Genomic DNA, 56,076 nt, shown 5'->3' with positions numbered 1-56,076 from the left:
GATCCCGAGGGCGAGTGGCGGGAGACCGAACTGAAGGCGTCCCGGCTGCTCGCGGTAGCGTCGGGGGCGTACGAGGAGAGCGGAAGGGCGTGCGCATGAGGATCTGGCTGGACGGCGGACTGCGGGACCTGGAGACCGCCCGGGTCTCCGTCTTCGACCACGGACTGACCGTCGGTGACGGCATCTTCGAGACGGTGAAGGCGGCCGACGGCAGGCCGTTCGCGCTCACCCGCCACCTCGACCGGCTGACCCGCTCGGCCCGCGGTCTCGGCCTGCCCGACCCGGACCTCGACGAGGTCCGCCGCGCGTGTACGGCCGTGCTGGAGGCCAACCCGATGCCGCTCGGCCGGCTGCGGATCACCTACACCGGCGGCCACGGCCCGCTCGGCTCGGACCGGGGCGAGCACGGCCCCACCCTGGTCGTCGCCGTCGGCGGGACGACCCGCCGCCCGGACTCCACCGCGGTGATCACCGTCCCCTGGACGCGCAACGAGCGCGGTGCCCTCACCGGACTGAAGACCACCTCGTACGCCGAGAACGTCGTCGCCCTGGCCCGCGCCCACCAACACGGCGCCTCCGAAGCGCTGTTCGGCAACACGGTCGGGCAGCTCTGCGAGGGCACCGGCTCCAACGTCTTCGTCGTCCTGGACGGCGAGATCCACACCCCGCCGGTCGCCTCCGGGTGCCTGCCCGGCATCACCCGCGCACTGACCGTCGAGTGGACCGGCGCCAAGGAGACCGATCTGCCGCTGGACGTCCTGGCGCGGGCCGACGAGATCTTCTTGACCTCCACCCTGCGGGACGTGCAGGCGGTGCACCGGGTCGACGGCCGGGAAGCGGCCGGCACCCCCGGGCCCGTGACCGCCAAGGCGATGCGCATCTTCGACGAGCGGTCCGGGCAGGACCTGGACCCCTGAGCCCGGCCCGACCGGCCGAGGACGGCGGCGTGCAGAGCCGCGAGTGACGGAAAAGCGGCTGACGCGGCGGCCCACGGTGGGTAGAACAGCTGTGATGACCACGACCCTGCGGCCGGCCGAGCCGCTCCGGAACAACCCCGACGGAACCCGGTCACGCCGCTACCAGGTGTGCGTCAACAGCCGTCCCGTCGGCGAGATCCACCTCGGTACGTCGCCGGCCCTCGGCGACTCGGTGGCCCGAATCCTCGATCTGCGGATCGCCGAGCCCGACCGGCGGCGCGGTCGCGCCACGGTGGCCGCGCTCGCCGCCGAGGAGGTGGCGCGCGGCTGGGGCTGCGCGCAGATCGAGGCACTCGTGCCCGCGACGGCCGAGGTCGCCCTGCGGCTGTTCGGCGCCCTCGGCTACCACGTGCGCAACCGCGGCATGCGGAAACGCCTCGGTACCGCCCCGCCCGCGCTGCCGCCGGGCAGCGTGGCCCGCCCCATGACGGGGGCCGAGTTCGCCGCCTGGCGCGACTACGAGAGCGAGCGCTACGCGCGCGAGTGGATCGAACGGGGTCTCCCGGAGGCCGTGGCCCGCGCCAAGGCGGCCGATGACCACCAGCGGCTGCTGCCGCGTGGCCTGGCGACCGACGGCATGGTCTTCAGCGTGCTGGAGCACGAGGGGACCCGTGTCGGCACGCTCTGGGTGGCGCTGGAGGACGCCGGTGCCTACGTGTTCGACGTCGAGTCCGACGCGGCGCACCGCGGCCGGGGGCACGGCCGTACGCTCATGCTGCTGGCGGAGCGCCAGGCGATCGGGGCCGGCCGGACAGTCCTCGGCCTGAACGTGTTCACGGGCAACGCCCCGGCCGAGCGGCTGTACGCGTCGCTCGGTTACGAGACGGTGAGCCACTCCCTCGCCAAGCCCCTGCCGTAGGGGCCCCGACCGGATCGGGCCGCCCGCGCCGAGCCCCTGTCGGGGCACCGGCCGGCTCAGGCCTCCCGCTCGGCTCAGGCCTCCCGCTCGGCTCAGGCCTCCCGCTCGGCTCAGGCCTCTCGCTCGGCCAGCAGCCGGTCGGCGATCTCCTCGATCCGCCCGCGCAGCCCCTCCTGGCTCTTGCCGCCGTCGAGCCGCTCACCCCCGATGACGTACGTCGGCGTGCCGGTCACGCCGATGGCCTTGCCCTCGGCCTGGTCGGCGTCGACGATCAGGATGTGCCGGCCGTCGATCAGCGCGGTGTCGAACTCCTCGGCGTCCAGCCCCAGTTCGCGGGCCACCTCGACCAGGAGGGGTTCCCCCGCACGGTCCAGCTCCGCCACCCGCTCCAGCACTGCCTCCACGTACGGCCAGCCCTTGCCCTGCTCCAGCGCCTCCTCGGCGGCCTGGGCGGCGGCGAAGGAGTGCTTGTGCTTCTCCAGCGGGAAGTGCCGCAGGCGCAGTTCCAGCCGGTCGCCGTAGCGGGCCCGCAGCGCGCGGACGTCGTCCAGGGCGGTGCGGCAGTCGGGGCACTGCAGTTCGCACCAGACGTCGAGGACCGGGGCGTCGGTGCGTGCGGGGGAGGTGTCGCTCATGCGCCCCAGTCTTCCAGGCCGGGCGCGGGCGACCCAATCGGGAGCCGGGGGGCGAAGGAGCCGGGGGGGAGGTAAAGGGGCGGAGGGCCGGAGCGCCGGGGACTCGGGGTTCGGGGTTCGGGGTTCGGACAGGGGTGCCCCGGAGATCTCTTCGCCGACCCGGAGATGCGCCCGACGACCCGGAGATCTCCCTGATGTCGGTCGCGGAGCATGGCACCACGAGGACCGGGCGGTGCAGGATGGAGGGGGATCGGACGCGCCGTTCCGCACCGGTGCGCAGCCCGCCGTTCCCGCGCCCGACCGAACCCGCCCAGGAGGACCGGATGATTGCCGAGACCGTCTGCTCCGCCGTGTCCGCGGCGGGCCTGGGTATCGCGGTGGTCACCGCCTACCGCAAGCGTTTCCTGGCGGCGGCCCGGATCGCGGCCTACTCGCTGGTGCCGGTGGGCCTGGTGATGACCGGGGTCGTCGGCTGGCTCGCCGACACCGCCCTCAGCCCGACCGCCTGGGCCGGTTTCGGAGTGCTGGGCGCGGCCTGGCTGCTCTTCGCCGGCACCCGCGCCGCGGAGCGCCGGCGTGGCGGCACCCGGGCCGAGCGCAAGGCGGCCAAGGACGCCGGCCGTGCGGCGGTGGCCCCGGCGGCCTCGGAACCCTCCCTGGGACAGGTGACCAGACCCGCGGCACGACCGACCGCGGCCCCCCGGTCCTCCGGCACGGCCGACGACTTCAGCGACATCGAGGCCATCCTGAAGAAGCACGGCATATGAAGCGAAGCCGCGCGCTCGACGGGGAGGCGCGAGGGGGAGCCCCGCGGGTGACTTTCCCGCTCACGCGCTGAAACGTCACAGTGAGTCCCGGGACGTCCGGAATCGGTCATCAGACGGACGAGAGATCACGGTATTCGGCGAACTCCGGCAAGATCCTCGCGTGTTGATCGCGTGTACCCGCCGAGTGAGCCATCATCGGCGACGAGATGCTGGACACGGAACAGAGCGAGGCCGCGCCGCCGAAGGACGAGCCGCGCGGCTGCCTCTTCGCCCTTTCCCAGCCACCGCTGATGATCTTCCTTGCGGTGATCGGGTGTCTGCTCCTCATGGCTGCGCTGCATGACCTGCTGTTGCTGTGAGCCGTACACGTCCGTCCCGGCGCCACCCGCCGGGGCCGACGTCGCAGCGCAGGTGTCAGCCCGCCGCCTCCTTGCGCCGGGCCCGGTAGGCGGCGACGTGCAGCCGGTTCCCGCAGGTGCGGCTGTCGCAGTAGCGGCGCGAGCGGTTCCGGGAGAGATCGACGAAGGCGTGCCGGCAGTCCGGTGCCTCGCAGCGCCGCAGCCGCTCCTCCTCCCCGGCCACCACGAAGAAGGCGAGTGCCATCCCGCAGTCGGCCGCGAGATGGTCGGCCACCGAGGCGCCGGGCGCGAAGTAGTGCACATGCCAGTCGTAGCCGTCGTGGTCCGTCAGCCGAGGGGTGGTGCCCGCGGCGGCGATCAGCTCGTTGATCACCCCGGCGGCGGTCCGGGCGTCGGGCGCCGCGAAGATCGCCGCGAATCGTCCCCGGACCCGGCGCACCGCCGCGAGGTCGAACTCGGAGAGCACGCCGACGTCGCTGATCTCGTGCCTTCGTACGAAATCCGCGAGCGTCGCGACGTCGGGCAGCCCGTCCGTCGCCGCGTCGTCCTCCGGGGCGGTGTTCACCAGATCCACCACGGTGTCGAGTGCGCACCGGGTGTCGTGGGTGATCAGCACATTGCGCTCCCTGGCCTGGGGGGTCGGGCCGACGCCCGCCGATGCTGGCCGATGGTAGCGACAACCGTGCCCACCGCATCGACGGCCGGCCGGCCGTCGATCGCCGACCCGCGACTGTCCGTAGAACGCCACCGGGCGTCGGCGGGTTCCCGGCCGGCCGCCGAGGGAGCCGGCGCGGACAGGCCGACGCCGTCCCGCGAACACGCACGGTGACGGCGACGGCCTGTTCCCTATGCGGTTGTCTTGGCCCGAGCCGTCTCCCCGAGTGGACGGCGCCGGGCTGCTTCGAGAGGCGGCGGCCTAGCTCTCCGCCAGGATGTGCGAGAGCTCCTGATCCAGGTCGAAGTGCCGGTGTTCCGTGCCGGGCGGCACGGCGGCGTCGGTTCGCTTCAGGAAGGACTCCAGGGCCCGCGCAGGGGCCTCGAGGAGGGCCTCACCCTCCGGGGAGCTGAGGGCGATGCACACGACGCCCTGGCCATGACTACGGGATGGCCAGACGCGGACGTCGCCGGTGCCGGTGGGCCGGTGCAGCCCCTCGGCGAGGAGGTCGCGGGCGAACACCCACTCGACGGTCTCCTCGGCTCCGGTGTGGAAGGTGGCGTGCACGGCGTAGGGGTCGGCCGTGTCGTACCGCAGGCCTGCGGGGACAGGCAGGGAGGACTCGCTCGACACAACGAGGCGCAGGTGCAGCTCGCAGCTGACCGTGGTGTTCATAAGCGCCAGGGCCTTTCGCTCAGTGTGCGCTCGGGGATTCGCACGTCGGCGAAATCGACATGCCACCTACGGTGCCGTTGTAAACCCCTCTGAGTGTTTTGCGTGTCTTTACGTAACTCTTCCGGCCGAGAACTCGTACCAGACCTACGACCATTCCGGTGACCGGATTCACTCCGGTAGGGTTTGTCTGCATGAATACGGGGAGTGACCAACCGGGCGAGGTCGTCGTGGCGGCGGCCGACTCGGGTGAGACGGGCGAGGCGAAGGCGGACGGGCGAGTGGGCGAGCAAGGCGCCGAGCGCGGGCTCGGCTCCCGCGCGCCGGAATTCATCAGGTCTCGCCGGGCCCTGCACCTGAGCTGGCAGGTCGGCGTCTTCGTGGTCGGCCTGGCGGTCGTCGTGGCCGGCGTCATCATGCTGCCGCTGCCGGGACCCGGCTGGGTGGTGATCTTCGGCGGCATGGCGATCTGGGCGACCGAGTTCGTGTGGGCCCAGCTCGTGCTGCGCTGGACCAAGCGCAAGGTCACCGAGGCGGCCCAGCGGGCCCTCGACCCCACGGTCCGCCGCCGCAACATCATCCTCACGGCGACCGGCCTGGTGATCGTGGGGGCACTGGTCGGGATCTACCTGTGGAAGTTCGGCGTCGTCATGCCGTGGAAGATCAAGGACCAGTGATCCGTCCCCGGGGACCGGCCGCCCGCCGGCCCCGCCCCTGGTCGGAGGCACCCCCTGACATGGGGTAATGTTCTCCCTGCGCCCGGGCGATTAGCTCAGTGGGAGAGCGCTTCGTTCACACCGAAGAGGTCACTGGTTCGAACCCAGTATCGCCCACCCGGACCGACGGCCCATCTGTTGAAGCAGGTGGGCCGTCGGCGTTTGGCGCCGGGGCCGTGTCGCACCCGCCGGAAATCCCGGTCCCTTTTCGGAATTCCTCCTTATCTCCGCAGCGGTACGACAAACAAGGGAATTCCGCAGGGCATCAAGTTCCCGTGCGCGCAGGCGACGTGAGGCTGTGTCACTTCCGCGTCGATGAAGAGGCGGGTGAAGAGGCGCGTGAAGAGGAAGGGCGGGAATTCCCCTCCGGTTCCCCGTCTCCGTACACCCCACGCGGTCTCCGTACACCCCACGCGCTGGCAGACTCGCCCCATGGACTGGAACCACTACCGTTTCCGCAGCCTGTGGTCCCTGCCGGCCGCGCCGGCCGCCGTGTTCGGCGCGCTGGAGCGGCCGGAGGACTACCCCCGCTGGTGGCCCCAGGTGCGGGAGGTGATCCGGAGCGACGACACCACCGGGATCATCACCATCCGGTCCGTGCTGCCCTACGCCATGACCTTCACCGCCCGGGAGACCCGCCGGGACCCCGACGCCGGTGTCCTGGAGATCGTGATCTCCGGGGACATCGAGGGATGGGCCCGCTGGACCGTCAGCGCGGCCGGCTCCGGCACCCTCGCCCGGTACGACCAGGACGTCGACGTGCGCAAACCCCTGCTCAGACGGCTCGCCCTGGCGGGACGGCCCGCCTTCCGCGCCAACCACCGGCTGATGATGCGGGCTGGGCTGCGCGGGCTGCGGCGCCATCTGCGAGCGGTTTGAACGAACGGCGTGCGGGCCTGTATTGTTCAGTGCGTTCCCGGGCGATTAGCTCAGTGGGAGAGCGCTTCGTTCACACCGAAGAGGTCACTGGTTCGAACCCAGTATCGCCCACCGGGGAAGGCCGGTCTGCGTCCGCAGGCCGGCTTTCGCATGCCCGCCCGGGCGGCTGAGGAAGCGTCACGAGAGGCGGGCAACGCCCCGCTCAGGCCGCCGCGGGCAGCTCCGGGCGCAACGGCCACTCCGTGCTGACGATCTCCTGCGAACCGCTGCGCGCGAACCACGCCTGGAGCCCGCGGGCCTGCGCCGCGTGCCAGTTCGCCTGGAGCGTGTGCAGCTCGGCGGGGGAGAGGCGCTCCAGCCGGGTCGCGAATCGGCGACCCAGGGCCCGCACGACGTCCAGCGCCGCCAGCGCGTCCGCGGCCGCGTCGTGCGCGCCCTCCAGCGTCACGTCGTAGTGCGCGCACAGGTCGGTCAGTGTGCGGCGGCCCTTGCGGTAGCGGTCCAGATGCTTGTCCAGCACCCGCGGGTCCAGCACCCTGAGCGGCACCGACGCGAACCAGCGGTCCAGCGAGGACGCCCGGTGCCGGCGCAACTCCCGGTCCAGCAGGGTCAGGTCGAACGGCGCGTTCATGACCACCAGCGGGCGGCCCATCGCCGCCTGCTCCGCCAGCTGCTCGGCTATCTCGTACATCACCGGCGCCGGCCAGCGGCCGTTGTGCTGCAGGTGTTCGTCCGTCAGGCCGTGCACCGCCGTCGCCGCGGGCGGCACCGGTACGCCCGGGTTCACCAGCCAGCGTGCCATCCGCGGCCGGGTGCCCGGCGCGTCCTGGACGACGACGGCGGCCGACACGATCCGGTCGGTCTCGACGTCCACGCCCGTCGTCTCCGTGTCGAAGGCGGCCAGCGGCCCCTCGTACCAGGTCGTCATCTCCACACAACTCCTCGTTCACCCACGGCAGATGGCATTCCGTCTTCTGCCTGTTTGGTGATACCCGGGCCGTTTGCGCCGTACGCCGCGAGGAGACAACAGGAGTACGGGTCTTTGCAGTTCAGCGGCCCGCAGCAGGAAAACACTTGGCTCGGAAGGCTGTTGGTCATGGCCATAGCGCAGCCCGAGCGCGGCGGGCTGCTGCCCGAGCGCACGGGCACCCTCCGCGGCACGCTCGCCACCACCGCCTGCATGGAGACCCTGCAGGTCGGCTATCTGCACGCGGTCGCCGCCGCGGCCGGCTGCTCGCTGTCCCAGCCCTTCCCGGACAACGGCATCGACTGGCACGTCAGCCACAGCGCCCCCGGACACCTGGTGGACGACGAGGTCACCATCAAGGTGCAGCTCAAATGCACCTACCAGGTGGCACCGAACCCCCCGGGCAGCTTCTTCTCCTTCACCCTCGACAACGACCATCTGCGCAAGCTCGCCCGCACACCCGTCTCGGTGCACAAGATCCTGGTCGTCATGCTCGTTCCGCGCTCCCAGGACGACTGGCTGCGCGCCGGCCACGACCGGCTCGACCTCAGGCACTGCTGCTACTGGGTCGACCTCGCCGGCCACCCGGTCACCGGCCGGCACCGGACCACCGTGCGGATCCCGACCTCGCGCATCTTCGACGACCGGGCGCTCTGCGAGATCATGACGCGGATCGGGACGGGAGGCAGGCCATGAGCAGTCGTCCGTACGACGGGCCGGTCCGGCAGGTCCGGCCGCACCCCGACGAGCCTTCCTGGCACCGGCCCCCGCAGCCCGCCGCCGTCGACCCCGCCGTGCTCGGCGCCCTGCTGCACCGGCACGGGTGGCAGCGGCGCGGGGGAGCGGCCGGCCGCTACGGCCGCTGGACCCCGCCCGGGCCGGGCGGCGGCGGGACCAGCCTGCTCGTGCCCGAGAGCCGCGCCTTCCCCGACAGCGACGATCTGCTGGGCGAGGCCCTGGACGCCCTCGCCCGCAGCGAGACGCCCTCCGCGCGCGAGGTGCTGATCTCCCTCGCCGTGCCCAGCGACGAGATCCGCTGGTGGCGGGACACGCCCGGCGGGCCCGTCGGCGCCGCGCCCTGGCCGGCCGACGAGCAACTGCGCGCCGCCGCCCGGCAGATGCTGCTCGCCGCCGCGCTCGCCACCCGGGCGCGAGCCGGGTACCACGGCGCCCGCCACCGCCGACCGGCCGCGGCCCTCCTGGCGGACGTCCTCGTCGGGCCCGCCGTCGAGGGCCGCACCCTCACCGCCTTCGCGCCCGTCCCCACGTGTCGCTCCCTCGCCGTCCGCCTCCACCAGGCGCTCTTCGCCACCCGCGAGGCCATCGACTACCGGCGGGCCACCGGCGGGATGGACGTCTTCGACGGGGCGGTCGAGGCCGGCGTCAGCCGGGAACTGACCGAGGCGCTCACCGTGCTGGTGCGCGGCACCGAGGGCGCCCGCATCGCCGTCGCCTGGGCTCCGGCCGCCGGGGTGCCCGAAGGCTGTGCCGCCGGCCCCGAACCCGTCGAGTTCTCACCGGGTGACCTGCCCGTCCTGCGCGAGGCCGCGGCCCGCTACCTGTGCACGGAACCCTCCGTGCCGGTCCGTGTCACCGGCGCCGTCGTCCGCATGCACCGCTCCGGGCCCGGCGGCGAGGGCACCGTACGCCTGCGCGTGCTCGCCGGCGCCGAGGTCCCGCATCTGCGCGTCACCCTCGACGAGGAGGACTACCGCGTCGCCGGCCACGCCCACCTCGTCGGACTGCCGGTGCGGGTGCACGGCCGGCTGGAGCGGCGCGGCGGGTTCCGCAGGCTCACCGGCGCCTGCGGGGTCGTGCCCGTCGAGGTGGACGCCGGCGAGCGGGACCGGCTGCTGAAGTCCCTCCGGGAGAACCCCGACTTCCTCGAGGAGGCGTGCGGGGAGGCCGGCGAGGACGGCGACTGAGGCCGCGCGGCGAAGGGGGCGTGCGCGTAAGGGGACGTGGACCGACGGTGACCGTTTCGCGGTCGGCGCCATCGGGTCGGTACGATCGCCTGTGCGCGCGCTCCGGGTATGGCGCCGCACCCCACCTTCAGTCAGGAGAGACCGGTGTCAGACGTCCGTGTGATCATCCAACGCGATTCCGAGCGGGAAGAACGCGTGGTGACGACGGGCACTACGGCCGCCGACCTCTTCGCGGGCGAGCGCTCGATCATCGCCGCGCGGGTGGGCGGCGAGCTGAGGGACCTCGCCCACCCGCTGTCCGACGGAGACGAGGTCGAGGGCGTCGAGATCTCGTCCGAGGACGGCCTGAACATCCTGCGCCACTCCACCGCGCACGTCATGGCGCAGGCCGTGCAGGAGCTGTTCCCCGAGGCCAAGCTGGGCATCGGCCCGCCCGTCAAGGACGGCTTCTACTACGACTTCGACGTCGAGAAGCCCTTCCACCCCGATGACCTCAAGGCCATCGAGAAGAAGATGCAGGAGATCCAGAAGCGCGGGCAGAAGTTCTCCCGCCGCGTCGTCACCGACGAGGCCGCCCGCGAAGAGCTGGCGGACGAGCCGTACAAGCTGGAGCTGATCGGCCTCAAGGGCTCGGCGTCGCACGACGACGGCGCGGACGTCGAGGTCGGCGCCGGCGAGCTGACGATCTACGACAACCTGGACGCCAAGACCGGCGAGCTGTGCTGGAAGGACCTCTGCCGCGGTCCGCACCTGCCCTCCACCCGCCTGATCCCGGCCTTCAAGCTGATGCGCAACGCGGCCGCCTACTGGCGCGGCAGCGAGAAGAACCCGATGCTGCAGCGCATCTACGGCACCGCCTGGCCGTCCAAGGACGAGCTGAAGGCGCACCTGGACTTCCTCGCCGAGGCCGAGAAGCGTGACCACCGCAAGCTCGGCAGCGAGCTGGACCTCTTCTCCATCCCCGAGCAGATCGGCTCCGGCCTCGCCGTCTTCCACCCCAGGGGCGGCATCGTCCGCCGCGTGATGGAGGACTACTCGCGCCGCCGCCACGAGGAGGAGGGCTACGAGTTCGTCTACACCCCGCACGCGACGAAGGGGAAGCTCTTCGAGACCTCGGGTCACCTGGACTGGTACGCCGACGGCATGTACCCGCCCATGCAGCTCGACGAGGGCGTGGACTACTACCTCAAGCCCATGAACTGCCCGATGCACAACCTGATCTTCGACGCGCGCGGCCGCTCCTACCGCGAACTGCCGCTGCGTCTCTTCGAGTTCGGGACCGTGTACCGGTACGAGAAGTCGGGCGTCGTGCACGGCCTGACCCGGGCCCGCGGCTTCACCCAGGACGACGCGCACATCTACTGCACCCGTGAGCAGATGTCCGAGGAACTGGACACCACCCTCACCTTCGTCCTCGGCCTGCTGCGCGACTACGGCCTGACCGACTTCTACCTGGAGCTGTCCACCAAGGACCCGGAGAAGTTCGTCGGCTCGGACGAGGCCTGGGAGGAGGCGACCGAGACCCTGCGCAAGGTCGCCGAGAAGCAGGGCCTGCCCCTGGTTCCCGACCCGGGCGGCGCCGCCTTCTACGGCCCGAAGATCTCCGTCCAGGCCAAGGACGCGATCGGCCGTACCTGGCAGATGTCGACCATCCAGCTCGACTTCAACCTGCCCGAGCGCTTCAACCTGGAGTACACCGGCCCGGACGGCTCCAAGCAGCGCCCGGTCATGATCCACCGCGCGCTGTTCGGCTCCATCGAGCGGTTCTTCGCCGTCCTCCTGGAGCACTACGCGGGCGCCTTCCCGGCCTGGCTCGCCCCCGTCCAGGCGATCGGCATCCCGATCGGCGACGCGCACGTGGAGTACCTGGAGAAGTTCGCGGCGGCCGCCAAGAGGCAGGGCCTGCGCGTGGAGGTGGACTCCTCCTCGGACCGCATGCAGAAGAAGATCCGCAACGCGCAGAAGCAGAAGGTGCCCTTCATGGTCATCGCGGGCGACGAGGACATGTCGAACGGCTCGGTGTCCTTCCGCTACCGCGACGGTTCCCAGGAGAACGGCATCCCGTTCGACGACGCCATCGCGAAGATCGCCGACGTCGTGCGGGAGCGGACCCAGGTCTGACCCGCCGGTTGCGAAAGGCCCCCGGGGTTCACCGCCCCGGGGGCCTTCGTTCGTCGCCCTGGCGGGAGAAGGTCTGCATCAGCCAGGACGAGAACGAGCCCGTCACCGCTCCCAGCAGGCCCAGCCCGCACGCCATCATCCCGGTCGCGATCACCCGGCCCAGCGGGGTCACCGGGGTGACGTCGCCGTAGCCGACCGTGCTGAGCGTGGACGCGGCCCACCACACGGCGTCGCCGAAGGTGTGCATGGTGGACCCGGGGGCTCCGCGCTCCTGCTGGTAGACCGCGAGCGCCCCGGCGAAGCCCAGCAGCAGGGTGGACAGGCTCGCGTAGGCCATCACCCGCGCGTACAGGGACAGCCGGGGCTCGCGCCGCCGGCGCTGGATGACGTCGTAGAGGGGAACGATCCGCAGCGGCCGCAGCAGCGGCAGGAGGACCACCACCGTGTGCAGGAAGTGCGTGGCGACGAAGTGGGCGAAACGCTGGCCGCTCAGCCGCCGGCGCACCAGGTAGTCCGCGGCGAACAGCGCCCAGAGGGCGAGCATCGCCAAGCGGCACAGGTCCCGCCACCCAGCCGACAGGTCCACGGCCAGTACCTGGGTGGCATAGGCGGCCATGAAGACCAGCGACGCCAGGAAGAGCGGAATCTCGGTGCGCTGCTCCCAGCGGGCGTAGGGGGTGTCGTCGTCCACCGGCCAAGCTTGGCCGGAGAGCGTCTTCGGGACGCCCCGGCGACACGCCGCGAACGGGCGAAGCAATATGCTGCGTAGCATGACGAGTGAGCCGGAGCAGCAGATCGGAGTGGGGACGCAGGACGCGTTCCAGCGCCTGTGGACGCCCCACCGGATGGCCTACATCCAGGGCGAGAACAAGCCGACCGGCCCAGGAGCCGAGGACGGCTGTCCCTTCTGCTCGATCCCGGCCAAGTCGGACGAGGACGGGTTGATCGTGCGCCGCGGCGAGCACGTGTACGCGGTCCTCAACCTGTACCCGTACAACGGCGGCCACCTGATGACCGTGCCCTACCGGCACGTGGCCGACTACACCGAGCTGACCGCCGCGGAGACCGTCGAACTGGCCGAGCTGACCAAGCAGGCGATGGTGGCCCTGCGCACCGCCTCCGGCGCGCACGGCTTCAACATCGGGATGAACCAGGGCACGGTGGCGGGCGCCGGCATCGCCGCCCATCTGCACCAGCACGTCGTCCCGCGCTGGGGCGGCGACACGAACTTCATGCCGGTGGTCGGCCACACCAGGGTGCTGCCGCAGTTGCTGGCGGACACGCGCACGATGCTGGCGGAGGCCTGGCGCGCGTAGCCGGACGGTGCCCTCCGCCGAGGGCACCGCTCACGCGTCGTACACGTCGGCCTTGCGGGGCGTGGGGTCCTGGACGTTGCCGCTGAGGAACGCCGAGCGGGCACCGAACTTCTCGGTGTCCACGCCGTTCTCCCGCAGCACCTTGATCGCCGCCGAGTGCACCACCCGCAGCACCGGCGTGGCCGCGCGCAGCGCGTCGTCGGCCATGAACCGGTGGCGCCACGGCTGGTCGGCCCAGGCGTGCCGCAGACCGAACGGCTCGGGCAGGCCGAGCGAGCCGCCCAGCCACTTCAGCAGCGGCGGGTACCAGGTCAGCGGGGCGCGCGCGGCGAGCCGCACCACCTCGTCCGCGTCCACCAGGGGAAGCTTGATCGTCCGGTTCTCCCACGGCTTCAGGGACTTGGCGACCTCCCTGGTCGGCGCCGTCGGCTTGGTGGTGAACAGCGGGTTCACCGGCCCCAGCGCATGTCCGGTGACCTCGATGCGCAGCGTCTCGTGCAGCACGGTCACCGTGATCAGCATCGTGATGACCAACTGGCCGTCCCACAGCGTCCACTGCACGCCCAGGTAGTGCCGGTCACCGCTGCCGAACTGCTGCTTGTTGCAGATCTCCTGTATCGCGTGCGGCTTGACCTGGAACGCCTCCACGTCCGTGCCCTCGGGCCGGGACACCGCATCGGCCTTCTCGCCGATGGGCGTGACGATCCAGTGCCGTATCGACGGCTTGGGGAAGCCGCCGGTGTTCAGCGGGCCGCGCTCCAGCAGGGCCAGCTGGTCGTGGATCGCGCGTATGACGTCCCAGCTGCGGAACGGGTGGATCTCCCGGGTGGAGTCGGCGGGCACCAGGTCCTCGGCGAGCTGCCAGGAACCCCAGCGGGTGCCCATCCCGAGTATCCCCTTGGGGCCGGCGTAGAAGACCGAGTTGGACTGCTGCTCGGCGCTCAGCCGGGCCAGGGACTGACGCAGATCCTCGGCGGCGGTCTGGCCGGGCCCGCGCGGCACGGCCTCGGGGACCTTGGCGCCGACGCTGGTGCCCGACAGCAGACCCTGCCAGCGGACCCGCAGATCCGCTGCGGTGCTCTCACAGATCCGCTTGGCCCAGAACCAGCCCAGCACCGGCACCACGACGCACGCACGGGCATACCAGGCCCAGAAGCCGCCGAACGGCATCTTGACCAGGAACAGCGCGGCGAGCAGACCGACGCCGGCCAGCAGCACGGTGCCCAGCGGGCCGGCCCGCTTGTCGTCGCGCCTGGCGATGAACGCCCGCAACTGGAAGACGAGCAGCCACACCAGGAACCCGGGCAGGAAGAGCAGACCGCACACGACCGTGACGGCGCTCAGCCGGTTGTCGCGTTCCCGGCGGATGTTGTTGGCCGCCAGGCAGTGCTCCACGACGAACTGGGGCTCGGAGCCGAAGGACTGGATGAGCGCCCCCCGGCCGGGCGCCAGCATCCGGTCGACCACGGCCCGCGAGAACGCCTCACCCAGATTCGGCCGGAACAGCTTCATGCGACCGGCCTTGACGGTCGACTGGTGCCACTCGTTGTCCGCCTTCTTGATCTCCTCGACCGGGCTGTCCCGGTACGCGGCGGAGGCCAGCGCGGACGTCGCCGCCTGCCCCTCGTCGCCCGAGACGGGCACCTGGGGCCCGTCCCACTCCGTTCCAAACGACATTCCCGCCCCCATCACCGCCGGCGTCGCTCCTGCGGCCTTCCCGACTTCCTCGCCCCGCACACCTGTGGGGCCGGCCGCCGGTTCGACAGCGGACCACTACCGGACGGCCGCGGCACCACGTGATCAGGTCATCAGCGTATCCGCCGCCACCGACAACCGGCGGGCGGACGGCCGAAGCCGCCCGCCCGCCGGTCCGGAGCCGGACGGCCCGACTACCCGCCGTCGCCCGCCTGTTCCCGGATCCGCTCGGCGATCTGCGGCGGCATCGGCTCGTGCCGGGCGTACGTCCGGTCGAAACGGGCCGTGCCGTGCGACAGCGAGCGCAGGTCCACGGCGTACCGGCCGATCTCGAACTCGGGCACCTCGGCCCGGATCAACGTCCGCCCGGAACCGACCTGTTCGGTGCCGAGCAGCCGGCCGCGCCGGCTCGACAGATCGCTCATCACCGGGCCCACGTAGTCGTCGCCGACCAGGACGCTCACCTCCGCCACCGGTTCCAGCAGATGGATCCTCGCCTGCCCGGCGGCCTCCCGCAGCGCCAGCGCGCCCGCGGTCTGGAAGGCGGCGTCGGAGGAGTCCACCGAGTGCGCCTTGCCGTCCACCAGCGTGATCCGGACGTCGATGAGCGGGTAGCCGGCGGCCACCCCCCTGGCGGCCTGCGCCCGCACGCCCTTCTCCACGGACGGGATGAACTGCCGGGGCACCGCGCCGCCGACCACCTTGTCCACGAACTCGACGCCCGAGCCGCCCGGCAGCGGCTCGACCTCGATCTCGCAGATCGCGTACTGCCCGTGGCCGCCGGACTGCTTGACGTGCCGGCCGCGCCCGGCCGCCTTGTGCGCGAACGTCTCGCGCAGCGAGACCCGGTGCGGTACGACGTCGACCTGGACGCCGTAGCGGTTGCGCAGCCGCTCCAGGGCCACGTCCGCGTGGGCCTCCCCGAGGCACCACAGGACCACCTGGTGGGTGTCCTGGTTCTGCTCCAGCCGCATGGTGGGGTCCTCGGCGACCAGCCGGCCCAGCCCCTGGGACAGCTTGTCCTCGTCCGCCTTGCTGTGCGCCTCGATGGCGAGCGGCAGCAGCGGATCGGGCATCTGCCAGGGCTCCATCAGCAGCGGATCGTCCTTCGCCGAGAGCGTGTCGCCGGTCTCGGCGCGGCCCAGCTTCGCCACGCACACCAGATCACCGGCGACGGCCTGCGTGACGGGCCGCTGCTGCTTGCCGAAGGGCATCGACAGGGCGCCGATCCTCTCGTCGACGTCGTGGTCCTCGTGCCCGCGGTCGGCCAGGCCGTGCCCGGAGACGTGCACCGTCTGGTCGGGGCGCAGGGTGCCCGAGAAGACCCGGACCAGAGAGATACGGCCCACGTAGGGGTCGGAGGAGGTCTTGACGACCTCGGCGACGAGCGGGCCGTCGATATCGCACGGCTTCAGCTCGCGCGGGCTGCCGTCGACCGTGGTGACCTCGGGCAGCGGATGCTCGAACGGCGTCGGGAACCCACCGGTGATCAGCTCCAGCAGCTCGACCGTGCCGAGGCCCTGCCGGGCGCCCTCCGCGGCGGGCGCGGCGGCCAGCACGGGAAAGAAGCGGCCCCGGGCGACGGCCCGCTCCAGGTCCTCCACGAGCGTCTCGACGCCGACCGGCTCGCCGCCCAGATAGCGGTCCATCAGGGTCTCGTCCTCGCTCTCGGCGATGATCCCCTCGATGAGCCGGTTACGGGCCTCCTCGATGCCCGGCAGCTGGTCGGCGCCGGGCTCGGACTCCTTGCGCTCCCCGGTCGAGTAGTCGAACAGCTGCTGGGACAGCAGCCCGATCAGCCCGGTCACGGGCGCGTGCCCGTCGGGACCCTCCGGGCCGCGCAGCGGCAGGTACAGGGGCAGCACGGCGTCGGGGTCGTCGCCGCCGAAGGCCTCCGCGCAGACGCGGGTGGTCTCCTCGAAGTCCGCGCGCGCGGACTCCAGGTGGGTGATCACGATCGCGCGCGGCATCCCGACGCTCGCGCACTCCTCCCACACCATCCTGGTCGAGCCGTCCACCCCGTCCGAGGCCGAGACGACGAACAGGGCCGCGTCCGCCGCTCGCAGACCGGCCCTGAGCTCTCCGACGAAGTCGGCGTACCCCGGGGTGTCCAGGACGTTGATCTTGATGCCGTCCCATTCCACCGGCACCAGGGACAGCTGTACGGAGCGTTGCTGGCGGTGCTCGATGTCGTCGTGGTCGGAGACGGTGCCGCCGTCCTCGACGCGGCCCGCCCGGTTCACCGCCCCGGCGGTCAGCGCGAGCGCCTCCACCAGGGTCGTCTTACCCGATCCGCTGTGGCCGACCAGCACCACGTTCCGTACGGACGCGGGGTGGTCGGCCGCCAAAGCCCTGCCGGCGGCTCCGGGATGTGACTGCGACTTGTCGCCCATGATCCTGCCTCCCGTGCACGGTGAGGTCACTGTGGGCGCGGACACGCGGGACCCGCGTGTACTGGCGGCTCCGACGAAGCCCGCGGTCATTCGAGCTTTCCACTCCCGTCACGCCGCGTCCATACGAACGACCGCGTACACCACCCGGGGCCACCGATCGCGCCGCGGCCGGCGCTCGGGTCGCGGGCATCCCGCGCGCGGCCTCACGGACCGGTTCCGCCGGCGGCTGCGGGTGCCCGCCCGTCACGCACGCGCCTGCGTGGCTACGATGGGCCAGCCGGCGGCCACCAGGGCCGCGGCGACACCGACCGTCGGGAAGGCCATGCTGAACAAGTACGCGCGTGCATTCTTCACGCGTGTCCTCACACCGTTCGCCGCGTTTCTCATCCGCCGGGGCGTGAGCCCCGACACGGTCACGCTCCTGGGCACGGCCGGGGTGGTCGCGGGGGCGCTGGTCTTCTACCCCATGGGCGAGTTCTTCTGGGGCACGGTCGTGATCACCCTGTTCGTCTTCTCCGACCTGGTCGACGGCAACATGGCCCGCCAGCTGGGCCGCTCCAGCCGCTGGGGCGCCTTCCTGGACTCCACGCTCGACCGGGTCGCCGACGGTGCCATCTTCGGCGGCTTCGCGCTCTGGTACGCGGGCGGCGGAAACGACAACGTCCTGTGCGCCGTCTCGATCTTCTGCCTGGCCAGCGGCCAGGTGGTGTCCTACACCAAGGCGCGCGGCGAGTCGATCGGGCTGCCGGTTGCCGTCAACGGCCTCGTCGAGCGCGCCGAGCGACTGGTGATCTCCCTGGTCGCCGCCGGCTTCGCGGGCCTGCACAAGTTCGGCGTGCCCGGCATCCAGTGGCTGCTGCCGATCGCCCTGTGGATCGTCGCCGTGGGCAGCCTCGTCACCCTGGTCCAGCGGGTCGTCACCGTCCGCCGCGAGTCCGCCGAGGCCGAGGCGGCCGCCGCCGGGGAGAGCGCGTCCCCGGGGAGGGAGGCGGCGAAGTGAGCACCGCCGAACGGCTCGCCGGCACCCTGTACGGCGTCGGCTGGAGCACCGTCAAGAAGCTCCCCGAGCCCGTCGCGGTCCGCCTCGGCCGCACGATCGCCGACCTCGCCTGGAAGCAGCGCGGCAAGGGCGTACGGCGGCTGGAGGCGAACTACGCGCGCGTGGTGCCCGACGCGGGGCCCGAGCGCCTCGCCGAGCTGTCCCGGGCGGGCATGCGCTCGTATCTGCGCTACTGGATGGAGTCCTTCCGTCTCCCGGCCTGGAGCCCGGAGCGCGTGACGGCGGGCTTCGCCGCCAAGGACCTCCACCATCTGACCGACGCACTGGCCGCCGGCCAGGGCGTGATCCTCGCCCTGCCGCACCTGGCCAACTGGGACCTGGCCGGCGCCTGGGTGACCACCGCGCTGCGAACGCCGTTCACGACGGTGGCCGAGCGCCTGAAGCCCGAGTCGCTGTACGACCGCTTCGTCGCCTACCGCGAGGGCCTCGGCATGGAGGTGCTCCCGCACAGCGGCGGCTCCGCCTTCGGCACCCTGGCCAGGCGGCTGCGCGACGGCGGCCTGGTCTGCCTGGTCGCCGACCGCGACCTGTCCTCCTCCGGGGTCGAGGTCGACTTCTTCGGCGACCGCGCGCGGATGCCCGCGGGGCCGGCGCTGCTCGCCCAGCAGACCGGCGCCCTGCTGCTGCCGGTCACGCTCTGGTACGACGACTCGCCCGTGATGAAGGGCCGGGTGCATCCCCCGGTCGAGGTACTGGTGTCGGGCACGCGGGCCGAGAAGACGTCCGTCATGACCCAGGCCCTGGCCGACGCCTTCGCCTCCGGCATCGCCGAGCACCCGGCGGACTGGCACATGCTCCAGCGGCTGTGGATCGCCGACCTCGACCCCGCGAAGGGACCCGCGTGAGAATCGGGATCGTCTGCCCGTACTCCTGGGACGTGCCCGGTGGCGTCCAGTTCCACATCCGTGACCTCGCCGAGTACTTCATCCGCCTCGGCCACGAGGTGTCCGTGCTCGCCCCGGCCGACGACGACACGCCCCTGCCGCCCTACGTCGTCTCGGCCGGCCGCGCGGTCCCGGTGCCGTACAACGGCTCCGTGGCGCGGCTGAACTTCGGTTTCCTGTCGGCCGCGCGGGTGCGGCGCTGGCTGCACGACGGCGCCTTCGACGTGGTCCACATCCACGAGCCGACCTCGCCGTCGCTGGGCCTGCTGACCTGCTGGGCCGCCCAGGGCCCCATCGTCGCCACCTTCCACACCTCCAACCCGCGTTCGCGCGCGATGATCGCCGCGTACGCGATCCTGCAGGCGGCGCTGGAGAAGATCAGCGCGCGGATCGCGGTCAGCGAGTACGCCCGCCGCACCCTGGTCGAGCACCTGGGCGGGGACGCGGTGGTCATCCCCAACGGCGTCGACGTCGACTTCTTCGCCAAGGCAGAACCCGATCCGGCCTGGCAGGGCGACACCATCGGCTTCGTCGGCCGCATCGACGAGCCACGCAAGGGCCTGCCCGTCCTGATGAGGGCCCTGCCGAAGATCCTGGCCGCCCGGCCGGGCGCGCGACTGCTGGTCGCGGGGCGGGGCGACGAGGAGGCGGCCGTCGAGGAGCTGCCGAAGGACCTGCGCGCGCGCGTCGAGTTCCTCGGCATGGTCAGCGACGAGGACAAGGCGCGCTTCCTGCGCAGCGTCGACCTCTACGTCGCGCCCAACACCGGTGGTGAGAGCTTCGGCATCATCCTGGTCGAGGCGATGTCGGCGGGCGCCCCCGTCCTCGCCTCCGACCTCGACGCCTTCGTACAGGTCCTCGACCAGGGCAAGGCGGGCGAGATCTTCGCCAACGAGGACGCCGACGCGCTGGCCGAGGCGGCCGTACGCCTGCTGGCCGACCCCGAGCGGCGGGCCGAGCTGCGCGAACGCGGCAGCGCCCATGTGCGGCGGTTCGACTGGTCCACGGTGGGCGCCGACATCCTCTCCGTCTACGAGACGGTCACGGCCGGTGCGGCGGCGGTCGCGACGGACGACCGCACGACGGGCCTGCGCGCCCGCTTCGGCCTCGCCCGCGACTGAGCACAGCCGACGGCGGCGGTGCGCGAAGCGGCCCGCGGTCCGGCGGCATGGCGCGTGAAGAGGCGCGGTCCGCGCTCGACCCGCGCGGTCCGCGCTCGACCCGCGCGGGACGGGGCGCCCCGCCCGGCTGCCGTGCCGGACGCCGGCGGGCATGCCCGCGACTTTCGTGCCGGCGGCGCGCGCGGCGGGTCCCGATAGCCTTCGGGCGTGACCGCAACCCTCATCTGGATCCTTGTCGCGCTCCTGGCGATCGGCGTGTACCTGAGCTGGACGGCCGGCCGGCTGGACCGGCTGCACGTGCGGATGGACGCCGCGCGGGCCGCGCTCGACGCGCAGCTGCTGCGGCGGGCCTCCGTGGCGCAGGAACTGGCGACCGCGGGCGTGCTGGACCCGGCCGCCTCGATCGTGCTGTACGAGGCCGCGCACGCCGCCCGGCAGGCCGAGGAGGAGCAGCGCGAGGTCGCGGAGAGTGAGCTGAGCCAGGCCCTGCGGGCGGTCTTCGGGGACTCCCAGCAGGTGGAGGCCGTGCGGGCCGTCCCGGGAGGCGAGGAGGCGGCCCGCGAGCTGGCCGAGGCCGTCCGCCGGGTACCGATGGCCCGCCGCTTCCACAACGACGCCGTGGGGGCCGCCCGCAGGCTCCGCGAACACCGCAAGGTCCGCTGGTTCAGGCTGGCCGGCCACGCCCCCTTCCCGCTGGCCTACGAGATGGACGACGAGCCGCCCGCCGCCCTGGTCGAACGCGTCGCCTGACCGGCTCGGCACGGCGCCTGGAGGCACCGCGGCGGCCAAAAGGATCCACCGGATTTCCATTGGCCCTTGCTGTGGCCTGGTCCACTCGCGTTTCCTCGGGGAAGCAGAAACCCTCTTTCACCACAGCGAGGTCACCCGTGTCCACCATCGACAACCAGGCTCCCGAGACCGGCACCGCCCGAGTGAAGCGCGGCATGGCCGAGCAGCTCAAGGGCGGCGTGATCATGGACGTCGTCACGCCGGAGCAGGCGAAGATCGCCGAGGACGCGGGCGCCGTCGCGGTCATGGCCCTGGAGCGGGTCCCGGCCGACATCCGCAAGGACGGCGGCGTGGCCCGTATGTCCGACCCGGACATGATCGAGGGCATCATCGACGCCGTCTCGATCCCGGTCATGGCCAAGTCCCGCATCGGCCACTTCGTCGAGGCCCAGGTCCTGCAGTCCCTCGGCGTGGACTACATCGACGAGTCCGAGGTCCTCACCCCGGCCGACGAGGTCAACCACTCCGACAAGTGGTCCTTCACCACCCCCTTCGTCTGCGGTGCCACCAACCTGGGCGAGGCCCTGCGCCGCATCGCCGAGGGCGCCGCGATGATCCGCTCCAAGGGCGAGGCCGGCACCGGCAACGTCGTCGAGGCCGTCCGCCACCTGCGCCAGATCAAGAACGAGATCGCCCGGCTGCGCGGCTTCGACAACCACGAGCTGTACGCCGCCGCCAAGGAGCTGCGCGCCCCGTACGAGCTGGTCAAGGAGGTCGCCGAGCTGGGCAAGCTCCCGGTGGTCCTCTTCTCCGCCGGTGGCGTCGCCACCCCGGCCGACGCGGCCCTGATGCGCCAGCTCGGCGCCGAGGGCGTGTTCGTAGGCTCGGGCATCTTCAAGTCCGGCGACCCGGCCAAGCGCGCCGCCGCCATCGTGAAGGCCACCACCTTCTACGACGACCCGAAGATCATCGCGGAGGCGTCCCGCAACCTCGGCGAGGCCATGGTCGGCATCAACTGCGACACCCTCCCCGAGACCGAGCGCTACGCCAACCGCGGCTGGTAAGAGCACCCCATGCCGAACGAAGCCCCTGTCATCGGCGTCCTGGCACTCCAGGGCGACGTCCGGGAGCACCTCGTCGCCCTGGCCGCGGCCGACGCCGTGGCCAGGCCGGTGCGGCGCCCCGAGGAACTGGCCGAGGTCGACGGTCTCGTCCTGCCCGGTGGCGAGTCCACCACCATCTCCAAGCTCGCCGTGCTCTTCGGCGTGATGGACCCCCTCCGCGCGCGCGTGCGGGACGGCCTGCCCGTCTACGGCACCTGCGCCGGCATGATCATGCTCGCCGACAAAATCCTCGACCCCCGCTCGGGCCAGGAGACCATCGGCGGCATCGACATGATCGTGCGCCGCAACGCCTTCGGGCGGCAGAACGAGTCGTTCGAGGCCGCGGTCGACGTCCGGGGCGTCCCGGGCGATCCTGTGGAGGGCGTCTTCATCCGCGCCCCCTGGGTGGAGTCGGTCGGCGCCGGGGCCGAGGTGCTCGCCGAGCACGAGGGCCACATCGTCGCCGTCCGCCAGGGCAACGTGCTCGCCACGTCGTTCCACCCGGAGCTGACCGGCGACCACCGCGTCCACTCCCTGTTCGTCGACATGGTGCGCGCCCACCGGGCACCGGAGTCCTAGTAGGATCTCCGGGGGTCCCCCCGGCCGTTCACGTCCGGGGGAGTTCGTACAGGATGGGTTACGCGAAGGAGACAGGCAGATGTCCGGCCACTCTAAATGGGCCACGACGAAGCACAAGAAGGCCGTGATCGATGCCAAGCGCGGCAAGCTCTTCGCGAAGCTGATCAAGAACATCGAGGTCGCGGCGCGCATGGGCGGTGTCGATCTCGAAGGCAACCCGACGCTCTACGACGCCGTCCAGAAGGCCAAGAAGCAGTCGGTCCCGAACAAGAACATCGACTCCGCGATCAAGCGCGGCGGTGGTCTCGAGGCCGGTGGCGCCGACTACGAGACGATCATGTACGAGGGTTACGGCCCGAACGGTGTCGCGGTGCTCATCGAGTGCCTGACCGACAACCGCAACCGCGCCGCCTCCGACGTCCGCGTCGCCATGACCCGCAACGGCGGCTCCATGGCCGACCCGGGCTCGGTGTCCTACCTGTTCAACCGCAAGGGCGTCGTCATCGTCCCCAAGGGCGAGCTGTCCGAGGACGACGTGCTCGGTGCCGTCCTCGACGCCGGCGCCGAGGAGGTCAACGACCTCGGCGAGTCCTTCGAGGTGCTCAGCGAGGCCACCGACCTGGTCGCGGTCCGCACCGCCCTGCAGGACGCCGGCATCGACTACGACTCCGCCGAGGCCAACTTCGTCCCGACCATGCAGGTCGAACTGGACGAGGAGGGCGCCAGGAAGATCTTCAAGCTGATCGACGCCCTCGAGGACAGCGACGACGTGCAGAACGTCTTCGCCAACTTCGACGTGAGCGACGAGGTCATGGAGAAGGTCGACGCGTAACGCCGCCTCGGGCTGCGCAGGGTCACACGGGCCGACGGGACACCCCGTCGGCCCGTCGCCTTGCCGGGCGTTGGTGCGCGGCGTTGTCAGTGGCACCCGATAGCCTGCACAAACAGGTGAGCGAAGGGAGGGGCGCGTGCGCGTAATGGGGGTGGACCCCGGCCTGACCCGCTGCGGTGTCGGGGTCGTGGAGGGGGTGGCGGGGCGCCCGCTCACGATGATCGGGGTGGGAGTCGTCCGGACACCAGCGGACGCCGACCTCAGCCATCGGCTGCTCGCCGTCGAGCAGGGCATCGAGCAGTGGCTGGACGAGCACCGGCCCGAGTTCGTCGCCGTCGAGCGCGTCTTCAGTCAGCACAACGTCCGCACCGTCATGGGCACCGCACAGGCCAGTGCCGTCGCCATGCTGTGCGCCGCCCGGCGTGACATCCCGGTCGCCCTGCACACCCCTAGCGAGGTCAAGGCCGCCGTCACCGGCAGCGGACGCGCCGACAAGGCACAGGTGGGCGCCATGGTCACCCGGCTGCTGCGGCTCAGCTCCCCGCCCCGGCCCGCCGACGCCGCCGACGCCCTCGCGCTCGCCATCTGCCACATCTGGCGCGCCCCCGCCCAGAACCGGCTCCAGCAGGCCGTCGCCCTGCACCGAGCCCCTGCAACGAAAGGCCGTACGGCATGATCGCCTTCGTCAGCGGCACGGTCGCCGCGCTCGCCCCCGACGCCGCGGTCGTCGAGGTCGGCGGCGTCGGCATGGCCGTCCAGTGCACGCCGAACACCCTCTCGACGCTGCGCATGGGCCGGCCCGCCAAACTGCACACCTCCCTCGTCGTGCGCGAGGACTCGCTCACCCTGTACGGCTTCGCCGACGACGACGAACGCCAGGTCTTCGAGCTGCTGCAGACCGCGAGCGGCGTCGGCCCCCGCCTGGCCCAGGCCATGCTGGCCGTGCACTCCCCGGACGCGCTGCGCCGGGCTGTCGCCACCGCCGACGAGAAGGCGCTCACCGCCGTGCCGGGCATCGGCAAGAAGGGCGCCCAGAAGCTGCTGCTGGAGCTGAAGGACCGCCTCGGCGAGCCCGTCGGCGCCCCCGCGGTCGGCGCCCCGGTCGCCCAGGGCTGGCGCGACCAGCTGCACGCGGCCCTGATCGGCCTCGGCTACGCCACCCGCGAGGCCGACGAGGCCGTCACCGCCGTGACCCCGCAGGCCGAGGCGGCGGGCGGCACACCGCAGGTCGGCCTGCTGCTGAAGGCCGCCCTGCAGACCCTGAACCGAGCACGCTGACCCCAACCACTGTCGAGGCACATTCATGAACTGGGACGACACCACCGACGCCGCCGCCGAGGAGCGGCTCGTCGGTGCGTCCGCCGACGGGGAGGACCAGGCCGTCGAGGCCGCCCTGCGCCCCAAGGACCTCGGTGAGTTCATCGGCCAGGAGAAGGTCCGCGAACAGCTCGACCTCGTCCTGCGCGCCGCACGCGCGCGTGGCGCCACCGCGGACCACGTGCTGCTCTCCGGCGCCCCCGGGCTCGGCAAGACCACCCTGTCGATGATCATCGCGGCCGAGATGGCCGCCCCCATCCGCATCACCTCCGGCCCCGCCATCCAGCACGCCGGCGACCTCGCCGCGATCCTCTCCTCCCTCCAGGAGGGCGAGGTCCTCTTCCTCGACGAGATCCACCGCATGTCCCGGCCCGCCGAGGAGATGCTGTACATGGCGATGGAGGACTTCCGCGTCGACGTCATCGTCGGCAAGGGCCCCGGTGCCACCGCCATCCCGCTGGAACTGCCCCCCTTCACCCTGGTCGGAGCCACCACCCGCGCGGGCCTGCTGCCGCCCCCGCTGCGCGACCGCTTCGGCTTCACCGCGCACATGGAGTTCTACGAACCGCACGAACTGCAGCGGGTGGTGCACCGTTCCGCGCATCTGCTGGACGTCGCGATCGACCCGGACGGCGCCGCCGAGATCGCCGGCCGCTCCCGTGGCACGCCCCGCATCGCCAACCGCCTGCTGCGCCGCGTGCGCGACTACGCGCAGGTCAAGGCGGACGGCGCGATCACCCGGGAGATCGCCGCCGCCGCCCTCGCCGTGTACGAGGTCGACCCCCGCGGCCTCGACCGGCTCGACCGCGCCGTGCTGCGGGCCCTGCTGAAACTGTTCGGCGGCGGTCCGGTCGGCCTGTCCACCCTCGCCGTCGCGGTGGGGGAGGAGCGCGAGACCGTGGAGGAGGTCGCCGAACCGTTCCTGGTCCGGGAGGGACTGCTGGCCCGCACCCCCCGCGGCCGGGTCGCCACCCCCGCGGCCTGGGCGCACCTGGGCCTGACGCCCCCCGGCTCGGCGACCGGCAAAGCCGCGGGAACCGGACAACAGGACCTGTTCGGGGCGTGACCGCTTCGTGACGGCGCGGGCATTGGCCGGGTCAGGAACCCAGGTGCCATGCTGAGCGTTGTTCCATGCGCGCGGACTCGCTTAGACTCCGCCGATGCCGCCCTTGCGGGTGGCGCCGACCACACCCCCATCCCAAGGCCGCTCTCCGTCGCGGTCGCGCGAAGGAAACCCCGTCCCGTGAATGCCTTTACCCTTCTCCCCTTCATCGTGCTCATCGCGGCCATGTTCCTGATGACACGTTCGGCCAAGAAGAAGCAGCACCAGGCCGCCCAGATGCGCAACGAGATGCAGCCTGGCTCCGGCGTCCGCACGATCGGGGGGATGTACGCGACGGTCAAGGAGGTCAACGAGGACACGGTCCTCCTCGACGCCGGTCCCGGTGTGGACCTCCTCTTCGCGAAGAACTCGATCGGCGCCGTACTCACCGACGAGGAGTACAACCGCATCGTGCACGGCATCGAGCACGACCTGAAGTCCGACGCCGCCGTCGTCCCGGACGACGCCTCCTCCCTCACCGAGACCGACGAGACCGACGAGCCCGCCGCCGCTGCCGCCGCCTCCGACGACAAGATCGACCTCGGTAAGAAGGACGCCGCCGAGCGCGGCGACGACGCCATCCTGGCGGCCGAGGACAAGGCCGACGCGGCCGAGGCCAAGGCGGCCGACGAGTCGAAGAAGTCCGACGGCGAATCCGGCGCCAAGTAGTCACGCCCCGGGAGGCGCGGCGGCGGCATGACGGCGCCCCGCGCGCCCCGGGTGCGTCTGTTTCCCGCAGGGGAGCCCGACACCATGTCATGGCCGACCGCGCCGACCGGGCGCGGGGCGGCCCGAGAGGGAGTACGAGAAGGTGGCAGCACCTAAGAGGGGCCGAAGCGCGAGCGCCCAGAGCAAGCCAGGGCGCTCGCTGGTCCTCATCCTGATCGCCATCGTGGCGCTCGCCGGAGGGATGTTCGCCTCCGGGCACACCACTCCGCGTCTCGGCATCGACCTCGCCGGTGGTACGAGCATCACGCTCAAGGCGAAGGCCGACCAGGGGTCCGCGATCAACAAGGCCAACATGGACACCGCGGTCGACATCATGAACCGCCGTGTGAACGGCCTGGGCGTCTCCGAGGCGGAGGTGCAGACCCAGGGGAGCGACAACATCATCGTCAACATCCCCAAGGGCACCAACTCCAAGGAAGCCCAGCAGCAGGTCGGCACCACCGCCAAGCTGTACTTCCGTCCGGTCCTGGCCAGCGAACCCAGCGGCCCCGCCGGGCAGAACCCCTCGCCGAGCGCGTCCCCCAGCGGCGGCTCCTCGCCGAAGCCGGGCGCGAGCCCCTCGTCGAGCGGCTCCTCGCAACCGAAGGCGTCCTCGGGCTCCACGTCTCCCACGGCCGGCGCGACCTCCCAGGGCCGGCCCGTCACCGACGCGCTGAAGGCCGACGCGGCGACCCCGTCGCCGAGCAGCTCCGCCTCCGGCGGCACCAAGCCGTCGCCCACCCCCTCGGCCTCCGCCGGCGGCGCCGACATCTCCAAGCTCCAGGCCCGATACACGGCCCTGAACTGCTCCAAGCCCGCCGACCGCGCCAACGCCGGCCAGAAGGCCAAGCCCGGTGACGCCACCGTGGCCTGCGGCCAGAACAAGAAGATCTGGTACAAGTACCTGCTCGGCCCGGCCGCCGTGGACGGCACCGAGGTGAAGAAGGCGCAGGCCATCTTCGACACGCAGGGCGGCTCCGGCTGGCAGGTCCAGATGACCTTCACCGGTGGCGGGTCCAAGAAGTTCGCCGACATCACCGGCCAGCTCGCCACGAAGCAGTCGCCGCAGAACGAGTTCGGCATCGTCCTGGACGGCGAGGTCGTCTCCAGCCCCTTCGTGCAGCAGGCCATCACCGGCGGCCAGGCGGAGATCTCCGGCAGCTTCACGCAGCAGGAGGCACAGAGCCTCGCCAACGTGCTGTCCTACGGAGCCCTGCCGCTCTCCTTCCAGGAGCAGTCCGTCACCACCGTCACCGCCGCGCTCGGCGGTGAGCAGCTGCACGCCGGTCTGCTCGCCGGCGCCATCGGCCTCGCGCTGGTCGTGCTGTACCTGGTGGTCTACTACCGCGGTCTGTCGCTCGTCGCCATGGCGTCCCTGCTGGTCTCGGCGATCCTCACCTACGTGATCATGTCGCTGCTCGGCCCCGCCATCGGCTTCGCGCTGAACCTGCCGGCCGTCTGCGGTGCCATCGTCGCCATCGGTATCACCGCGGACTCGTTCATCGTGTACTTCGAACGCATCCGGGACGAGATCCGCGAGGGCCGCACGCTGCGCCCCGCGGTGGAGCGGGCCTGGCCGCGCGCCCGGCGCACCATCCTCGTCTCCGACTTCGTCTCCTTCCTGGCCGCCGCGGTGCTGTTCATCGTCACCGTCGGAAAGGTGCAGGGCTTCGCGTTCACCCTGGGTCTGACCACCCTGCTGGACGTCGTCGTGGTCTTCCTGTTCACCAAGCCGCTGATGACGCTCCTCGCGCGCCGCAAGTTCTTCGCCGGCGGCCACAAGTGGTCGGGACTCGACCCGAAGGGCCTGGGCGCCAAGCCGCCGCTGCGCCGCACCCGCCGTCCCGCCGGTCCCGCCTCCGGCCCCGTCGACCCGAAGGAGGCCTGAGCGATGTCGAAACTCGGCAACCTCGGCGCCAGGCTGCACCGCGGCGAGATCTCTTACGACTTCATCGGCAAGCGCAAGATCTGGTACGGCGTCTCGATCCTGATCACCATCACGGCCATCGTCGGCCTGGCGGTGCGCGGCCTGAACATGGGCATCGAGTTCCAGGGCGGTGCCGTCTTCACGACGCCCACCAAGATGAGCGCCTCGGTGGCCCAGGCGGAGCGTTACGCCAAGGACGCCTCCGGCCACGAGGCGATCGTGCAGAAGCTGGGCAACGGCAGCCTGCGGATCCAGATCGCCGGCATCGAGACGGACCAGTCCGACAGGATCAAGCAGGAGCTGGCCAAGGACCTGGGGCTCAACCCCGAGAAGCTCAACGCCGACCTGGTCGGCCCGAGCTGGGGCGAGCAGATCGCCAACAAGGCCTGGGAGGGCCTGGCCATCTTCATGGTCCTCGTGGTGATCTACCTGGCGATCGCGTTCGAATGGCGCATGGCCATCGCGGCGCTGGTCGCGCTGATCCACGACATCACCATCACCACCGGCATCTACGCCCTGGTGGGCTTCGAGGTCACGCCCGGTACGGTCATCGGTCTGCTGACCATCCTCGGTTACTCGCTCTACGACACGGTCGTCGTCTTCGACAGTCTCAAGGAGCAGACGAAGGACATCACCAAGCAGACCCGCTTCACCTACAGCGACATCGCCAACCGGTCGATCAACGGCACGCTGGTCCGCTCGATCAACACCACGGTCGTCGCCCTGCTGCCGGTCGCCGGTCTGCTGTTCATCGGTGGTGGCTTCCTCGGGGCCGGCACGCTGAACGACATCTCGCTGTCGCTGTTCGTCGGCCTCGCGGCCGGTGCGTACTCCTCGATCTTCATCGCCACGCCGCTCGTCGCCGACCTCAAGGAGCGCGAGCCGGCGATGAAGGCCCTCACCAAGCGGGTGCTCGCCAAGCGCGCCCAGGCGGAGGCGGACCCCGCCGACGGCGACGCCGACGACTCGGACGACGCGGCTCCCGCCGTCGTGGGCCCGCGCAACCAGCCCGCGTCCCGTACCCGGGGCCGCGGCCGACCCTCGGGGAAGCGCCGATGACCGGCATCCAGGACCTGCTGCTCAGCCGGATCCGCGACGTCGCGGACTACCCGGAGCCGGGCGTGATGTTCAAGGACATCACCCCGCTCCTGGCGGATCCCGCCGCGTTCACGGCCCTGACCGACACGCTGGCCGAGATCGCCGCGAACACCGGCGCGACCAAGGTCGTCGGCCTGGAGGCCCGCGGCTTTATCCTGGGCGCCCCGGTCGCGGTCCGCGCCGGCCTCGGGTTCATCCCGGTCCGCAAGGCGGGCAAGCTGCCCGGCGCGACCCTGCGGCAGGCCTACGAGCTGGAGTACGGCTCGGCCGAGATCGAGGTGCACGCCGAGGACCTGGCCGCCGGCGACCGCGTCCTGATCGTGGACGACGTCCTTGCCACCGGCGGCACCGCGGAGGCGGCCGTACAGCTCATCCAGCGCGCCGGCGCCGAGGTCTGCGGTGTGGCGGTCCTGATGGAGCTGGGCTTCCTGCGCGGCCGCGCCCGACTGGAGCCGGCCCTGGCCGGAGCGCCGGTGGAAGCCCTGCTCCAGGTCTGACACCCACGCCGGCCACGTCACTCACGGCACGCACGACCGACGGCCGCCCCGGGCTCACCGGGGCGGCCGTCGGTCGTTCCCGGGCTCGGCGGCCCCCGAGGACGGGTGCCGCGCGCCCGCGGGATCCCCGAGGACACCTGCCGGAATCCCACGGGAGGCTTTGGTGTTTGGTGGGTACACGGTCCTCACATCCGCCGGAGGCGTCCGCCTGAAGGCGATGACCAGGCGCAGGCTCGCTACCATGGGATCTCCGGAGCCTGACCGGGGGACCCGGATCGCGCACGAGGAGTCCTCTTGCCAGACGAGGCCCAGCCACTGACCGCCGCCAAGCCCGAGCCCGCCTCGGCGCCCGGGGCCAAGCCCGCACCGAACGCGTCGCACGCGAAGAACGCGAAGAACGACGCTCGCGGGGCGGTCGAGCACGCCCAGGCCGCGCCCGTCGAGAAGAGCCCCGAGGCGTCCCGCCCCAAACCGTCCCCCGACCCCGCCCGGCCGGGCGGATCGTCGCCCGAGCGCCCGGCGCAGCCGCCGGTGGTGCGCCAGCCCGCCGCCCCGTCGGCCCGCAGCGGCTCCTCCAACCGTGTGCGCGCCCGTCTCGCCCGTCTCGGCGTGCAGCGCGCGAACCCGTACAACCCCGTCCTGGAGCCGTTGCTGCGGATAGTCCGCAGCAACGACCCCAAGATCGAGAACGCCACGCTGCGCCAGATCGAGCGGGCCTACCAGGTCGCCGAGCGCTGGCATCGCGGCCAGAAGCGCAAGAGCGGCGACCCGTACATCACCCACCCGCTCGCCGTCACCACCATCCTCGCCGAGCTGGGCATGGACCCGGCCACCCTGATGGCGGGGCTGCTGCACGACACCGTCGAGGACACCGAGTACGGCCTGGACGACCTGCGCCGGGACTTCGGCGACGTCGTCGCCCTGCTCGTGGACGGCGTCACCAAGCTCGACAAGGTCAAGTTCGGCGAGGCCGCGCAGGCCGAGACCGTGCGCAAGATGGTCGTCGCCATGGCCAAGGACCCCCGCGTCCTGGTCATCAAGCTCGCCGACCGCCTGCACAACATGCGCACCATGCGCTATCTCAAGCGCGAGAAGCAGGAGAAGAAGGCGCGCGAGACGCTGGAGATCTACGCTCCGCTCGCCCACCGCCTCGGCATGAACACCATCAAGTGGGAACTGGAGGACCTCGCCTTCGCGATCCTCTACCCCAAGATGTACGACGAGATCGTACGGCTGGTGGCCGAACGGGCGCCCAAGCGCGACGAGTATCTGGCCATAGTGACCGACGAGGTCCAGGCCGACCTGCGGGCCGCCCGGATCAAGGCGACCGTCACCGGCCGCCCGAAGCACTACTACAGCGTCTACCAGAAGATGATCGTCCGCGGCCGTGACTTCGCGGAGATCTACGACCTGGTGGGCATCCGCGTCCTCGTCGACACGGTCCGCGACTGCTACGCCGCCCTCGGCACCGTGCATGCGCGATGGAACCCGGTCCCCGGCCGGTTCAAGGACTACATCGCGATGCCCAAGTTCAACATGTACCAGTCGCTGCACACGACGGTGATCGGCCCCAACGGCAAGCCGGTCGAGCTGCAGATCCGCACCTTCGACATGCACCGCCGCGCCGAGTACGGCATCGCCGCGCACTGGAAGTACAAGCAGGAGGCCGTCGCCGGTGCCTCCAAGGTGCGCTCCGACGCGCCCCGCAGCACCGGCAAGGACGACCACCTCAACGACATGGCGTGGCTGCGGCAGCTGCTGGACTGGCAGAAGGAGACGGAGGACCCGGGCGAGTTCCTGGAGTCCCTGCGCTTCGACCTGTCGCGCAACGAGGTCTTCGTCTTCACGCCGAAGGGCGACGTCATCGCCCTGCCGGCGGGCGCCACCCCGGTCGACTTCTCCTACGCCGTGCACACCGAGGTCGGCCACCGCACCATAGGAGCGCGGGTCAACGGCCGCCTCGTACCGCTCGAGTCGACCCTGGACAACGGCGACCTGGTCGAGGTCTTCACGTCCAAGGCGGCCGGTGCCGGGCCGTCACGCGACTGGCTCGGCTTCGTCAAGTCCCCCCGGGCGCGCAACAAGATCCGGGCCTGGTTCTCCAAGGAACGCCGGGACGAGGCGATCGAGCACGGCAAGGACGCCATCGTCCGGGCGATGCGCAAGCAGAACCTGCCGATCCAGCGCATCCTCACCGGCGACTCGCTGGTCACGCTGGCGCACGAGATGCGCTACTCGGACATCTCCGCGCTGTACGCGGCGATCGGCGAGGGGCATGTCTCCGCGCCGAACATCGTGCAGAAGCTCGTACAGGCCCTCGGCGGCGAGGAGGCCGCCACCGAGGAGATCGACGAGTCGGTGCCGCCGTCCCGCGGGCGCGGCCGCAAGCGGCGCTCCAACGCCGACCCCGGCGTGGTGGTCAAGGGCGTCGACGACGTCTGGGTCAAGCTGGCCCGCTGCTGCACGCCCGTGCCCGGCGACCCCATCATCGGTTTCGTCACGCGCGGCAGTGGCGTATCGGTTCACCGCAGCGACTGCGTCAACGTGGACTCGCTGTCCCGTGAACCGGAGCGCATCCTCGACGTCGAGTGGGCGCCCACCCAGTCCTCGGTCTTCCTCGTCGCCATACAGGTCGAGGCGCTGGACCGCTCCAGGCTGCTGTCGGACGTCACCCGCGTCCTGTCCGACCAGCACGTCAACATCCTCTCGGCGGCCGTCCAGACCTCCCGCGACCGGGTGGCCACCTCCCGGTTCACCTTCGAGATGGGCGACCCCAAGCACCTCGGCCACGTCCTGAAGGCCGTCCGGGGCGTCGAGGGCGTGTACGACGTCTACCGCGTCACCTCGGGCCGCAGCCGGTCCTAGGGCCTGTCGTCCCCGGGCGGTAAGCGGCACGCGAAAGGGCCCCGTACGTCGGTACGGGGCCCTTTCGCGCGGTCGGCGCGGGATGCGGCGGGATCAGCCGCCGAACTCCTGCAGGCCCTTGAGAGCCTGGTCCAGCAGTGCCCGGCGGCCCTCCAGCTCACGCTCCAGCTTGTCGGCCCGGGCGTTGTTGCCCTGGGCGCGCGCCTGCTCGATCTGAGCCGTCAGCTTGTCCACGGCGGCCTGAAGCTGGCCGGTCAGACCCTCGGCACGCGCGCGTGCCTCCGGGTTGGTGCGGCGCCACTCGGCTTCCTCGGCCTCCTGGAGCGCCCGCTCGACGGTGTGCATCCGGCCCTCGACCTTCGGGCGCGCGTCCCGCGGGACGTGTCCGATGGCCTCCCAGCGCTCGTTGATCGAGCGGAAGGCGGCCCGCGAGGCCTTCAGATCCGTGATCGGCAGGAGCTTCTCGGCCTCCTCGGCCAGCTCCTCCTTCAGCTTCAGGTTCTCCGTCTGCTCCGCGTCCCGCTCGGCGAAGACCGAGCTGCGGGCGGCGAAGAACACGTCCTGCGCGCCGCGGAAGCGGTTCCACAGGTCGTCCTCGTGCTCGCGCTGGGCGCGGCCCGCGGCCTTCCACTGCGCCATCAGGTCGCGGTAGCCGGCCGCCGTCGGGCCCCAGTCGGTCGAGCCGGACAGCGCCTCGGCCTCGGCGACCAGCCGCTCCTTGATCCGCCGGGCCTCCTCGCGCTGCGCGTCCAGCTGCGCGAAGTGGGCCTTGCGACGCTTGGAGAACGCCGACCGGGCATGCGAGAAGCGGTGCCACAGCTCGTCGTCGGACTTGCGGTCCAGACGCGGCAGCCCCTTCCAGGTGTCCACCAGCGCGCGCAGCCGCTCACCGGCGGCCCGCCACTGGTCGGACTGCGCCAGCTGCTCGGCCTCCGAGACCAGCGCCTCCTTGGACCTGCGAGCCTCGTCGGACTGCTTGGCCCGCTGCTGCTTGCGCTCCTCGCGGCGCGCCTCGACGGTCTCCACGAGCTTGTCCAGCCGCCCGCGCAGCGCGTCCAGGTCGCCGACCGCGTGATGCGCGTCGATCTGCTCACGCAGGTGGCCGACGGCGGCCTGGGCGTCCTTGGTCGACAGATCGGTGGTCTGCACGCGCTTTTCGAGGAGGCCGATCTCGACAACCAGGCCCTCGTACTTGCGTTCGAAGTAGGCAAGCGCCTCCTCAGGGGAGCCGGCCGCCCAGGAACCGACGACCTGCTCGCCGTCGGCCGTACGCACGTACACGGTCCCCGTCTCGTCGACGCGGCCCCACGGGTCGCTGCTCACAGCGCCTCCTCCACATGATGCCTGCGGCGGGCCTCAGCACCCCCGGGCATCGTCCACAGTTTCGTCACGGCCAACATAGGCGACCGGCGGGTTGCCTGTCCGCATCCAGCGCGACCGAAATTCCGCAGTTGGCAGTTGTCGGGTTTACGGCGGCGTCAGGACTTGGTGACGGTCGCCTTGTTGATCACCACGGTCGCGTTCGGAGCGGTGTTCTGCGAGGTCGGGTCGGCCGGCTGGGCACCGGCGGCCGCGATCTTCTGCAGCACCTTCATGCCCCCGGCGTCGATCGTGCCGAACGGGGTGTACTTCGGCGGCAGCGGGCTGTCCTTGTACACGAGGAAGAACTGGCTGCCGCCCGTGTGCTTCTGGCCCGTGTTGGCCATCGCCACCGTGCCCGCCGGGTACGAGTTGCCCTTCAGGCTCTTGTCCTTGAGATTCTCGTCCGGGATCGTGTAGCCGGGCCCGCCCATCCCGCTGCCCTGCGGGTCGCCGCACTGGAGCACGTAGATGTCCTGCGCGGTGAGACGGTGGCACTTCGTGTGGTCGAAGAAGCCCTTGCCGGCGAGGAAGTCGAACGAGTTCACCGTGTGCGGGGCCGCCGACGTCTTGAGCGCGATACCGATGTCACCGCACGTCGTCGCGAGCTTCATCGTGTACTTCGCCGACGTGTCGATGGTCATCGCCGGCTCCTTCTTCCAGCTCAGCTTCTTCACCGAGCCCGCCGCGGGCTTCGCGCACGGGTCCGGCGCCTTGCTGGGCGTCGCGCTGGGCGTGGTCTCGGCGCTCGCGTTGACCTTCTTGTCGTCGTTCTTGAGCACACCGGTCGCGTACAGCGCGACACTGCCGATCACGACCACGCCCAGTACCGACGCGATCACGGAGTTGCGCAGCCGGGCCTTGCGCCGCGCCTGGGTACGCCGCTGCTGCTGCCGCAAGAACTTCTCCCGGGCGAGCTGACGCCGCCGCTGCTCCTGGCTGACCACCGGGTTGTCTCCTCATGCGTGTCGTGTGTCGAGCGGTACGCGTGGCGTCCTGGGGAGCCGACCGCTGCGTGTAGCCCCGTACCGTATATGGGTTCGCTGAGTAAACGGCAGCGCCGGTAGGCTCTGACTGCGGCTGAAGCCGTCCCTAATCGACACAACGAAGGACGATCGTGCTCATTGCCGGGTTCCCCGCCGGGGCCTGGGGGACGAACTGTTATCTCGTCGCCCCCGCCGCCGGTGAGGAGTGCGTGATCATCGACCCCGGCCATCAGGCCGCCGAAGGCGTCGCGGAAACGCTGAGGAAGCATCGGCTCAAGCCCGTCGCCGTCGTCCTGACCCACGGCCACATCGACCACGTGGCCTCGGTCGTCCCCGTCTGCGGAGCGCACGACGTACCGGCCTGGATCCACCCCGACGACCGGTACATGATGAGCGACCCCGAGAAGGCGCTCGGCCGCTCCATCGGCATGCCGCTGATGGGAGAGCTGACCGTGGGGGAGCCGGACGACGTCAGGGAACTGACCGACGGCGCCTCGCTGGAGCTGGCCGGCCTCACCCTCTCCGTCGCGCACGCGCCGGGCCATACCAAGGGGTCGGTGACCTTCCGGATGCCCGAGAGGACCGACGTCCCGCCGGTCCTCTTCTCCGGGGATCTGCTGTTCGCCGGCTTCATCGGACGCACCGACCTGCCGGGGGGATCCATGGAGGACATGCTCGAGTCGCTGGGCCGCGTGTGCCTGCCGCTCGACGACTCCACCGTGGTGCTGTCCGGCCACGGCCCCCAGACGACCATCGGCCAGGAGCGCGCCACCAACCCCTATCTGCGGCAGGTGGCGGCCGGCCAGGGAGCCTTCGAGGTTCCCCGACGAGGAATGTGACGAGAGAGCTTCCGTGAGCACCTTCAAGGCCCCCAAGGGCACCTACGACCTGATCCCGCCGGACTCGGCCAAGTTCCTGGCGGTCCGCGAGGCGATCGCCGCCCCGCTGCGCAACTCCGGCTACGGCTACATCGAGACCCCCGGCTTCGAGAACGTCGAACTGTTCGCGCGCGGGGTCGGCGAGTCCACCGACATCGTGACCAAGGAGATGTACGTCTTCGAGACGAAGGGCGGCGACCGGCTCGCCCTGCGCCCGGAGACGACGGCTCCCGTGCTGCGCGCCGTCCTGGAGGCCAACCTCCACAAGGCGGGCAACCTGCCGGTGAAGGTCTGGTACTCGGGCTCGCAGTACCGCTACGAGCGCCCCCAGAAGGGCCGTTACCGCCACTTCTCCCAGGTCGGCGCGGAGGCGATCGGCACGGAGGACCCGGCGCTGGACGCCGAGCTGATCATCCTGGCCGACCAGGCGTACCGCTCGCTGGGCCTGCGCGACTTCCGCATCCTGCTCAACAGCCTGGGCGACAAGGAGTGCCGGCCGGTGTACCGGGCCGCACTCCAGGACTTCCTGCGCGGCCTGGACCTGGACGAGGACACCCTGCGCCGCGCCGAGATCAACCCGCTGCGCGTGCTCGACGACAAGCGCGAGTCCGTCCAGAAGCAGCTCACGGGCGCCCCGCTGCTGCGCGACTACCTGTGTGACGCCTGCAAGGCGTACCACGAGGAGGTCCGCGACCTGATCACGGCGGCGGGCGTGGCCTTCGAGGACGACCCGAAGCTGGTGCGCGGCCTGGACTACTACACCCGCACCACCTTCGAGTTCGTGCACGACGGCCTGGGCTCGCAGTCCGCCGTGGGCGGCGGCGGCCGCTACGACGGTCTGTCCGAGATGATCGGCGGCCCCTCGCTGCCGTCGGTCGGCTGGGCCCTGGGCGTCGACCGCACGGTGCTGGCCCTGGAGGCCGAGGGCATCGAACCGGCCGTCCCGGCCACGACCGGTGTCTTCGCCGTGCCACTCGGCGAGGAGGCCCGGCGTGTGCTGTTCGCCAAGGTCACCGAGTTGCGCAAGGTCGGCATCGCGGCGGACTTCGCCTACGGCGACAAGGGCCTGAAGGGCGCCATGAAGAACGCCAACCGCAGCGGCGCCCGCTACACGCTCGTCGCGGGCGAGCGGGACCTCGCCGAGGGCGTCGTCCAGCTCAAGGACATGGAGTCCGGCGAGCAGACGGCGATCGGCGTCAACGAGATCGTGGCGGAGCTGGAGTCCCGGCTCGGCTGACGACGAGGCACGGGGGAGGGCGCCGGAGCATCCGGCGCCCTCTTCCGCTCCGGGCGGCGGGATCGAGGCCGTCCACCGCGGGCACGCGCGCGTACCGCTTCGTTCGCGTGTGCTGTCATGAGAGTCGGGATCGGCCGGAATCGAGCGATCCGTGGCCCCCGCGCGTACCTCCTTACGTCCACCGAACGGTGGACGGACGGCTCCGTGCGGCACAATGGCCCCAGCCCGAAGATGGTCCAACTCTCAAGTGACGGAATCGGCGTGATGAGCAAGACGACAGTGAAAGACGTCTCCACGGAACCCGGTCCCGAGCGTTCCGCCGACGCCCCGCGCGCGGTGGGCGGCAGCCGTGCCTTCGCCCTGCTGCTGGTGATCACCGGTGCCGCCGGACTGCTGGCCGCCTGGGTCATCACGATCGACAAGTTCAAGCTGCTGGAAGCCAAGGTCGCGGGCACGACCTTCACGCCCGGGTGCAGTCTCAACCCGGTCGTCTCCTGCGGCAGCGTCATGGAGAGCAAGCAGGCCGCCGCCTTCGGTTTCCCGAACCCGATGCTCGGCCTGGTCTGCTACGGCATCGTGATCTGCGTCGGCATGAGCCTGCTGGCCCACGCCCGCTTCCCGCGCTGGTACTGGCTGACCTTCAACTTCGGCACGCTCTTCGGCGTCGGCTTCTGCACCTGGCTGCAGTTCCAGTCGCTGTACCGGATCAACGCGCTGTGCCTGTGGTGCTCGCTGGCCTGGGTCGCCACGATCGTCATGTTCTGGTACGTCACCTCGTTCAACGTCCGCAACGGCTTCCTGCCGGCCCCGCGCCCGCTGAAGTCCTTCTTCGGCGAGTTCACCTGGGTGCTGCCGGTCCTGCACGTCGGCGTCATCGGCATGCTGGTGCTGACCCGCTGGTGGGACTTCTGGACCAGCTGACGGCCCGGCGCCGATTGTCGGTGCCGTGTTCTAGGGTTTCAGCGTGGAACCCGATCTCTTCACCGCCGCGGCGGAAGAACGACAGGAGAAGGACCCGGCAGCGAGCCCTCTGGCGGTGCGGATGCGTCCGCGCACGCTCGACGAGGTCGTGGGGCAGCAGCATCTGCTCGGGCCCGGCTCCCCCCTGCGCCGCCTGGTCGCCGAGGGCGACGGAGGTCCCGCCGGACCGTCCTCTGTGATCCTCTGGGGACCGCCCGGCACCGGCAAGACCACCCTCGCGTACGTTGTCTCCAAGGCCACCGACAAGCGTTTCGTGGAGCTCTCCGCGATCACCGCGGGAGTCAAGGAGGTGCGCGCGGTCATCGACGGCGCCCGCCGCGCCGCCGGCGGCTTCGGCAAGGAGACCGTCCTCTTCCTCGACGAGATCCACCGCTTCAGCAAGGCCCAGCAGGACTCCCTGCTCCCGGCCGTGGAGAACCGCTGGGTCACCCTGATCGCGGCCACCACCGAGAACCCCTACTTCTCGGTGATCTCCCCCCTGCTCTCCCGTTCCCTGCTGCTCACCCTCGAACCGCTCACCGACGACGACGTCCGGGGCCTGCTGCGGCGGGCGCTGGGCGACGAGCGCGGCCTGCGCGGGGCCGTCGGCCTCCCCGAGGAGACCGAGGAGCACCTGCTGCGCATCGCCGGCGGTGACGCCCGGCGGGCCCTGACCGCCCTGGAGGCCGCCGCCGGGGCCGCGATGGACCAGGGCGAGACCGACATCACGCTGCGGACCCTGGAGCAGACCGTCGACCGGGCCGCGGTGAAGTACGACCGCGACGGCGACCAGCACTACGACGTCGCCAGCGCCCTCATCAAGTCCATCCGCGGCTCCGACGTCGACGCGGCCCTGCACTATCTGGCCCGCATGATCGAGGCCGGCGAGGACCCCCGGTTCATCGCCCGCCGGCTGATGATCTCCGCGAGCGAGGACATCGGGCTGGCCGATCCGGGCGCCCTGCCCCTCGCGGTCGCCGCCGCCCAGGCCGTCGCCATGATCGGCTTCCCCGAGGCCGCGCTCACCCTCGGCCACACCACCATCGCCCTCGCGCTCGCCCCCAAGTCCAACTCCGCGACCACCGCGATCGGCGCCGCGATGGAGGACGTGCGCAAGGGCCACGCCGGTCCGGTCCCGCCCCATCTGCGCGACGGCCACTACAAGGGCGCCGCCAAGCTCGGCCACGCCCAGGGGTACGTCTACCCGCACGACCTGGCCGAGGGCATCGCCGAGCAGCAGTACGCCCCGGACGCCCTCAAGGACCGCGAGTACTACACCCCGACCCGGCACGGCGCCGAGGCCCGATACGCCGACGCCGTCGAATGGACCCGGCAGCATCTCGGTCGCAAGCGCTCCTGAGCACCCTGTAGACTCCCTCGAAGTGCTGCGTCCCGTGTCCGGCTCCGGTCGGCGCCTCAGGCGGGACATCCAGCCGGATCTGTTGATCCAGGAGCGTCGCGCACCTTCGTAGGTGTCGCGGGCAGCCCACCACCACCCGCATTTCCGGGACCGGACGGTGGGCCGTTCGTGTGCTGCACGTATGTGCCCAGCCAAGGGAACGGCTGCCTGACAAGTCCTTCGCGGACCTGCCGGGATTTCCCGGCTGCGGATGCGACCTCCCGTAACCCTGAGGCAGCCGAAACGGAAAAGGAAAACAAGTGGCGAACCAGTCCCGCCCCAAGGTCAAGAAGTCGCGTGCCCTCGGCATCGCGCTGACCCCGAAGGCCGTCAAGTACTTCGAGGCCCGCCCCTACCCGCCGGGTGAGCACGGCCGCGGCCGCAAGCAGAACTCGGACTACAAGGTCCGTCTGCTGGAGAAGCAGCGTCTGCGCGCGCAGTACGACGTGTCCGAGCGTCAGCTCGTCCGCGCCTACGAGCGTGCCTCCAAGGTGCAGGGCAAGACCGGTGAGGCCCTGATCATCGAGCTCGAGCGCCGTCTCGACGCGCTGGTCCTGCGTTCGGGCATCGCCCGCACGATCTACCAGGCCCGCCAGATGGTCGTCCACGGCCACATCCAGGTCAACGGCCAGAAGGTCGACAAGCCGTCCTTCCGTGTCCGTCCGGACGACGTCGTGCAGGTCCGCGACCGCTCCAAGGACAAGACGCTCTTCCAGGTCTCCCGCGAGGGTGGCTTCGCCCCCGACGGCGAGACCCCCCGCTACCTCCAGGTGAACCTCCGCGCCCTGGCCTTCCGCCTGGACCGCGAGCCGAACCGCAAGGAGATCCCGGTGATCTGCGACGAGCAGCTCGTCGTCGAGTACTACGCCCGCTGATCCCAGCCCCGGCGCAGCACTTCAGCCCGCCGTCTCGCCGCTCGTACGGGTGGGCGAGGCGGCGGGTTCGCGTTTGCCGGCCTCCGCGGCGCCCCGCGGCACCCGGCCGCGCGGGGCGGGCAACGCGGCCAGCGGCCGCACACCCTCCCGCCCCAGCGCCCGCGCCACCGCCGCCGCCCGGTCCAGCAGCCCGCCCTCGCGCACACCCTCCTCGTAGCGCGCGTCGCCCAGCAGGCGCCGCGCGGCCGCCTCGCACTGCTCGTGCGGGGCGTTGTAGTACGCCGAGCCGAACAGCGGCAGCCCCACCGAGGGCCACAGCCGGCCGGCCGCGCCCTGCAGCACCGCGGCCTCGGCCGGATCGCCCTCCGTCACCGTCACCAGCGCCAGCAGCTCGATCGCCAGCACCGAGCCCAGCAGGTCGTGGAAGGCGTGCGCATCGCCCAGGCAGTCCCCGAGCAGCTCACGCGCCCGCCCCGTGGCGCCCTCCCGCCAGGCCGCGTACGCCAGGACATAGAGCGCGTACGACCTCGCCCACCGCTCCCCGTGGTCCTCGCAGACCCGGCGCACGTCCTCGCACAGCCGCACCGCGTCGGGCAGGTCCCCCTGGAAGGCCCGCGCCATCGCAAGCTCCACCTGGCCCATCAGCACGTTGCTGTTGAGTTCGCCGATCTCCCGATACCGCTCCAGCGCCGAGCGCAGCAGCGTCTCCGCGTCGGCGACGTCGTCCGTGACCAGGGCCAGACAGCCGGTGCGGTGCTCCGCGTACGCCACCGCCATCGCGTCGGCCGACCGCTCCGCCTGTGCACGGCACTCGCGCAGCGCCTTCAGCGCGGGCACGGTGTCGCCCTGCAGGATCGCCACATAGCCGAGCACCCACAGCGCCTTCAGCCGGGACCGCTCGTACGCCGACTCCAGCTCCGTGCTGCGCTCCAGCCAGCGCCGCCCCTCCGCCAGCCGCCCGCAGCCCACCCAGCAGAACCACAGCGAACCCGCCAGGTACTGGCCCAGGTGCGCCTCCTCCGGCTCGGTGAGACAGCACTCCAGCGCGGCCCGCAGATTCGGCAGCTCCACCTCGATCCGCACGGCCACCTCCCGCTGCCGCGGCGAGAACCAGTCCAGCTCGCACGAGATCGCCAGGCCCAGATACCAGTCGCGGTGCCGCCGGCGCAGCCGGCCCGCGTCCCCGGTCGCCTCCAGCCAGTCGGCGCCATAGGCGCGCACGGTGTCCAGCATCCGGTAGCGCGGGCCCGACGGGGTCTCCTCGCGGGCGAGGACCGACTGGGCGAGCAGCTCCGACAGGACGTCCAGCACCTCCTCGGCGGGCAACCCGTCCCCGCTGCACACGTACTCGGCCGCCTCCAGATCGAAGGTCTGCGCGAACACCGAGAGCCGCGCCCACAGCAGCCGCTCGGGGGGCGTGCACAGCTCATGGCTCCAGCCGATCGCCGTGCGCAGCGTCTGGTGCCGCGGGAGCGCGTCCCGCCCGCCGCCCGTCAGCAGCCGGAACCGGTCGTCGAGCCGCTGCAGCAACTGCGCGGGGGACAGGGCCCGCAGCCGCCCCGCCGCCAGCTCGAGCGCCAGCGGAATGCCCTCCAGTCGACGGCACAGCTCGCGCACCACGGGGCCGTCGGCCACCCGCAGCCCCTGGGTCAGGGCCCGGTCGGCGAACAGCGTCACCGCCTCGCCCTCCTCCAGCGGCGCCAGCGGGAGGACGCGCTCACCGGCCAGCCCCAGCGGACGCCGGCCGGCGGCCAGCACCCGCAGCTCCGGCAGCTTGCGCAGCAGCTCCGCCGTCAGCTCGGCACAGGCCTCCACCAGATGCTCGAACCCGTCCAGCACCAGCAGGACGCGACGGCCGGCCAGATGCTCCAGCAGCATCTCCCGGGGCAGCCGGGAGGTGTGGTCGGTCAGCCCCAGCGCCTCCAGGACCGCGTACTCCACGAACTGCGGGTCGCGCACCGCCGCAAGCTCCACCAGGCCCCACTCCGCGCGGCCCCCCGGCCCGCCGGACGCCCGGCGGGCCGCGGCGCGCGCGGCGAGGCGGGACTTGCCGACGCCGCCCACCCCCGTGACGGTCACCAGCCGGGAGCGGTCGAGCGCGGAAGCCAGCTCGGCGAGCTCGGCCGAGCGCCCGACGAAAGCGGTGAGTTCGAGGGACGGATCGGCGTCCGTCCGGGGGCCGGGGCTCTGAGGACCTCGCATGGGACACGGAGCGTACTGAAGTGTGTTCACTCCGTACAATCGCTTCCCACGACTCCGCGTCCGGCGGCCGACAATCCGGTACGGAGCCTCGGCCCCGGCGCGATAGGCTCGGGGCACTGCTTTTTCATGGTTCAGATGTTCAGAGCACGTTTCAGGGAGCGGGTGCGCACAGTGTCCGGTGGAGAGGTTGCCGGGATCCTGGTGGCCGTCTTCTGGGCGATCCTGGTCTCCTTCCTCGCCGTGGCACTGGCGAGGCTGGCCCAGACGCTCAAGGCGACCACCAAGCTCGTGGCGGAGGTGACCGATCAGGCGGTCCCGCTGCTCGCCGACGCCTCCGCGGCCGTACGCTCCGCGCAGACCCAGATCGACCGGGTCGACGCGATCGCCAGCGACGTCCAGGAGGTCACCTCCAACGCCTCCGCGCTGTCCACCACCGTCGCCTCCACGTTCGGCGGCCCGCTCGTCAAGGTCGCGGCCTTCGGCTACGGGGTGCGCCGGGCGTTGAGCCGCCGCGACGAGGACGTGCCGCCGAAGTCGCCCCGGCGTACGGTGATCGTGGGCCGCACGGTCCCCGCCGCGCGCCGCAGGCGAGCCACCCGCGGGAAGAGGGACTGAGACCGAGCGATGTTCCGCCGTACCTTCTGGTTCAGCACGGGCGTCGCCGCCGGTGTGTGGGCCACCACCAAGGTCAACCGCAAGATCAGGCAGCTGACCCCGGAGAGCCTGGCCGCCGGCGCGGCGAACAAGGCCCTGGAGACAGGCCAGCGATTGAGGGACCGCGCGGTCGGCTTCGCCCTCGACGTGCGCGACAACATGGCCAGGCGGGAGGCCGAGCTGGGCGAGGCGCTGGGCATCGAGGCCGACCCGGCTCTTCCCGCGCCCCGGCGATACGCCGCCATCGAGAACGACCGCAGCAACCCGAAGTACGTCGAGAACACGACGCACTCGTACAACCGGAATGAGGACCACTGATGGAGTCGGCTGAGATCCGCCGCCGCTGGCTGAGCTTCTACGAGGAGCGCGGGCACACCGTCGTGCCTTCGGCGTCGCTCATCGCGGACGATCCGACTCTGCTCCTCGTCCCCGCCGGCATGGTGCCCTTCAAGCCCTACTTCCTGGGCGAGGTCAAGCCGCCCTTCTCGCGCGCCACCAGCGTGCAGAAGTGCGTGCGCACACCCGACATCGAAGAGGTCGGCAAGACCACCCGGCACGGCACCTTCTTCCAGATGTGCGGCAACTTCTCCTTCGGCGACTACTTCAAGGAAGGCGCCATCAAGTACGCCTGGGAGCTGCTCACCACGCCCCAGGACAAGGGTGGTTACGGCCTGGACCCGGAGCGGCTCTGGATCACCGTCTACCAGGACGACGACGAGGCCGAGCGCATCTGGCACGAGGTCGTCGGGGTGCCGAAGGAGCGCATCCAGCGCCTCGGCATGAAGGACAACTACTGGTCCATGGGCGTCCCCGGCCCGTGCGGCCCCTGCTCCGAGATCAACTACGACCGCGGCCCCGAGTTCGGCGTCGAGGGCGGCCCCGCCGTCAACGACGAGCGGTACGTGGAGATCTGGAACCTCGTCTTCATGCAGTACGAGCGAGGCGAGGGCATCGGCAAGGACAACTTCGAGATCCTCGGCGAGCTGCCGAGCAAGAACATCGACACGGGCCTCGGCCTGGAGCGCCTCGCCATGATTCTGCAGGGCGTGCAGAACATGTACGAGATCGACACCTCCATGGCCGTCATCGAGAAGGCCACCGAGCTGACCGGTGTCGCCTACGGCGACGCCCAGCAGTCGGACGTCTCGCTGCGCGTGGTCACCGACCACATGCGCACCTCCGTGATGCTCATCGGCGACGGCGTCACCCCCGGCAACGAGGGCCGCGGTTACGTCCTGCGCCGCATCATGCGCCGCGCCATCCGCAACATGCGCCTGCTCGGCGCCACCGGCCCGGTCGTGCTCGACCTGGTCGACACCGTGATCCGGATGATGGGCCAGCAGTACCCCGAGCTGGTCACCGACCGCGAGCGCATCGAGAAGGTGGCCGTCGCCGAGGAGAACGCCTTCCTCAAGACGCTCAAGGCCGGCACCAACATCCTGGACACCGCCGTCACCGAGACCAGGCAGTCCGGCGGGACCGTCCTCTCCGGCGACAAGGCGTTCCTGCTCCACGACACCTGGGGCTTCCCGATCGACCTCACCCTGGAGATGGCCGCCGAGCAGGGCCTCTCCGTGGACGAGGAGGGCTTCCGCCGCCTGATGAAGGAGCAGCGGGAGCGGGCCAAGGCCGACGCCCAGGCCAAGAAGACCGGCCACGCCGACATGGGCGCCTACCGCGAGATCGCCGACTCCGCCGGTGCCACCGACTTCATCGGCTACACGGACACCGAGGGCGAGACCACCATCGTCGGCATCCTCGTCGACGGCGCCTCCTCCCCGGCCGCCAGCGAGGGCGACGAGGTCGAGATCGTCCTCGACCGCACCCCGTTCTACGCCGAGGGCGGTGGCCAGATCGGCGACACCGGCCGCATCAAGGTCGACACGGGCGCCGTCATCGAGGTCCGCGACACCCAGAAGCCGGTCCCGGGTGTGTACGTCCACAAGGGCGTGGTCCAGGTCGGCGAGGTCACCGTCGGTGCCAAGGCCCAGGCCTCCATCGACCACCGGCGCCGCAAGGCCATCGCCCGTGCCCACTCGGCCACCCACCTGACCCACCAGGCGCTGCGCGACGCCCTCGGCCCGACCGCCGCCCAGGCCGGTTCCGAGAACCAGCCCGGCCGCTTCCGCTTCGACTTCGGTTCCCCGTCCGCCGTCCCGACGGCCGTGATGACCGACGTCGAGCAGCGGATCAACGAGGTGCTCGGCCGCGACCTCGACGTGCGCGCCGAGGTCATGGGCATCGACGACGCCAAGAAGCAGGGCGCCATCGCCGAGTTCGGCGAGAAGTACGGCGAGCGGGTTCGCGTGGTGACCATCGGCGACTTCTCCAAGGAGCTGTGCGGCGGCACGCACGTGCACAACACCGCCCAGCTGGGCCTGGTGAAGCTGCTCGGCGAGTCGTCCATCGGCTCCGGTGTCCGCCGTATCGAGGCCCTGGTCGGTGTGGACGCCTACAACTTCCTCGCCCGTGAGCACACGGTCGTCGCCCAGCTCCAGGAGCTGATCAAGGGCCGTCCGGAGGAACTGCCGGAGAAGGTCTCCACGATGCTCGGCAAGCTGCGGGACGCCGAGAAGGAGATCGAGAAGTTCCGCGCCGAGAAGGTGCTGCAGGCCGCCGCCGGTCTCGCCGGGTCCGCCAAGGACGTCCGGGGTGTCGCGCTGGTCACCGGTCAGGTCCCCGACGGCACGACCGCCGACGACCTGCGCAAGCTGGTCCTCGACGTACGCGGCCGTATCCAGGGCGGCCGGCCCGCCGTGGTCGCCCTGTTCGCGGTCAGCAACGGCAAGCCGCTGACGGTCATCGCCACCAACGAGGCCGCCCGTGAACGCGGTCTCAAGGCCGGTGACCTGGTCCGTACCGCCGCCAAGGCCCTCGGCGGCGGCGGTGGCGGCAAGCCGGACGTCGCCCAGGGCGGCGGTCAGAACCCGGCCGCCGTCGGCGAGGCCGTCGAGGCCGTCGAGCGTCTCGTCACCGAGACCGCCAAGTAGGGGCGGGCCCACACCATGCGCAGAGGTCGCCGGCTCGCGATCGACGTCGGGGACGCCCGGATCGGGGTCGCCTCGTGCGACCCCGACGGGATCCTCGCCACACCGGTGGAGACGGTCCCGGGCCGGGACGTCCCCGCCGCCCACCGCCGGTTGCGTCAACTGGTGGCGGAGTATGAGCCGATCGAGGTCGTCGTCGGTCTCCCTCGCTCCCTCAAGGGGGGCGAGGGTCCGGCCGCGGTCAAGGTCCGCGCCTTCGCCCGGGAACTGGCCAGGGGCATCGCACCGGTGCCGGTCCGGCTGGTCGACGAGCGGATGACGACCGTCACGGCCAGTCAGGGGCTGCGGGCCTCGGGGGTGCGAGCCAAGAAGGGCCGCTCGGTCATCGACCAGGCGGCGGCCATCGTCATTCTTCAGCAGGCCCTGGAATCCGAACGGGTGTCAGGCAAGCCACCCGGTGAGGGCGTCGAAGTGGTCATCTGATCGCGATACGGTAACGTTCCGCGCGATGCGGCGGTGTTCGAACAGGCGCCGCACAGCAAGAGGCGGAACGGAAGCCGGCCCACCGGCCGCGCGACCGCGCGGCCTCGCGGCTCTAGGGGATCGATGACTGAGTATGGCCGGGGCCCAGGCTCCGAACCGTGGCATCCGCAGGACCCGTTGTACGGGGACGGCGGATGGGAAGGGCAGCAGGCGCACGCCGGCCAGTCTGCCTACGGCGGCCAGCCGCAGCAGCAGTACCCGCAGCAGCCGCAGCAGCCGCAGTACGGCGGCTGGAGCCAGGAGCAGCAGCCCGGCTACGACGGTCAGCACCAGCGGCAGTACTACGAGGGCCAGGGGGAACCCCCTTACGAGCAGCAGTTCGCCGGTCACGCCCAGCCGCTCCAGGAGGGCGAATGGGCCGCGGCCGGTGGCCACGGCCCGGTGCCCTACGCCGCCGATCCCGGTGACCCCTACAACCAGCAGCCCGTGGCCTATGGCGAGCAGCCGGACCGCTACGGCACCGAGGACGCCTATCCGCCACCGCAGCCGCCGGGCCGCAGGCGCCCCGATCCGGAACCGGAGCCGGAGCCCGCGGCCGACGAGGAGGACCACGCCTTCTTCGCGGGCGGCGGCGCCCCGGACGAGGAGGAGCACGAACTCCAGAGCCGGCGCGAGCGGCGGGGCGCGGGCCGCAAGCCCGTCAAGAAAAAGAAGGGGCGCACCGGCTGCGCCTGCATGGTGGTCGTCCTGGTGTTCGGCGGCGGCCTCGGCGGAGTCGGATATTTCGGGTACCAGTACTACCAAAATCGTTTCGGCGCGGCCCCGGACTACGCGGGCAGCGGCAACGGTCAGCAGGTCACCGTCACCATCAACAAGGGAGACGGTGGCTGGGCCATCGGCCAGAAACTGAAGGACGCCGGCGTCATCGAGAGCGCGGCCGCCTTCGTCTCGGCGCTCCAGGCCAACCCCGGCGGCAAGGCGCTCCAGGACGGTGTCTACACCCTGGAGAAACAGATGTCCGCCGCGAGCGCGGTGGAACTGATGCTCAGCCCCAAGAGCCGCAGCAACCTGATCATCGCCGAGGGCCTGCGCAACACGGCGGTCTACGGCCTGATCGACAAGCGTGTCGGTGTGGCGGCGGGTACCACGGCCCGCATCGCGAAGAAGGACTACAAGCACCTGGGCCTGCCCACCTGGGCGCTCGGTCACCCGAACCTCAAGGACCCGCTGGAAGGCTTCCTCTACCCCTCCAGCTACGCGGTCACCAAGGGGCAGAAGCCGGAAGCCGTCCTGCGGAGCATGGTCTCCCAGGCCACCGCCAAATACCGGGAACTGGACCTGGTGAAGAAGGCCGAGGCACTCGGCCTCGACGGTCCCTGGCAGCTGCTCACCGTGGCGAGCCTGGCGCAGGCCGAGGGCACGAGCCACGACGACTTCCGCAAGATGGCCGAGGTCGTCTACAACCGCCTGGAGGCCGACAACCCGCAGACCTACGGTCGGCTGGAGTTCGACTCGACGTACAACTACGTCAAGGACCAGAGCAAGATCGACCTGAGCATCGCCGAGCTGCGCAAGTACGACAACCCGTACAACACCTACTTCTCCAAGGGCCTGCCCCCGGGACCCATCGACAACCCCGGCGAGGAAGCCCTCCGGGGCGCGCTCGACCCGACGCACGACGGCTGGTACTACTTCATCTCGATGGACGGCAAGACCAGCAAGTTCACCAAGACGCTCGACGAGCACAACAAGCTGGTCGAAGAGTGGAACGCGTCGAGGAAAAAGAACTGATGACAGTGACCCGCCGGGCGGCCGTGCTCGGTTCGCCCATCGCCCACTCGCTCTCCCCGGTGCTGCACCGGGCCGCGTACGACGAACTCGGGCTCACCGACTGGTCCTACGACCGCCACGAGGTCGACGAGGCCGCACTGCCCGCCTTCTTCGACGGGCTGGGGCCCGAGTGGGCGGGGCTGTCCCTGACCATGCCGCTGAAGCGGGCGGTCATCCCGCTGCTGGACGAGATCAGCGACACGGCCGCCTCCGTCGACGCCGTCAACACGGTCGTCCTCACCGAGGACGGCCGCCGCCTCGGCGACAACACCGACATCCCCGGCATGGTGGCCGCGCTGCGCGAGCACGGCATCGACGAGGTCGGCTCCGCCGCCGTCCTCGGCGCCGGCGCGACCGCCTCCTCCGCCCTCGCCGCCCTGGCCCGGATCTGCACCGGGGAGGTCGTCGCCTACGTCCGCAGCGAGGCCCGCGCCGCCGAGATGCGCGCGTGGGGCGAGCGCCTCGACCTGGACGTGCGCACGGCCCCCTGGACGGACGCGGCCAAGGCCCTGCGCGCCCCGCTGGTGATCGCCACCACGCCGGCCGGTACGACCGACGCCCTCGCGGCCGCCGTCCCCGAGCGCCCGGCCACCCTCTTCGACGTGCTCTACGACCCCTGGCCCACCGCGCTGGCGGCCCGCTGGTCCATGTACGGCGGCGCCGTGGTCAGCGGCCTCGACCTGCTGGTCCACCAGGCGGTGCTCCAGGTCGAGCGGTTCACCGGCCGTTCCCCGGCCCCGCTGGCGGCCATGCGGCACGCCGGCGAGCAGGCGCTCGCCGCCCGCTGAGCCGCCGCCGGCGCGTCCGCCTGCTGGACCGGCGGCCGGACACCCGCCCCGGACGTGGGAGGATCGGAGGTGGCGTACCGGTCTCGCGCACCCGGTCACGCCGTCGCCGTACGCGAGGACACGCGTACACGGGGCAGTACCGGGCGCGAACACTGAGGAGCACCGTTGAGCAGGCTGCGTTGGCTGACCGCGGGGGAGTCCCACGGTCCGGCACTGGTCGCGACGCTGGAGGGCCTTCCCGCCGGCGTGCCGATCACCACGGAGATGGTGGCGGACCACCTGGCACGGCGGCGGCTCGGTTATGGCCGCGGTGCGCGGATGAAGTTCGAGCGGGACGAGGTCACCTTCCTGGGCGGTGTCCGGCACGGACTCACCCTCGGTTCCCCGGTCGCGGTCATGGTGGGCAACACCGAGTGGCCGAAGTGGGAGCAGGTCATGGCGGCCGACCCGATCGACCCCGAGGTGCTGGCCGACCTCGCGCGCAACGCGCCGCTGACCCGGCCGCGCCCCGGCCACGCCGACCTCGCGGGCATGCAGAAGTACGGATTCGACGAGGCCCGCCCGATCCTGGAGCGCGCCTCCGCCCGGGAAACCGCGGCCCGGGTGGCCCTCGGTGCCGTCGCGCGCTCCTACCTGAAGGAGACCGCCGGGATCGAGATCGTCTCCCATGTGGTGGAACTCGCCTCCGCCAAGGCGCCCTACGGGGTCTACCCGGTACCGGCCGACGTCGAGAAGCTGGACGCGGACCCGGTGCGCTGCCTGGACGCGGACGCCTCCGAGGCGATGGTCGCGGAGATCGACCAGGCCCACAAGGACGGTGACACGCTCGGCGGCGTGGTGGAGGTACTGGCCTACGGCGTCCCGGTCGGGCTGGGCTCGCACGTGCACTGGGACCGGCGTCTGGACGCCCGCCTGGCCGCCGCCCTGATGGGCATCCAGGCGATCAAGGGCGTGGAGGTCGGCGACGGCTTCGAGCTGGCCCGGGTGCCGGGCTCCAAGGCGCACGACGAGATCCTGACGACGCCCGACGGCATCAGGCGGGCCACCGGCCGTTCCGGCGGCACCGAGGGCGGTCTGACCACCGGCGAACTGCTGCGGGTGCGGGCCGCGATGAAGCCCATCGCCACCGTGCCGCGTGCCCTGCGGACGGTGGACGTCGCCACCGGCGAGGAGGCCCAGGCCCACCACCAGCGCTCCGACGTCTGTGCCGTCCCGGCGGCGGGCATCGTGGCGGAGGCCATGGTCGCGCTGGTCCTTGCGGACGCGGTCGCGGAGAAGTTCGGTGGCGACTCGGTCGCCGAGACCCACCGCAACGTCCGGTCCTACCTCGACAACCTGCGGATCCGGTGAGCGCCATGCCAGTGGTCGTGCTCGTCGGCCCGATGGGCGTCGGCAAGTCCACCGTCGGCCGGCTGCTGGCCGAGCGGCTGGAGACGGGCTACCGGGACACCGACGACGACATCGTCGCCGAGCAGGGTCGCACCATCGCCGACATCTTCGTGGACGACGGCGAGGGCGCCTTCCGGGACCTGGAGAAGCGGGCGGTGCGCACCGCGCTCGCCGAGCACGGGGGCGTCCTCGCGCTCGGCGGCGGGGCGGTCCTCGACGCGGACACCCGCGCGCTGCTCGCCGGGCACCGGGTGGTCTACCTCTCCATGGAGGTCGAGGAGGCGGTCCGGCGCACCGGCCTGAACACGGCCCGCCCGCTGCTGGCGGTCAATCCGCGCAAGCAGTGGCGCGAGCTGATGGAGGCCCGGCGGCACCTGTACGAGGAGGTCGCCGTCGCCGTCGTGCCCACCGACGGCCGCACCCCCGAAGAGGTCACCCAAGCAGCGCTGGACGCACTGGAGTTGAAGGAAGCATGAGCGAGGCAGTCACCCGGATCCAGGTCGCCGGCACCGCGGGCACCGACCCGTACGAGGTGCTCGTCGGCCGGCAGCTGCTGGGCGAGCTGGCCGGGCTGATCGGGCCACGGGCCAAGCGTGTCGCGGTGATCCACCCCGAGGCCCTCGCGGAGACCGGGGACGCGCTCCGCGCCGACCTGGCCGAGCAGGGCTTCGAGGCCGTCGCGATCCAGGTGCCGAACGCGGAGGAGGCCAAGACCGCCGAGGTCGCCGCCTACTGCTGGAAGGCGCTCGGGCAGTCCGGCTTCACCCGTACCGACGTCATCGTCGGCGTCGGTGGCGGAGCCAGCACGGACCTGGCCGGTTTCGTGGCCGCGACCTGGCTGCGCGGGGTCCGCTGGATCGCCGTCCCCACCACCGTGCTCGCCATGGTGGACGCGGCCGTCGGCGGCAAGACCGGCATCAACACCGCCGAGGGCAAGAACCTGGTGGGCGCCTTCCATCCGCCGGCCGGGGTGCTGTGCGACCTGGCGGCGCTGGACTCCCTCCCGGTCAACGACTACGTCTCCGGGCTCGCCGAGGTCATCAAGGCCGGTTTCATCGCCGACCCGGCGATCCTGGAGCTCATCGAGTCCGACCCCGAGGCGGCCCGCACCCCGGCGGGTCCGCACACGGCCGAGCTGATCGAGCGGTCGATCCGGGTGAAGGCCGAGGTCGTCTCCTCGGACCTGAAGGAGTCCGGGCTGCGGGAGATCCTCAACTACGGCCACACGCTGGGCCACGCCATCGAGAAGAACGAGCGATACAAGTGGCGGCACGGCGCGGCGGTCGCCGTGGGCATGCACTTCGCCGCCGAACTGGGCCGGCTGGCGGGCCGGTTGGACGACGCGACCGCCGACCGGCACCGGACGGTCCTGGAGGCCGTGGGCCTGCCCCTGCACTACCGCTACGACCAGTGGCCCAAGCTGCTGGAGGCGATGAAGGTCGACAAGAAGTCCCGCGGGGACCTGCTGCGCTTCATCGTGCTGGACGGCATCGGTAAGCCGACCGTCCTGGAGGGCCCCGACCCGGCGGTGCTGCTCGCCGCCTACGGCGAAGTGGGGCAGTAACTCCCGTATCACCGACGTACGTCCGGTTTTGCGCCCTCCGATTCGTCGCGCGGACCGGGCACTTCGGGCCGCCCCCGGTCGTTTCACCAAACGACGGCCGGGGACGGTACCGTTCGGTAGGAGCTGAGGCCGCCCCCGTCGGCGCCGACCGCCCGTCTGCCGCGACCGAGCCGTAGGGCGTGTCGGGGGCGACGCACCGCGATCGGGCCATCGGCCGCCACGGGTCCGTCGCCGCATGCCGTACACCGCGGCGCCCGGAGGCGAACGAGCAGAAGACGACGAGACGGAGTGGCAACGGATGCAGCACGCAGTGGGGTCGCCGCTGCCGCCGCCCCACCAGCCGGGGCAGGGGCCGGACACCGGCTGGGCGTCGGCCGGACACCACCCGGGCCCGCACCCGGGGGTCTCCCCGGGCCCCGCCCAGGTTCCGCCGCCACCGCCTCCCGGCTTCCCGGTGCCACCCGGACCGATGCCGCCCGTCGCGGTGCCGCCGGCGCCCCCGGCCGCCCCCGCCGGGCAGGCTCCCGCCGGACCCGCCCCGGCCCAGCCGGCCCCTGATACCACCGGTCACGTGCCGCTGCCACCCGGCGGCCCCGTCGGCGTCCCCATGGCGCCGCCCGCGGCGGCCGTCGTGCCCGACCCGACGGCCACCACCCTGGCGGTCCTGCTGATCGGCCCGGCGGGTGCGGGCAAGACCAGCGTCGCCAGGTACTGGGCCGAGCACCGGCGCGTGCCCACGGCCCACATCAGCCTCGACGACGTCCGCGAATGGGTCCGCTCGGGCTTCGCCGACCCCCAGACCGGCTGGAACGACAACTCCGAGGCCCAGTACCGCCTCGCCCGCCGCACCTGTGGCTTCGCCGCCCGCAACTTCCTGGCCAACGGCATCTCCTGCATCCTGGACGACGCCGTCTTCCCGGACCGCCCGGTCGTCGGTCTCGGCGGCTGGAAGCGGCACGTCGGCCCCGGTCTGCTTCCGGTCGTCCTGCTCCCGGGCCTGGACGTCGTCCTGGAGCGCAACGCCGAACGGAGCGGCAACCGCCGCCTCACCGACGAGGAGGTGGCCCGCATCCACGGCCGTATGGCCGGCTGGTACGGCTCGGGCCTCCCGATCGTCGACAACTCCCAGCTCGACGTCCCGGGCACGGCCCGGGTGCTGGACGAGGTCCTGGCGAGAGCGATAGCGAGCCCGCCGAGCTGGTGAGAACGGGGTCGGCTGGGCGGGCAGCGGCGTGCCGAACCGCGCGCGCCCCATGTCCGCCCCCGTCCAGGCCACCGCCGGGCCGTCTCCGGCGAACCCCACTCGGCCCTCGCCAACCGGCGCAAATCGCCCAGAACTCCTACGCTCATCTCATGTCAGAGGTGTACGCGAACCGCCGATCCCGGCTGAGGGACCACTTCAACGCGGCCGGTACTGCGGCAGCGCTCATCACCCGCCCCGCCAATGTGCGCTACCTCGCCGCCGCCGCCCCGCACGGCTCCGTGCTGCTCCTCGGCGGGCGCGAGGACCTCCTCGTCTGCGCCGGCCCGCCCGAGGACCGGCCCTACGACGGCCGGCCGGACGAGAACCTGCGGCTGCACATCCTGTCCGCGACCGACGGCGACCCCGCGGTCGTCGCGGCCGGCCTCGCCACGGCCCAGGGCGCCGACTCCCTGGCGGTGGAGGAGCACCATCTCACCGTGGCCCGCCACCGGGCCCTCGGCTCGGTCGAACCGCGGCTTCACCTCGCCGACCTGGACGCGGCCGTCGAACAGCTGCGGGTGGTCAAGGACGAGGAGGAGATCTCCTGTCTGCGCATCGGCGCGGAGATCGCCGACCAGGCCCTCGGCGAGCTGCTGGAGTCCATCCTGGTCGGCCGCACCGAACGGCACCTCGCGCTGGAGCTGGAGCGGCGCCTGGTCGACCACGGCGCCGACGGGCCCGCCTTCCCCACCTCGGTGGCCACCGGACCGCACTCCGGGCGCCGCGGCCACCGCCCCACCGACCGTCGGGTGGAGGAGGGCGACTTCCTCTCCGTGTGCCTGGGCGCCACCTACCGCGGCTACCGCTGCGAGATCGGCCGTACCTTCGTCATCGGCACCTCTCCGGCCGACTGGCAGATCGAGCTGTACGAGCTGGTCTTCGCGGCCCAGCGTGCCGGACGCGAGTCCCTGGCGCCCGGTGCCGCCTACCGTGACGTCGACCGCGCCGCACGCCAGGTCCTGGGCTCCGCAGGCTATGCGGAGGCCCTGCCGCCGCTCACCGGACACGGCGTCGGACTCGAAATCGTGGAGGACCCGCAGCTGGGACCCGCGGCCATGGGTAAACTGGACGCTTGCGTGCCGGTCACCGTCGAGCCGGGGGTTCACCTCCCAGGCCGGGGCGGCGTCCGGATCGATGACACGCTCGTCGTGCGCCCCGAGGCGGACGGCGGACCCGAGCTACTCACCATCACGACCAAGGAGCTGCTCGCGCTGTAGGAGTGCGTGCCCCCGGGGTCGTCCACGTCAGTCCAGGAGATTCCGCAACCGTGGCTTCCACGAACGACCTCAAGAACGGATTGGTGCTCAAGCTCGAAGGCGGCCAGCTCTGGTCCGTCGTCGAGTTCCAGCACGTCAAGCCCGGCAAGGGCCCGGCCTTCGTGCGCACCAAGCTGAAGAACGTGCTCTCCGGCAAGGTCGTCGACAAGACCTTCAACGCCGGTGTCAAGGTCGAGACGGCCACTGTCGACAAGCGCGACATGCAGTTCTCGTACATGGACGGCGAGTACTTCGTCTTCATGGACATGGAGACGTACGACCAGCTGATGGTCGACCGCAAGGCCGTCGGCGATGCCGCCAACTTCCTCATCGAGGGCTTCACGGCCACCGTGGCGCAGCACGAGGGAGAGGTGCTCTTCGTCGAGCTGCCGGCCGCCGTCGAGCTGGTCATCCAGGAGACCGAGCCGGGCGTCCAGGGCGACCGTTCCACCGGTGGCACCAAGCCCGCCACCCTGGAGACCGGCCACCAGATCCAGGTCCCGCTCTTCATCACCACCGGTGAGAAGATCAAGGTCGACACCCGTACGAGCGACTACCTCGGCCGGGTGAACAGCTAACCGTGGCTGCCCGCAACACGGCCCGCAAGCGCGCCTTCCAGATCCTCTTCGAAGGCGACCAGCGCGATGCCGACGTCCTGACGGTCCTCGCGGACTGGATCCGGCTCTCCCGGTCCGACACGCGGCAGCCTCCGGTCAGCGAGTACACGATGCAGCTGGTCGAGGGCTACGCGGAACACGCGCGGCGCATCGACGAGCTGATCGCCCAGTACGCGGTGGGCTGGACCCTCGACCGGATGCCGGTCGTGGACCGCAACGTCCTGCGGCTGGGTGCGTACGAGCTGATCTGGGTCGACGAGACCCCGGACGCCGTCGTCCTGGACGAGGCGGTTCAGCTGGCGAAGGAGTTCTCGACCGATGAGTCGCCCTCGTTCGTCAACGGCCTGCTCGGCCGGCTGAAGGAGCTCAAGCCGACGCTGCGTCGCGCTTAGCCGAAAGGGGCGCCGGGGGACCGGGGGCCGGACGACTCACGGGTCGCTCCGGCCGCCCACACGGTCCCACGGCGCCCCTTCACCATGGCCCCGCCCCCAGGCTCCGGGAGGGGGTCGGAACGGCCGTAGAACGCCGCCGGGGGGGGGGGGCCCCCCGGGGTGGGGCCCCCCCCGCGGGCCGGTTGTGGGGGCTCAGCCGGGGGGGTTGGCGGCGTCGGG

At 71.5% G+C, this 56,076-nt stretch carries 54 protein-coding genes and 2 tRNA genes (1 of these 56 cut by a window edge); 46 read left to right on the top strand and 10 right to left on the bottom strand.

The window, feature by feature from the left end:
* From ACIBA9_RS20675 to ACIBA9_RS20665, 3 genes are all read left to right on the top strand, one after another.
* Positions 1-99 carry the final stretch of a chorismate-binding protein gene (locus tag ACIBA9_RS20675; RefSeq protein ID WP_399364873.1) on the top strand. The gene continues 966 nt to the left of window position 1, outside the view, so only the last 99 of its 1,065 coding nucleotides appear in the window; its start codon lies off the left edge, out of view; it ends in the stop codon at positions 97-99.
* The gene (locus ACIBA9_RS20670; protein ID WP_362160249.1) at positions 96-917 is read left to right on the top strand and encodes an aminodeoxychorismate lyase; all 822 of its coding nucleotides are present in this window, start codon (positions 96-98) and stop codon (positions 915-917) included. The genes ACIBA9_RS20675 and ACIBA9_RS20670 overlap by 4 nt, the downstream gene beginning before the upstream one ends.
* A gap of 94 nt (positions 918-1,011) precedes the next feature.
* Positions 1,012-1,836 (top strand): GNAT family N-acetyltransferase, encoded by an 825-nt coding sequence (locus ACIBA9_RS20665; protein WP_399364871.1) that lies wholly within the window; start codon positions 1,012-1,014, stop codon positions 1,834-1,836.
* 110 nt (positions 1,837-1,946) lie between these two features.
* On the opposite strand, the gene ACIBA9_RS20660 is transcribed toward ACIBA9_RS20665, so the two are convergent.
* Positions 1,947-2,471, bottom strand: coding sequence for a DsbA family protein (locus ACIBA9_RS20660; RefSeq protein WP_399364869.1), 525 nt, complete (start codon positions 2,469-2,471; stop codon positions 1,947-1,949).
* Between the two features lie 323 nt (positions 2,472-2,794).
* Between ACIBA9_RS20660 and ACIBA9_RS20655 the strand changes: the two genes are divergently transcribed.
* Entirely contained in the window at positions 2,795-3,238 is a 444-nt protein-coding gene (locus tag ACIBA9_RS20655) for a hypothetical protein (protein ID WP_399364867.1), read from the top strand.
* A 206-nt stretch (positions 3,239-3,444) separates the two neighbouring features.
* On the top strand, positions 3,445-3,597 hold the full coding sequence (locus tag ACIBA9_RS20650; protein ID WP_235458847.1) for a hypothetical protein: 153 nt from the start codon (positions 3,445-3,447) through the stop codon (positions 3,595-3,597).
* Between the two features lie 55 nt (positions 3,598-3,652).
* Here ACIBA9_RS20650 and ACIBA9_RS20645 read toward each other — a convergent pair whose 3' ends face one another.
* Positions 3,653-4,213 carry a CGNR zinc finger domain-containing protein gene (locus ACIBA9_RS20645; RefSeq protein WP_362159964.1) on the bottom strand — a complete coding sequence of 187 codons (561 nt, stop codon included), beginning with the start codon at positions 4,211-4,213 and terminating at the stop codon, positions 3,653-3,655.
* 300 nt (positions 4,214-4,513) lie between these two features.
* Positions 4,514-4,927: an SsgA family sporulation/cell division regulator gene (locus ACIBA9_RS20640; RefSeq protein ID WP_004002642.1), complete on the bottom strand. Its 414-nt coding sequence runs from the start codon at positions 4,925-4,927 to the stop codon at positions 4,514-4,516.
* Between the two features lie 191 nt (positions 4,928-5,118).
* Here ACIBA9_RS20640 and ACIBA9_RS20635 point away from each other — a divergent pair, with 191 nt between their 5' ends.
* The 4 genes from ACIBA9_RS20635 to ACIBA9_RS20620 all read left to right on the top strand — a co-directional run bounded on the left by ACIBA9_RS20635 (position 5,119) and on the right by ACIBA9_RS20620 (position 6,630).
* On the top strand, positions 5,119-5,601 hold the full coding sequence (locus tag ACIBA9_RS20635; protein WP_399364865.1) for a TIGR02611 family protein: 483 nt from the start codon (positions 5,119-5,121) through the stop codon (positions 5,599-5,601).
* An 84-nt stretch (positions 5,602-5,685) separates the two neighbouring features.
* Positions 5,686-5,757: transfer RNA gene (locus tag ACIBA9_RS20630), tRNA-Val, on the top strand.
* 315 nt (positions 5,758-6,072) lie between these two features.
* Positions 6,073-6,519: an SRPBCC family protein gene (locus ACIBA9_RS20625; protein WP_399364863.1), complete on the top strand. Its 447-nt coding sequence runs from the start codon at positions 6,073-6,075 to the stop codon at positions 6,517-6,519.
* 39 nt (positions 6,520-6,558) lie between these two features.
* A tRNA-Val gene (locus ACIBA9_RS20620) sits at positions 6,559-6,630 on the top strand.
* Positions 6,631-6,721: 91 nt separating this feature from the next.
* Here ACIBA9_RS20620 and ACIBA9_RS20615 read toward each other — a convergent pair.
* Entirely contained in the window at positions 6,722-7,447 is a 726-nt protein-coding gene (locus ACIBA9_RS20615; protein ID WP_399364861.1) for a 3'-5' exonuclease, read from the bottom strand.
* Positions 7,448-7,615: 168 nt separating this feature from the next.
* Between ACIBA9_RS20615 and ACIBA9_RS20610 the strand changes: the two genes are divergently transcribed.
* From ACIBA9_RS20610 to thrS, 3 genes are all read left to right on the top strand, one after another.
* Entirely contained in the window at positions 7,616-8,182 is a 567-nt protein-coding gene (locus ACIBA9_RS20610) for a DUF4365 domain-containing protein (protein WP_362159955.1), read from the top strand.
* Positions 8,179-9,411 (top strand): hypothetical protein, encoded by a 1,233-nt coding sequence (locus ACIBA9_RS20605; protein ID WP_399364859.1) that lies wholly within the window; start codon positions 8,179-8,181, stop codon positions 9,409-9,411. The genes ACIBA9_RS20610 and ACIBA9_RS20605 overlap by 4 nt, the downstream gene beginning before the upstream one ends.
* A 144-nt stretch (positions 9,412-9,555) precedes the next feature.
* A complete protein-coding gene (gene thrS, locus ACIBA9_RS20600; RefSeq protein WP_399364857.1) occupies positions 9,556-11,532 on the top strand; it encodes a threonine--tRNA ligase in 1,977 nt (658 codons plus the stop codon).
* 28 nt (positions 11,533-11,560) lie between these two features.
* Here thrS and ACIBA9_RS20595 read toward each other — a convergent pair whose 3' ends face one another.
* Positions 11,561-12,223, bottom strand: coding sequence for a potassium channel family protein (locus tag ACIBA9_RS20595; protein WP_399364855.1), 663 nt, complete (start codon positions 12,221-12,223; stop codon positions 11,561-11,563).
* Between the two features lie 67 nt (positions 12,224-12,290).
* Here ACIBA9_RS20595 and ACIBA9_RS20590 point away from each other — a divergent pair, with 67 nt between their 5' ends.
* Positions 12,291-12,848 carry an HIT family protein gene (locus tag ACIBA9_RS20590; RefSeq protein WP_399364853.1) on the top strand — a complete coding sequence of 186 codons (558 nt, stop codon included), beginning with the start codon at positions 12,291-12,293 and terminating at the stop codon, positions 12,846-12,848.
* A gap of 30 nt (positions 12,849-12,878) precedes the next feature.
* On the opposite strand, the gene ACIBA9_RS20585 is transcribed toward ACIBA9_RS20590, so the two are convergent.
* Both ACIBA9_RS20585 and ACIBA9_RS20580 read right to left on the bottom strand, forming a co-directional pair.
* Positions 12,879-14,525 carry a hypothetical protein gene (locus ACIBA9_RS20585; RefSeq protein ID WP_362159942.1) on the bottom strand — a complete coding sequence of 549 codons (1,647 nt, stop codon included), beginning with the start codon at positions 14,523-14,525 and terminating at the stop codon, positions 12,879-12,881.
* A gap of 212 nt (positions 14,526-14,737) precedes the next feature.
* Positions 14,738-16,936 carry an elongation factor G-like protein EF-G2 gene (locus tag ACIBA9_RS20580; RefSeq protein ID WP_399364851.1) on the bottom strand — a complete coding sequence of 733 codons (2,199 nt, stop codon included), beginning with the start codon at positions 16,934-16,936 and terminating at the stop codon, positions 14,738-14,740.
* 268 nt (positions 16,937-17,204) lie between these two features.
* Here ACIBA9_RS20580 and pgsA point away from each other — a divergent pair, with 268 nt between their 5' ends.
* The 15 genes from pgsA to ACIBA9_RS20505 all read left to right on the top strand — a co-directional run bounded on the left by pgsA (position 17,205) and on the right by ACIBA9_RS20505 (position 32,758).
* Positions 17,205-17,936, top strand: coding sequence for a phosphatidylinositol phosphate synthase (gene pgsA / locus ACIBA9_RS20575; RefSeq protein WP_399364849.1), 732 nt, complete (start codon positions 17,205-17,207; stop codon positions 17,934-17,936).
* A complete protein-coding gene (locus ACIBA9_RS20570) occupies positions 17,933-18,841 on the top strand; it encodes a phosphatidylinositol mannoside acyltransferase (protein WP_399364847.1) in 909 nt (302 codons plus the stop codon). The genes pgsA and ACIBA9_RS20570 overlap by 4 nt, the downstream gene beginning before the upstream one ends.
* Entirely contained in the window at positions 18,838-20,001 is a 1,164-nt protein-coding gene (locus tag ACIBA9_RS20565) for a glycosyltransferase family 4 protein (protein WP_399364845.1), read from the top strand. The genes ACIBA9_RS20570 and ACIBA9_RS20565 overlap by 4 nt, the downstream gene beginning before the upstream one ends.
* Before the next feature lie 207 nt (positions 20,002-20,208).
* Positions 20,209-20,751, top strand: a complete 543-nt coding sequence (locus tag ACIBA9_RS20560) for a hypothetical protein (RefSeq protein ID WP_399364843.1) — start codon at positions 20,209-20,211, stop codon at positions 20,749-20,751.
* A gap of 137 nt (positions 20,752-20,888) precedes the next feature.
* Positions 20,889-21,794 (top strand): pyridoxal 5'-phosphate synthase lyase subunit PdxS, encoded by a 906-nt coding sequence (gene pdxS / locus ACIBA9_RS20555; RefSeq protein WP_362159931.1) that lies wholly within the window; start codon positions 20,889-20,891, stop codon positions 21,792-21,794.
* A 9-nt stretch (positions 21,795-21,803) separates the two neighbouring features.
* The gene (gene pdxT / locus ACIBA9_RS20550) at positions 21,804-22,412 is read left to right on the top strand and encodes a pyridoxal 5'-phosphate synthase glutaminase subunit PdxT (protein WP_399364841.1); all 609 of its coding nucleotides are present in this window, start codon (positions 21,804-21,806) and stop codon (positions 22,410-22,412) included.
* A 79-nt stretch (positions 22,413-22,491) separates the two neighbouring features.
* Positions 22,492-23,244 carry a YebC/PmpR family DNA-binding transcriptional regulator gene (locus ACIBA9_RS20545; protein WP_399364839.1) on the top strand — a complete coding sequence of 251 codons (753 nt, stop codon included), beginning with the start codon at positions 22,492-22,494 and terminating at the stop codon, positions 23,242-23,244.
* Positions 23,245-23,380: 136 nt separating this feature from the next.
* Positions 23,381-23,920 (top strand): crossover junction endodeoxyribonuclease RuvC, encoded by a 540-nt coding sequence (gene ruvC, locus ACIBA9_RS20540; RefSeq protein WP_399364837.1) that lies wholly within the window; start codon positions 23,381-23,383, stop codon positions 23,918-23,920.
* Complete coding sequence (ruvA, locus tag ACIBA9_RS20535) at positions 23,917-24,522, top strand: Holliday junction branch migration protein RuvA (protein ID WP_399364835.1); 606 nt, start codon at positions 23,917-23,919, stop codon at positions 24,520-24,522. Before ruvC ends, ruvA begins: the two co-directional genes overlap by 4 nt.
* 25 nt (positions 24,523-24,547) lie before the next feature.
* On the top strand, positions 24,548-25,627 hold the full coding sequence (gene ruvB / locus ACIBA9_RS20530) for a Holliday junction branch migration DNA helicase RuvB (RefSeq protein WP_362159921.1): 1,080 nt from the start codon (positions 24,548-24,550) through the stop codon (positions 25,625-25,627).
* Positions 25,628-25,804: 177 nt separating this feature from the next.
* Positions 25,805-26,332, top strand: coding sequence for a preprotein translocase subunit YajC (yajC, locus tag ACIBA9_RS20525; protein ID WP_399364833.1), 528 nt, complete (start codon positions 25,805-25,807; stop codon positions 26,330-26,332).
* Between the two features lie 142 nt (positions 26,333-26,474).
* Positions 26,475-28,259 carry a protein translocase subunit SecD gene (gene secD, locus ACIBA9_RS20520; protein ID WP_399364831.1) on the top strand — a complete coding sequence of 595 codons (1,785 nt, stop codon included), beginning with the start codon at positions 26,475-26,477 and terminating at the stop codon, positions 28,257-28,259.
* 3 nt (positions 28,260-28,262) lie between these two features.
* Positions 28,263-29,357 (top strand): protein translocase subunit SecF, encoded by a 1,095-nt coding sequence (gene secF, locus ACIBA9_RS20515; protein WP_399364829.1) that lies wholly within the window; start codon positions 28,263-28,265, stop codon positions 29,355-29,357.
* A complete protein-coding gene (locus ACIBA9_RS20510; protein ID WP_399364827.1) occupies positions 29,354-29,893 on the top strand; it encodes an adenine phosphoribosyltransferase in 540 nt (179 codons plus the stop codon). The genes secF and ACIBA9_RS20510 overlap by 4 nt, the downstream gene beginning before the upstream one ends.
* A gap of 294 nt (positions 29,894-30,187) precedes the next feature.
* On the top strand, positions 30,188-32,758 hold the full coding sequence (locus tag ACIBA9_RS20505) for a RelA/SpoT family protein (RefSeq protein WP_399364825.1): 2,571 nt from the start codon (positions 30,188-30,190) through the stop codon (positions 32,756-32,758).
* 93 nt (positions 32,759-32,851) lie between these two features.
* Here ACIBA9_RS20505 and ACIBA9_RS20500 read toward each other — a convergent pair whose 3' ends face one another.
* Complete coding sequence (locus ACIBA9_RS20500) at positions 32,852-34,081, bottom strand: DUF349 domain-containing protein (RefSeq protein ID WP_399364823.1); 1,230 nt, start codon at positions 34,079-34,081, stop codon at positions 32,852-32,854.
* 155 nt (positions 34,082-34,236) lie between these two features.
* Positions 34,237-35,064, bottom strand: a complete 828-nt coding sequence (locus ACIBA9_RS20495) for a peptidylprolyl isomerase (protein ID WP_399364821.1) — start codon at positions 35,062-35,064, stop codon at positions 34,237-34,239.
* A gap of 170 nt (positions 35,065-35,234) precedes the next feature.
* On the opposite strand from ACIBA9_RS20495, the gene ACIBA9_RS20490 reads away from it, so the two are divergent.
* The 5 genes from ACIBA9_RS20490 (at position 35,235) to rpsD (ending at position 40,452) form a co-directional block, all read left to right on the top strand.
* Positions 35,235-35,942, top strand: coding sequence for an MBL fold metallo-hydrolase (locus ACIBA9_RS20490; protein WP_399364819.1), 708 nt, complete (start codon positions 35,235-35,237; stop codon positions 35,940-35,942).
* Positions 35,943-35,955: 13 nt separating this feature from the next.
* The gene (gene hisS / locus ACIBA9_RS20485; protein WP_399364817.1) at positions 35,956-37,218 is read left to right on the top strand and encodes a histidine--tRNA ligase; all 1,263 of its coding nucleotides are present in this window, start codon (positions 35,956-35,958) and stop codon (positions 37,216-37,218) included.
* A 264-nt stretch (positions 37,219-37,482) separates the two neighbouring features.
* A complete protein-coding gene (locus ACIBA9_RS20480) occupies positions 37,483-38,139 on the top strand; it encodes a vitamin K epoxide reductase family protein (RefSeq protein WP_399364815.1) in 657 nt (218 codons plus the stop codon).
* Between the two features lie 43 nt (positions 38,140-38,182).
* The gene (locus ACIBA9_RS20475; RefSeq protein ID WP_399364813.1) at positions 38,183-39,538 is read left to right on the top strand and encodes a replication-associated recombination protein A; all 1,356 of its coding nucleotides are present in this window, start codon (positions 38,183-38,185) and stop codon (positions 39,536-39,538) included.
* Positions 39,539-39,837: 299 nt separating this feature from the next.
* Positions 39,838-40,452: a 30S ribosomal protein S4 gene (rpsD, locus tag ACIBA9_RS20470; RefSeq protein WP_362164832.1), complete on the top strand. Its 615-nt coding sequence runs from the start codon at positions 39,838-39,840 to the stop codon at positions 40,450-40,452.
* Between the two features lie 21 nt (positions 40,453-40,473).
* Here the strand turns inward: rpsD and ACIBA9_RS20465 are convergent, their stop codons facing one another.
* The gene (locus ACIBA9_RS20465) at positions 40,474-42,654 is read right to left on the bottom strand and encodes an ATP-binding protein (protein WP_399364811.1); all 2,181 of its coding nucleotides are present in this window, start codon (positions 42,652-42,654) and stop codon (positions 40,474-40,476) included.
* A 171-nt stretch (positions 42,655-42,825) separates the two neighbouring features.
* Here ACIBA9_RS20465 and ACIBA9_RS20460 point away from each other — a divergent pair, with 171 nt between their 5' ends.
* The 13 genes from ACIBA9_RS20460 to nusB all read left to right on the top strand — a co-directional run bounded on the left by ACIBA9_RS20460 (position 42,826) and on the right by nusB (position 55,857).
* The gene (locus ACIBA9_RS20460) at positions 42,826-43,269 is read left to right on the top strand and encodes a DUF948 domain-containing protein (RefSeq protein ID WP_399365065.1); all 444 of its coding nucleotides are present in this window, start codon (positions 42,826-42,828) and stop codon (positions 43,267-43,269) included.
* A 9-nt stretch (positions 43,270-43,278) separates the two neighbouring features.
* Complete coding sequence (locus ACIBA9_RS20455) at positions 43,279-43,626, top strand: hypothetical protein (protein WP_393898970.1); 348 nt, start codon at positions 43,279-43,281, stop codon at positions 43,624-43,626.
* A complete protein-coding gene (gene alaS / locus ACIBA9_RS20450; RefSeq protein ID WP_399364809.1) occupies positions 43,626-46,298 on the top strand; it encodes an alanine--tRNA ligase in 2,673 nt (890 codons plus the stop codon). The genes ACIBA9_RS20455 and alaS overlap by 1 nt, the downstream gene beginning before the upstream one ends.
* 15 nt (positions 46,299-46,313) lie before the next feature.
* Complete coding sequence (gene ruvX, locus ACIBA9_RS20445; protein WP_399364807.1) at positions 46,314-46,778, top strand: Holliday junction resolvase RuvX; 465 nt, start codon at positions 46,314-46,316, stop codon at positions 46,776-46,778.
* Positions 46,779-46,901: 123 nt separating this feature from the next.
* On the top strand, positions 46,902-48,569 hold the full coding sequence (mltG, locus tag ACIBA9_RS20440) for an endolytic transglycosylase MltG (protein ID WP_399364805.1): 1,668 nt from the start codon (positions 46,902-46,904) through the stop codon (positions 48,567-48,569).
* Complete coding sequence (locus ACIBA9_RS20435; RefSeq protein WP_362164845.1) at positions 48,569-49,396, top strand: shikimate dehydrogenase; 828 nt, start codon at positions 48,569-48,571, stop codon at positions 49,394-49,396. The genes mltG and ACIBA9_RS20435 overlap by 1 nt, the downstream gene beginning before the upstream one ends.
* A 165-nt stretch (positions 49,397-49,561) precedes the next feature.
* Complete coding sequence (gene aroC / locus ACIBA9_RS20430; RefSeq protein WP_393898965.1) at positions 49,562-50,746, top strand: chorismate synthase; 1,185 nt, start codon at positions 49,562-49,564, stop codon at positions 50,744-50,746.
* A gap of 5 nt (positions 50,747-50,751) precedes the next feature.
* Positions 50,752-51,261 (top strand): shikimate kinase, encoded by a 510-nt coding sequence (locus ACIBA9_RS20425; protein WP_399364802.1) that lies wholly within the window; start codon positions 50,752-50,754, stop codon positions 51,259-51,261.
* Positions 51,258-52,349, top strand: coding sequence for a 3-dehydroquinate synthase (gene aroB, locus ACIBA9_RS20420; RefSeq protein WP_362164849.1), 1,092 nt, complete (start codon positions 51,258-51,260; stop codon positions 52,347-52,349). The genes ACIBA9_RS20425 and aroB overlap by 4 nt, the downstream gene beginning before the upstream one ends.
* A 298-nt stretch (positions 52,350-52,647) precedes the next feature.
* Entirely contained in the window at positions 52,648-53,553 is a 906-nt protein-coding gene (locus ACIBA9_RS20415) for a Pro-rich N-terminal domain-containing protein (RefSeq protein WP_399364800.1), read from the top strand.
* A gap of 149 nt (positions 53,554-53,702) precedes the next feature.
* Complete coding sequence (locus tag ACIBA9_RS20410; protein WP_362164852.1) at positions 53,703-54,809, top strand: aminopeptidase P family protein; 1,107 nt, start codon at positions 53,703-53,705, stop codon at positions 54,807-54,809.
* 50 nt (positions 54,810-54,859) lie between these two features.
* The gene (gene efp, locus ACIBA9_RS20405) at positions 54,860-55,426 is read left to right on the top strand and encodes an elongation factor P (protein ID WP_033532566.1); all 567 of its coding nucleotides are present in this window, start codon (positions 54,860-54,862) and stop codon (positions 55,424-55,426) included.
* Between the two features lie 2 nt (positions 55,427-55,428).
* Positions 55,429-55,857 carry a transcription antitermination factor NusB gene (gene nusB, locus ACIBA9_RS20400; protein WP_399364797.1) on the top strand — a complete coding sequence of 143 codons (429 nt, stop codon included), beginning with the start codon at positions 55,429-55,431 and terminating at the stop codon, positions 55,855-55,857.
* Positions 55,858-56,076 lie beyond the last annotated feature (219 nt).

Source organism: Streptomyces sp. NPDC051452 (genome assembly GCF_044454765.1).
Lineage (GTDB): Bacteria > Actinomycetota > Actinomycetes > Streptomycetales > Streptomycetaceae > Streptomyces.
The sequence above is the reverse complement of the archived record's forward strand: the minus strand, read 5'-3'. Positions and strand labels throughout refer to the sequence as shown.

Excerpts from the sequence above, each read along its gene's own strand:
- ACIBA9_RS20615 (WP_399364861.1), bottom strand. The coding sequence starts at position 7,447 with ATGACGACCTGGTACGAGGGGCCGCTGGCCGCCTTCGACACGGAGACG.
- ACIBA9_RS20625 (WP_399364863.1), top strand. The coding sequence starts at position 6,073 with ATGGACTGGAACCACTACCGTTTCCGCAGCCTGTGGTCCCTGCCGGCC.
- ACIBA9_RS20660 (WP_399364869.1), bottom strand. The coding sequence starts at position 2,471 with ATGAGCGACACCTCCCCCGCACGCACCGACGCCCCGGTCCTCGACGTC.
- secF (WP_399364829.1), top strand. The coding sequence starts at position 28,263 with ATGTCGAAACTCGGCAACCTCGGCGCCAGGCTGCACCGCGGCGAGATC.
- ACIBA9_RS20455 (WP_393898970.1), top strand. The coding sequence starts at position 43,279 with ATGTTCCGCCGTACCTTCTGGTTCAGCACGGGCGTCGCCGCCGGTGTG.
- alaS (WP_399364809.1), top strand. The coding sequence starts at position 43,626 with ATGGAGTCGGCTGAGATCCGCCGCCGCTGGCTGAGCTTCTACGAGGAG.
- ruvX (WP_399364807.1), top strand. The coding sequence starts at position 46,314 with ATGCGCAGAGGTCGCCGGCTCGCGATCGACGTCGGGGACGCCCGGATC.
- pgsA (WP_399364849.1), top strand. The coding sequence starts at position 17,205 with ATGGGCCAGCCGGCGGCCACCAGGGCCGCGGCGACACCGACCGTCGGG.
- ACIBA9_RS20655 (WP_399364867.1), top strand. The coding sequence starts at position 2,795 with ATGATTGCCGAGACCGTCTGCTCCGCCGTGTCCGCGGCGGGCCTGGGT.
- ruvB (WP_362159921.1), top strand. The coding sequence starts at position 24,548 with ATGAACTGGGACGACACCACCGACGCCGCCGCCGAGGAGCGGCTCGTC.
- pdxT (WP_399364841.1), top strand. The coding sequence starts at position 21,804 with ATGCCGAACGAAGCCCCTGTCATCGGCGTCCTGGCACTCCAGGGCGAC.
- ACIBA9_RS20650 (WP_235458847.1), top strand. The coding sequence starts at position 3,445 with ATGCTGGACACGGAACAGAGCGAGGCCGCGCCGCCGAAGGACGAGCCG.
- ACIBA9_RS20435 (WP_362164845.1), top strand. The coding sequence starts at position 48,569 with ATGACAGTGACCCGCCGGGCGGCCGTGCTCGGTTCGCCCATCGCCCAC.
- ACIBA9_RS20425 (WP_399364802.1), top strand. The coding sequence starts at position 50,752 with ATGCCAGTGGTCGTGCTCGTCGGCCCGATGGGCGTCGGCAAGTCCACC.
- ACIBA9_RS20605 (WP_399364859.1), top strand. The coding sequence starts at position 8,179 with ATGAGCAGTCGTCCGTACGACGGGCCGGTCCGGCAGGTCCGGCCGCAC.
- ACIBA9_RS20510 (WP_399364827.1), top strand. The coding sequence starts at position 29,354 with ATGACCGGCATCCAGGACCTGCTGCTCAGCCGGATCCGCGACGTCGCG.
- ACIBA9_RS20415 (WP_399364800.1), top strand. The coding sequence starts at position 52,648 with ATGCAGCACGCAGTGGGGTCGCCGCTGCCGCCGCCCCACCAGCCGGGG.
- ruvA (WP_399364835.1), top strand. The coding sequence starts at position 23,917 with ATGATCGCCTTCGTCAGCGGCACGGTCGCCGCGCTCGCCCCCGACGCC.
- ACIBA9_RS20410 (WP_362164852.1), top strand. The coding sequence starts at position 53,703 with ATGTCAGAGGTGTACGCGAACCGCCGATCCCGGCTGAGGGACCACTTC.
- aroB (WP_362164849.1), top strand. The coding sequence starts at position 51,258 with ATGAGCGAGGCAGTCACCCGGATCCAGGTCGCCGGCACCGCGGGCACC.
- mltG (WP_399364805.1), top strand. The coding sequence starts at position 46,902 with ATGACTGAGTATGGCCGGGGCCCAGGCTCCGAACCGTGGCATCCGCAG.
- ACIBA9_RS20665 (WP_399364871.1), top strand. The coding sequence starts at position 1,012 with ATGACCACGACCCTGCGGCCGGCCGAGCCGCTCCGGAACAACCCCGAC.
- ACIBA9_RS20610 (WP_362159955.1), top strand. The coding sequence starts at position 7,616 with ATGGCCATAGCGCAGCCCGAGCGCGGCGGGCTGCTGCCCGAGCGCACG.
- ACIBA9_RS20465 (WP_399364811.1), bottom strand. The coding sequence starts at position 42,654 with ATGCGAGGTCCTCAGAGCCCCGGCCCCCGGACGGACGCCGATCCGTCC.
- ACIBA9_RS20545 (WP_399364839.1), top strand. The coding sequence starts at position 22,492 with ATGTCCGGCCACTCTAAATGGGCCACGACGAAGCACAAGAAGGCCGTG.
- ACIBA9_RS20640 (WP_004002642.1), bottom strand. The coding sequence starts at position 4,927 with ATGAACACCACGGTCAGCTGCGAGCTGCACCTGCGCCTCGTTGTGTCG.
- ACIBA9_RS20580 (WP_399364851.1), bottom strand. The coding sequence starts at position 16,936 with ATGGGCGACAAGTCGCAGTCACATCCCGGAGCCGCCGGCAGGGCTTTG.
- ACIBA9_RS20585 (WP_362159942.1), bottom strand. The coding sequence starts at position 14,525 with ATGTCGTTTGGAACGGAGTGGGACGGGCCCCAGGTGCCCGTCTCGGGC.
- ACIBA9_RS20480 (WP_399364815.1), top strand. The coding sequence starts at position 37,483 with ATGAGCAAGACGACAGTGAAAGACGTCTCCACGGAACCCGGTCCCGAG.
- ACIBA9_RS20670 (WP_362160249.1), top strand. The coding sequence starts at position 96 with ATGAGGATCTGGCTGGACGGCGGACTGCGGGACCTGGAGACCGCCCGG.
- ACIBA9_RS20635 (WP_399364865.1), top strand. The coding sequence starts at position 5,119 with ATGAATACGGGGAGTGACCAACCGGGCGAGGTCGTCGTGGCGGCGGCC.
- ACIBA9_RS20590 (WP_399364853.1), top strand. The coding sequence starts at position 12,291 with ATGCTGCGTAGCATGACGAGTGAGCCGGAGCAGCAGATCGGAGTGGGG.